Raw genomic sequence first — 57,671 nt, forward strand, 5'->3', positions numbered from 1 at the left:
ATAGATTTTTCCCTCATTATCTATATCTAGAGCTAAATTTTCATTAGCTATTTTTTCTAAAAAAATATCAACAGATTCGTAATCTATTTTTTTAAAGTTATTAGATAAATTAGTGTTATTTTTATCTAAAAGGCTAACTTGCGTGGAGCTACTGTTAGTTTTGCCAGTTCGCATACTTTTTGGTATTTTTAATATAAGTGAGTTAAATTCTAATTTTTTGAAAATATCTAACAATTTATTATAATCAAAATTAGTTATATCTGCATCTTCTAGATTTAGCTTTACTGGAGCATCAGTCCAAATTTTAGCAAGATCTTTACTCATAAAGGCAAGATCTTTTCCTGCTGCTAACTTTTTTACCCAAGATGGTTTTATATTTTCTAAGTTGCTATAGATATTTTCTAGAGTATTAAACTCTTGAAGAAGTGCTGTTGCTGTTTTAATTCCAATACCAGGAACTCCTGGGATATTATCGCTCGAATCTCCTTGTAAAGATTTAAGGTCTAAAAATTGAGACTGTTTTAATCTATATTTTTCTTCAAAATATTTTAGATTAAATTCTTCAATTTGCGAAAACCCTTTTTTCATAGCATATACTTTAGTATTTTCACTAATTAATTGAAGCATATCTAAATCACTTGTAATTAAATTACTTTCAATACCTAATGAGTTAGCTTGAACACTTATAGTTCCTAATATATCATCAGCTTCATACCCATCACATTCAAACAATGGCCAATGAAGAGCTTCTAATAGCTCTTTCAAAATAGGGAATTGAGCATAAAAGTCTTCAGGAGGAGTCTTTCTGCCGGCTTTATACTCAGAATATATAGCAGTTCTTTTTGAGGTAGAGGTTCCTTTTTTATCCCATGCAACAACTACATAATCAGGATTGATTTTTTTAATAACTTCTAAGGCTAAGCTTGCAAATCCATAAACTCCACCAGTTGGCGTACCATCTGCTGTTGATAAATTTTCCATAGCGTAATACCCTCTATAGAATACACTTTTACCATCAATAACTACCAACTTTTTCATTACTTTATTATAGCATAGAATAAAATAAAGCTTATTGTTAAGCTTTATTTTATATCTTCTATATTGCTGATTAGCACTTCACGAGGCTTAGACCCATTGCTTGGCCCTACTATGCCTTGCTCTTCCATTTCATCTATCAGCTTAGCTGCTCTTCCGTAGCCTATCCCTAGGCGTCTTTGTAAATAAGTTACTGAGGCCCTTCCGTTAAGGACTGCCTTAACAGCATCTTCAAATAGTGAATCGGAGCTACCACTAATATCACCCATTACTATGCCACCTTTTTCGCCTACTTGAACCTGTTGGGCTATAACCTCATTGTTATACCTTGGAGGAGCTTGAAGTCTTAGATAATCACATATTTTATTTACTTCATCATCAGTTACCCATGCACCTTGCACGCGTTTTGGTTTACTCATACCATTAACATAGAATAGCATATCTCCTTGACCAAGCAGTTTTTCTGCTCCACCTTGATCTAAGATAGTTCGTGAGTCAACATTTGACGCAACAGTAAAGGCTATACGGCTTGGTACATTGGCTTTTATAAGTCCAGTAACAACATTTACGCTAGGTCTTTGTGTAGCTAGAACTAGGTGGATACCTACTGCCCTTGCTTTTTGTGCTAATCTAACAATTAAAGCTTCAACTTCCTTAGAAGCAACCATCATTAAGTCGGAAAGCTCATCAATAATAATTACTATATAAGACATAGTTTCTAAAGGTTCTTCATCCTCAGATTTAGAATTTTCTTTAGATTTAGCAATAACCATTTTATTATAGCTTTTAATTTCTCTAATTTTTTCTTTAGCTAATAGCTCATAACGATGTTCCATTTCATTTACTGCCCATTTTAATGCAGATAATGCCTTTTCTGGTTCGTTAATTACAGGAGTTAATAAATGAGGAATATCTTCATATGGAGCCATTTCTACTTTTTTAGGGTCAACCAAAATAAGTTTCATTTCTTCAGGACTATGTCTATATAAAAGGCTCGTAAGTAAAGAGTTCATCATTACTGATTTACCAGAGCCAGTTTGTCCAGCAATAAGTAAATGAGGCATTTTGGATAGTTTACCTACTACACCTTCCCCAGAAATATCTTTACCTACAGCAAAACTTAATGGGTCATGTTCATTTTTCCATTCTTTTGAGTTCATTATGCTAAATAAACGGACATCTGCAGACTTTATATTTGGCACCTCAATACCAACAGCTCTTTTTCCGGGTATTGGAGCTTCTATTCTTAAAGAAGTAGCTGCTAAATTTAAAGCTATATTACTCTCTAAAGCTTCTATCCTACTAAGCTTAACCCCACTAGGTGGTCTTAGGGTATATTGAGTTACTCTTGGTCCAATATTAGCAGACTCCATTTCAACATCAATATTAAATTCTTTCAATGTGTTTTTAATAGTTACCGCATTCTGCTCTATATCTCCAGCATCTGCGGGAGATTGAGATTTTTCTAGCAAATCAAAACTTGGTTTTTGCCAGTTAGAGATAATGAAAGAAGCTGTAGCAGGCTCTTTTGTAGCTTCTTTTTCAACTTTGGCTTTATTTTCTTTTATTTTACTAATAGGATTAATTTTTTTATTAGATTCTTTTTTATTTAGTATTTCTACTCCGGCATTTAATTTTAGCTCAGTAGATTCTTTATTTTTTGATGATTCTTTTATAGTTGTTTCTTCTGAGGCTTTTTTAAAGATATTTGTATTCATTATATCATTTTTTGTAAAGTCGTTAGTTTTTAGTAGTTCTGCTATTTTTTGTATAACAATAATTGGAGTTATGCGTAATACTGATAATACTAAAATAAAAATAGATAATATATAGATAATGCCAGCTACAATTGAATTCACCAAGCTAAGTAGTAAATGATTCATGAATGATCCAATAGCTCCACCAAAATGTATTCCAGATTTACTATAGAATAAGCCGAAAAATCCACTAAATAAAGTTAATATAATAATAGAGCAAAAGACACTTAAGCCAGATAATTTATTTTGTTCATTTCTAAAAATTTCTACACACAGATATATTAAAATTAAAGGTAAAATAAAAGTAGAATACCCCATTATATTTAATAGTATTTTATGTAGGCCTATTAATACTGGCCCCCCACTACCAAACCAAGATAAAATTAAGAAAAAACTAAAAACAATAGTAATTACTGCACCAACTTGTGCCCAAAAACCTGCTGGTAATGTATTTTGTTTTGATACATTTTTTTTTGATTTACCTTTTGTTTTTTTAGCCATAATCTTTTTTATTATAGCATATTTACTACTGTATTTCAAGATTGATAGTTGCTATACTAGAGAGAGTAGCGACGATAATATCCCAAGGATTAGAGGTTCTTTTAATTAATTTATCTGCCTGGCTGATTTTTTCTATAATAAAATCAGTATTATTTGAATCGATATATTGAATTAAAGGTTTTATTTTATTAAGAGCCCATTCGTTAGCTTCTATGTCTTTTGCTATTTTTTTAATAGACAAATTATTATCAAGACCTATTTTTAGGGATATTATTTGAAAAAATTGAGTAGAAAGTAGTCCTAAAAGTTTATAAGCTCCTTCATTACCCTCTATATTTTTTATAATATTAATATTGGATAATAAATTATGAATATCTCTTTTTAGCGTTAATTCTAAGAGATTAAAAGTATTGCTTTCTAAACTAGGGGGTATAAAGTGCTTAATATTTTCTTCGTTAATATCACCAAGCAAAGATAATTTTTCTATTGCTTCTTTAATTTTCCATTCGTCATACCCCACCCAATCAATAAGGGTTTTGGCTGTTTGCATGTCTAAAGATATTCCGTTATTTTTGGCTAATATCCTTGCGAGTTCAATAACATTGTTATGATCTTTTTTTGATAGACTTTTAAACTCTTTAAAAGTAGCTACATTAGATAGTTCTTTATATATTTTGCTACGCTTATCGAAAGAATCTTCAATAATACAAATATAATTATCTGTAGATAACCTATCGAGGAGTGGGACAATCTTACTCCAAATATTATTATTTAAACTAATATCTTTTGCTATTATAAATTTCTTTTCAGAAAATAAGCTTGCACCAGATATTATGGATATAAATTGGTCTTCTTCTATATTCTCCGAATTTATATTTTCTATAGTGAAACCCTTATTTTCAAAGTCTTTTTTTAGCTTTGATAACTCTCTTAGCTTCTCGAAACTATTATCTCCATATAGTATGATAATTCTACTCTTCATATTATTTCACCTTCTGGCAATTCTCGCAAATATGTGTACCCCTACCTGCTACTTTTATTTTAGATATTCTAAATTTTTTACATCTCTTGCATATCTCATTATTTTTATGATATACAGATGCATATTCTAAATAATTGCCGCGAGTTCCATCTGCCTTCACATAATTACGATCAGTCGATCCACCTCTTTGAATAGATATTTTCATAACTTTTCTAATAGCTTTATATAAATTTTCTAGATCTACGGACGATAGTTTATTTACTCTTGTTTCAGGATGTATTTTTGCTTCCCATAGGGATTCATCTGCATATATGTTTCCCACTCCTGCAATAACAGACTGGTCTAAAATAGTAGGTTTTATCATACTATTTTGTTTTAAAGAAACCCTCTCTATAAAATGTTCAACTTTAAAACTATCCTCAAGGGGTTCTGGTCCAACTTTTTTGAAAAAAGGTAGGTTATTTATTTCGCTAGTTGGTAATAAAATTATATAACCAAATTTTCTTTGATCATTAAAAAATAATTTAGTATTATCACTAAAAGAGAATGTTACTCTAGTAGATTTATTTGGCAAATTAGCTAAGAAATCATCATTAGGATGTCCACCACCCCAATTACATTCCCCTCTATATACTAGCTGCCCAGTCATTCTTAAGTGACATATTAGCGAATAGTTAGTATTTAGATCTATAATAATAACTTTTGCTCTACGGCGAACAGCTTTTATGATGCTATTTATTAAGAAGTTTTCAACTGCGTTAATATCATTAGGAAAACTTTTTTTCCAATCACTTTCTACTGAGACTACTTTTTTATTAAGAATTAATTTATTTAGTCCTTTTACTACTGTTTCTACTTCTGGAAGCTCTGGCATAAACTATCAATATCCTTTATAGCTTGGTTATTATTTTGATATAGGATTGAATATATCCCTAACGAATTAGCAACAGTTATATTATCTTTTAAGTCGTCTAATAATACTATTTTATAATTAGGATAAAATTCTTGTACCTGTAAAAAAGCATCTATGCTAGGCTTATATTTTTTCGTTTCTTGTGATATAAAAATACTGTCAAAAAGGTCTAGTTCTTCATTAGTAAAATATTTTTTTAGAGTTTTTTTATCAGTATTGGATAAAATTGATAGTTTAACCCCCTGCATATGTAAATGCTTAAGATGGTCTAATAACTCTATATTTTTCCTAAAGCAATACTGAAATAATTGCTCGGAAGATGTTTCTTTGGTTATTAGAACACCAAAGCAATCTAAGGCTATAACACTATCTTCTTGATAGTTCATCTATGCCTAAATCTTTTACTACTTTTTGATGGTCAGGTATTTGAGAAATAAATAGATTTTGTAACTGTTGAGTATTAGCCTTAAGCGATCCTACAGATCCTCTACAGGTAGATGTCCAAAGGTGTTTTTCGAGGGTATCGTTTTTGAGCACTGAGAAATCATATAGGTGACCAGTAGCACAAACTCCAAGTAGGTCATCTTCCTTACCGCTAAAAGATTGTCCTTTCATCATATTAGCCTTATCTAAAGCGTGTATAAATTGATCGTAGGCGTCAGGGCTGTTAGGAAGGCTCACTTGTTTAATTACTTCACCTAAATAACCTTTATATGTAGTTAAAACTCTTTTAGATTGAGATACTTCTACAGTATATGACCTAAAGTTTTCATTAGCAACAATTGGTCCACGAACTGTCATTTTTACACTTCTATTTGGCTCGTTAGTTTTCCAATCTTCTACTGGTTCTTCAACTTTACTTTTTTCTTCAACTTTTTGCTCATCAGTTCCAAAAAAACTTTGTCCTATAGTTACTAAGGTTGCTATTGCTAATATAGCAATAGCGATAATTAGAAGTATTGGAGCGATTCGTATTATTTTATCTTTCATATTTTTACCTCTTAAAATAGATTAATCTTCTAGATACTCGTGTAGTTTCTTGGAATCTTTGTGCTTTCGCAATTTAAGTAACGCTTTAGCTTCGATTTGCCTAATTCTTTCACGTGTAACTGCAAACTCTAATCCCACCTCTTCTAATGTATGGCTTTTAGTCCCATTTAACCCGAAACGCATTTCTATAATTTTTCTTTCACGATCAGATAAACTTCCTAAAATTTCGCCAACTTGGTCTTTAAGCATTTGTATTGTGGTAGATTCTTCTGGACTTTTAGTATCTTCATCTTCAATAAAATCACCTAATGTAGACTCTTCGCCGTCATCTCCATCTCTACCAATACCAGCATCTAATGAAGTAATATCTTGTTTAATTTTTTGAATATATTCAACTTTTTCAGGTTCAATATCAAGCTCTTTAGCAATTTCTTCATTAGTTGGTTCACGGTTTAGCTCTTGAGTTAGTCTACGTGTAACACGCATTAACTTATTAATAGTTTCAACCATATGAACAGGAATACGAATAGTTCTGGCTTGGTCGGCTATCGCTCTAGTAATAGCTTGTCTAATCCACCATGTTGCATAGGTAGAGAATTTAAATCCTTTTTCTGGATCAAACTTTTCTACAGCCTTTAAAAGACCAGTGTTTCCCTCTTGAATTAAATCTAATAAATCAAGGCCTCTTCCAGAATAGCGTTTAGCAATAGAAACAACTAGACGCATATTTGCTTCTGCCATCTTATCTTTGGCCCTTCTATCGCCCTCTAGTGCTTTTTGGGCTAGCTCCATCTCTTCTTCAATACTTAAAAGAGGTATTCTACCTATTTCGCGTAAGTACATCCTTACGGAATCATCAGAAATATCATCAACAAAAGAACTGTTTAATAAATCTTCTTCGGTAATGTCGTTTTCTTCTTCATTCAGTGCGTTAAAATCTGGTTCGTCAGGATCCTGTACGCCAACTGTTGCATCTACAATTCCGTCTTCATTTAATATTTCTTCCGGAAGTTCATTTTTTTTACTTCTTGCCACGATTTAGTTCCTTATTTAGTTTTATAATTTGATTTAAAATTACAGTTTTTTCTTTGTCGTCATTTTCAATTTCGATATCCTCTAGCCTGCTAAGTAAATTTTGCTTTTGTTTTTGTAAGTTTTCAATTTTAACCTTCTGAACCAAACGCTCTATTTCTGCTTGAGAGCTACTCTTAATAACACCAAGCCGTTCTTCCGCTTTCAGTAGCAAAATTTTAACATAATTATCGTTTTTTTGCAACATATCTTCATCGCTATTTAAGATTGCATTTAATATATTTTGACGCTCTTCTCCATGTAAATAGGTAGGTTTAATGGGTTTTAGATATCTTATTAAATTTCGATCAGCTAGTATTAGTGCTAATAAATCATCCTCATAAATAAAGCTATCATTTATTGGCTCTACTTTTTGAATTTTTGTTTTTTTCTTGCGAATAATAGTAGGGCTATTATCGTCTTTATGCTTTGCTAATAGAGACTCTTTTGAAATTCCAATCCTTTTAGCAATATCCTTTAAATAGAACTCTTTTTCTACTGGATCATTAATTTTTCCTAATAGTTTTAAAGCTATAGTAGAGAATTTCTTTTTACCAGTAGCTTCAGCAATATTTAATCTTTTTTCATATTGGTCTAATATCCACTCAATAGCAGGTTTAGGTGAATTTATTGCTTTCGTCCATAATTCTGCAGATTTTTGTATTAATTCATCAGGGTCTTTTACTCTTTCTTCCCCTTGGTTTAAAGTTATAATTGACAAATCTATTCCAGTTTCCTGAGCTAATGATATTGCCCTTTCTGTAGCTTTAATTCCAGCATCATCAGAATCAAAACATAGCCTAATATCCCCTGAAAAACGAGAAAGAGTCTTTAAGTGTTTTGAAGTGATGGCCGTTCCTGCTGTCGCAACTACATTCTTCACCCCTGCCTGATGGCTAGATATTACATCCATATTACCTTCTACTACAACTATAAAACCACTTTTACGTATCTCACTTTTTGCCTGAAAAAGGCCAAAAACATTACTAGATTTATCATAAAGTAATGTCTGAGGAGTATTAAGATATTTAGGAGCATTTTGAATATCTCTTATTAGCCTACCAGTAAAGCCAACAGGTGCTCCCGATATATCTTGTAAGGAAATTGTTAGACGATCTCTAAAAATATCTCCATCAAACCTATTAGTTAGCCCAGCTGATTTAATGTCCTGCAAACTAAATCCCCTCTTAATTAAGAAATCTACTAATATTTTACCGTGCCTAGGAGCATATCCTATTTTAAATTCTTGTATTATTTCTCTAGTTAAACCACGGTTTTTAGCGTATTGCAAAGCTTCCTTATCTTTCGACAGGCAATACTGAAAAAAATTAGAACTAAGAGATAGAATTTCATAATAAATCTTCTTCTTTTTGTTTATGTATTCCGCTTTTTTATTATCGAATTGTTGTAATTCTACTCCAGATTTTCTAGCCAATAATTCTAAAGATTCACGAAAGGTTAGTCCTTCGACTTCCATAATAAAACTGAAGATATCACCACCCTTACCAGAAGAAAAATCGTGCCAAATTTGCTTATCGCTGCTAATTATAAGACTAGGAGTTCTTTCATTAGTCCAGGGACTTAACGCTTTAAAATTCCTCCCTGCACGTTTTAAATCTAAGTATTCACTAGCTAAGTCTTCTATATTAATGCGTGAACGTATTTCTTCCGTAGCGTTATCGTGCATATAAGTATTTTAGCATAACGCTAGTTATTTAGCTATTTACTTACTTTCTTTACTAAACTGTTTTATTTGTTCTATGGATGTTTTAAGGTTGCTTTCTATAGAATCAAGAGTTTCTTTGTTTTGCTTATTTGATTCATGTTTTTTACGATAAGAGATTAAATCTTTTACTATAGATAAATGATAGGAATATTCTCTTGAATAAACTTGATCTATAGTTGCATTTAAGAACGCATCGTCAAGGGTTGTATCTAGTTTTTTATAGGTTGACTCTAATTGCTTATAATATTTAGGTTGATCTTTTTTATTTATTTTAGGCATTTGGATCTTAGCTTTGTTCATTACAGATTTAAACTCAGCTAAATTAGTTGCTAAGCTTGAAGATACGCTGGAATTTATTGCTGATAGTTTGCTATCTTTTATTTTCTTCTGATATTTTACTGATATATTTTGAAGATTGTCTAGATTGTAATAGATTTTGACATAATTCTCGGTAACCGTTTCACTTTTATTACCAAATAATATTAAATACATAGAAAAAAGTAATGCACAAGCTAGTATAATTGCTCCAATAATTTTGCCTATAGTCCAAAAAGGTTGCTGTTTTTTTGGTGCAATTTTATTTAAATATTCTATAGTGTAGGGATTTTCGGTATCTGTATTATTTATTGTAGGTTGTGGATTTTGACTATAAATATTTTGTTGGTTAGGAAATTGACCATTATTTTGTATATTTAAGTTAGGGTCATAGCCTTGCCCATTATATTGATTACCATATACTTGGGGTTGCTGGACATTCGGTAATGTTGCATTAATATTATTATTTATTGTAGGTTGTGGATTTTGACTATAAATATTTTGTTGGTTAGGAAATTGACCATTATTTTGTATATTTAAGTTAGGGTCATAGCCTTGCCCATTATAGTTTTGATTATAGTCGTTTGAGTTATCCATAGTTAACTCTATTTTATCATACTTAAGCTTTAATAAAAATAAAGTTACGCTTCGGATACTAGTTGGTAAGATAAGCTAATAAGGTCTATAGCTTCCTCTTTAGGTATCTGGCCAAAACCAATAATCATATTCCAAGTATTTTGGTCTAATAATTTACTTGGCACTACACTCTCTTTTTCTCTAAGTAGACGAGATAAGTTTTTATCGGCCTTAACTTCAAAACGAACAGGAAAATTGCCCTTATGTAATATAGCAAAAATTGGATCCTGTTCAAGATCTATTATTTTTTTAAGTCTTGAATTAAATTTATTAATTTCAAATTCGCTTAACTCTTCAGCATTTTCAAGTTTATTTTCAGTAGCTTTTTGCATTTCTTCTAAGTTTATCTTAAACAAAACTATACTGTTTTGATCATCATTCTCACAGTAACTATGCTCAAAATTAAGTAAAAAGTTTTTAAGTTCATCAAAAGTCATTTTTTCACCTTCTTTAGATAATATTTTAATTCCATAATAGACCCTCTAATATCGTCTAATGCCCTATGCTCTTCTGGTTTAGCAAATACACGATGGTACTTTTCATTCATAACTATTTTCCAGGAGGTAACATCTAGCATCCTGTAATGTAATAATTCATCTAAATTTTTCCACTCAGATCGAATAAACCTACGGTCTTGATGTATGGAATTTCCAGCTAGAATAATTTTTTCATTATTAGAAATATCTTCTTTGAAGTGTTCGTTTAAGAAACTTATTAATTCCTGCTCTACTTCTTTAGAAGATGAAGAAGATTGTCTATTCTGTTCAATAAGACTATTTTTTACATCAGAGAACTTATCCCAAAAATCACCAACCATTCTTTCTTTGATAATTTTAGGAGATACTTTTACTGCAGATTCAAAAGTAGCTATTTCATTAAAGTCCCAATCAGTAATAATAGCTGCTACTTCTAATATCCTGTCTTTCTTTGGGTTTAATCCTGTCATTTCTAGATCAACCCATAATATTTTTTTATCCATTACTTTTATTATATATTAAAAACACTTTAAAAATCAAAAAAAGAGCAATAAAGCTCTATATGATATTTGGCGGAGAGAACAGGATTCGAACCTGCGAGAGCCTTTCGACCCAACACGCGTTCCAGGCGTGCGCCTTAAACCACTCGGCCATCTCTCCTTGCTTTTTATTATATCATATTTATTTTTAATATTTCCTTTTGGCTTTTAGTTTTATAATAAGAAAAGAAAAACCCACATTAGTGGGTTAAGAAAACTACCAAAGATAGATTTAATGGTTATTTTTTCTTAGATTTATTTATCATATCCATATAAGATACATCAATAAAATCTTTTTTCTTAATCTTAAGTATTTTTATAATATCATCAACCTTTTTCTCTGCCAATTCTCTTCGATCATTTTTAGGGAGGATATACTCAACTTCAATAAAATTACCTAAGCCAATAACTTCGTCTAAATGGAATCTAATATTCTCTTTAAGATAAAGGGTTCTAATCTTTTTCACTTCACCAATTTTTCCCATTAATTTTGAAAGCACGGAATTAACTAGCCTAGGATTTTTTACTTTTATTCGTTTATATTTAGAAATCTTTCTTCCAGCAATGTTTTGGCGAATGTAAAAAATTAGTTCAGACTCTGAGCCGTTGACGGTTCGCATCTTTAACCTACCAAGCTTAAAATTATAGAAGATATCTTGTTGTTTTAATATTTCTGGGCTTGCTTGACTGTATTTTGCAATAATATTTTCTGCTAAATTTCGATTATTTAATTTTGCTTTAAATTCTATATTTGATGACATCTTAATCTCTATTTAATAGACTATAAATTATTAAATTCTTTTTGTACTTTTGAGAGTTCTGCTCGTTTTTCACTTAGATCTAATCTTGTCTCCTCTACTAACTCTTTTGGAGCTTTTTCTACATAGTTTTTATTTGCAAGGCGACTTTCTAAGTTTTGAATTTGAGTAGATAATATTTCTACTCTATTTTTTAAGTCTTCCTTATATTCAATAAGAATCTTATTTGGTATATCTAAAAATGCACCTAAGCCACTGCCAGCTAAAGCAAAGCCCTGTGGATTATCACTTTTTATTATTTCGGGAACTCTTGATAGATGTTTTATTATTTCACTATTTTCATCTATTAAGCCGTCATTAGAATATATTAAGTTATAGTGTTTCTTTTTTGGAAGTTCTGCTGTTATTCTACGAATTTCAATTACTAACTCTTGAATTCTTTCAAACCCTTTAGCTTGCATTTCGTTATATTCTAATTTTTCAGAAAAATTCTGACTAGCTAAAATACCACTAGTCCAAGGTAGTGATTGCCAAATAGTTTCTGTTACGAAAGGTGCAAAAGGATGAGCTAGCTTTAAGCAGAATTCTAAAGCCCATTTTAATAGTTCATTATTAGGGTTATTTTTAGATGCTTCTACGTACCAATCCGCCACAACATTCCATACAGTTTGATAAATTAATTCCCCTGCTTCTGAAAATCTATAGTCTTTAATATATTCATCTAGTTGATCTTGGACGTTGTTAAGTTCTCTAACAAGCCAACTGTCTGCAGGCGTGATTACTTCAGGTTTTTTCGTAGACGGAAGATCTCCTACCTTTTCTGCTATAAAACGAGAAATGTTCCATAGTTTATTACAGAAATTACGTCCAGCTATAACCTTATTTTTGGCAAAAGCTTGGTTTTGGCCAGCTGATCGTGAGGCGATAATTCCAAGCCTAAAAGCGTCAGATCCGTATTCGGCAATAACATCCATAGGATTAATTACATTGCCCTTAGATTTACTCATCTTTTGGCCTTTTTCGTCTAGAACCATGCCGTGCAAATATACCTCTTTAAAAGGAATCTCTCCGGTGCAGTATATTCCAAGCATGATCATGCGTGAAATCCATGGGAATATTAGGTCGTGTCCAGTTTCCATTACGCTATTAGGATAAAATTTAGCTAGATCCCCATTTTCTAAGTAGTCTGTAGTAATAAATGGCCATTGACCACTAGAAAACCATGTATCTAGAGTATCTTCATCTCTAATATAGGTTTTACCGTCTTTTTCAATAGTTTTTTGATATACTTGATTGCTAAAAATCCAATCGGTTTTATCTTCTTTATTTACGAACATTGGAATTGGTATTCCCCAAGGGATTTGTCTAGATATATTCCAGTCTCTTATATTCTCTAAATAATTACATAATACATTGCTTTTATTCTCTGGCACGAAGCGTATTCTGCCCTCTTTAATAGCTTTTAAGGCTCTCTTTGCTAGAGGTTTTGTAGAAATAAACCACTGCTCTTTTATTAATGGTTGTATTGGCTCGCCTGATTTATAGTCATAACCAACTACATGGGTAATATCTTCTTCTTTAAATAATGCATTTACTTTCTTTAGGTCATTTAATATGGCTTTTCTAGCTTCAAGTGGAGCCATACCTTTGTATTTTCCGGCTTCTTCTGTCATTTTACCATCAAATCCAATAACTTGGATTTTTTCTAAATTGTGACGTTTTCCAACTTCAAAATCATTGGGATCATGAAAAGGTGTTATCTTAACTACCCCTGTACCATAATTAGGGTCAGCATATTCATCAGCTATAATCTTAATTTCACGGTCAATAAGAGGAATTCTTACGCTTTTACCAATTAATTTTTCATATCTTTCATCTGTAGGGTTTACTGCTAATGCAGAGTCTCCAAGCATTGTCTCAGGCCGAGTAGTTGAAACTAGCATATATTGTACTTCTTGGCCATATTCCCCTATTACTGGATATGCAATAGTCCATAGCTTACCTTTTTCTTCTTTATAATCAACCTCTATATCTGCATAAGAAGTTTGAAAAGCTGTAGAATAATTTACTATTCTCTCTCCACGATAAAGCAAACCTTCATCCCACATTTTTTTGAAAGTTTGGTAAACTCGTTTAACTACTTTATCATCTAGCGTAAAAGTAGACTTTTCCCAGTCTGCACCTACACCTAAAGCTCGTAATTGAAGTTCCATCCCTCCACGTTGTTTAGAGACAAAATCCCACACCTGCTGGTATAGTTCATCTCTAGAGAAGTCGAAACGGCTTTTACCCTCTTTATTTAAAAGGCGTTCATAAACTACCCATGTTTCAAAACCTGCATGGTCTGCTCCTGGTAAATATACAGCATCATACCCTTTTAACCTATGATAACGCACCAAGATATCCTCTACGGCAGCCATTAAACCGTGGCCGATATGTAGGTTACCGTTAGCATTTGGTGGAGGCATTACTATAGAATAAGGAACCCCTACCCCTGTAGAGCTAAAAGTATTAGAGGTTTCCCAAAGAGTATATATCTCTGGTTCGTAATTATTTGGTTCGTATGTTTTAGTAAATTTCATAGTAATTATTACATCCAATTTGTTAGTATTTCACGGGAAATATTAATGATGCATCTAACAATATTTCCCGTGAAATATGGCAAATACTACTAGACATAAAACTCTTTTCCCGTTTTTATTTTCTATATTATTATACCATATCTTACCATTTTAAGATATAAAAATCCCTATTTTAAATTAAAATAGGGAAGTTAAATTTAGTTATTTTTTTGTGTGTTTAAAGCCAGGTACTTTGTTTCATTGATAGGGAAGGTTTTACTTCTAAATCTAGAGGGGAGGAAGGTATTCCAAGAATAGCATGATAAACTCCTAGAGTAGCTATCATCGCTGCATTATCTGTACAGAATTGAGGTTCTACGATATAAATATTTTGAGAGGGGAGTTGTTTATTTACTTCCTCTCGCAGTCTTTCATTTGCGGCTACACCACCAGCTATAACGATATTATTGATATTGTATTCTTTGCTAGCTTTCACTAATTTATCTACTAATGTCTCACAGGCTACTTTTTGAAAACTGGCAGCGAAATCATATTTTTGTTGGTTAGTCATTTTTTCAGCAAGCTTAAAGCTAGGAAAATTAAAATCAACATTTACTTCTTTTTGTATCGCTCTAAGTACAGCAGTTTTTAGTCCAGAAAAGCTAAAATCATACTTATTAGAAAGTTTTGCTTTAGGCAGTTTATATTTATTTTCGTCACCTTTTTTTGCATATTCTGATATTGCTGGCCCACCAGGGTAGGGTAATCCAATAATCTTAGCAACCTTATCGAACGCTTCACCTACGGCATCATCTTGGGTTTCTCCAAGTATTTGGTAATCACTATGACCATTAAATAGTACAATTTGCGAATGACCACCACTTACTACTAATGATAAGAAAGGAAAACTAGGTATTTTGGTAGATAAAAAGCTAGCATAAATATGTGCTTCAACATGATGAACAGGGTAGAGGGGTTTATTGAAAGTATATGCATATGCACGCGCTGCTAAAGTACCTATTAGTAATGAACCATTTAATCCTGGTGCATAGCTTACTGCTACTGCATCAATATCCTTAAATTTTAAACCAGCATCATGTAAAGCTTTATTTATTACAGGGTTAATATATTCTATATGTGATCGTGCTGCTATTTCAGGAATTACCCCTCCAAATTGGGCATGTATATTTATTTGTGAGTGAACAATATTGCTAAGTAATTTTGGTGCAACTATTATTTTTTTGATTTTCTCTTTTTGGGAGTTTATTAAATTTAAAAGATCAGTATTTTTGGGTAAATTTAAATCACTATTTCTTAATTCTACTATAGCAGCTGCAGTTTCGTCGCAAGTGCTTTCTATCCCTAAAACTATCATAGTTATATTTTAACACTGATAGTGGCAAAAATATATAATACTATGATATTATTATGAGTAATGAATGAAATTCGTAACGATACGGAAGAGATAATAGCTACAAAACAAGCTATAGATAAGAATGCTATTGAAACAGAGAGCAGGGCTGTTGGGTGGACGGCTATTTTTGCTCCTATAGTATTTTTTCCGTTTGGCATATATTTTTCTATTATACCTATTATTATAATTACTAGAGCTTTTCATTATGTTAAAAAAAGAGAGTATCGATATGGAAAGTCAAAGAACTCAACACTTGTTTTAGTAGGTCTGTGTATTTCTATTTTAATAATAGCCTATCAACTATATACACTATATAACCTAATAAACTATCAACACGAGGTTACTAGCGATCCTTATAATAAAGTAAGATAACTTGCAAAAAATATCATTTTATGGTATAAGTATATTGTATATTACATAGCATTTTAAAATAAATATCTACCCCTTCAAAAATATTCGTACCAAAGTGTAGGCGTAATTATGAAGGGGTAGAATCCTCTTCGAATAAAATATTCCAGGAGGAAGAAACTATGATAGAGTTAAAAGATAAGTTAATAGGGTTTGATGATGAAGACTTTGTAGGAGATACTAAAAAACCTATAAAAATATTAAAATCAGGTAATAAAATAAGTTCTAATCATCCTATGTTGAGTAATGAGGCAGAAAATATGATATTTTGTTTGTGCGTAGAAAGATATATAAAATATATAGACAAACAAAATAATCTAGATATTCAGCCGGCTAGATTAAGTACGCTAGCACAAGATTATATTGATATTCAAAAAAATATACATAAGGACACTCAACATGATAGCGAGGAATTCTTTTTAAGATTCTATAATGAAGCAGATAATGCCATTTATAATTTAGTAAACAAGGGATTATTAGTTCAAGAAAATATCAATAAGGCCCACTTAGATTTTTTATTGGATAATACGATGTATCGTCCAAGCGAAGTAGTATTATATTATTTTAATGACTTTGTAATAGATTTAGCCCTTTAAATAAGGGCTTTTTTATTTTTAAGAATAAACAAAAACTACTCAGTAAAGAGTAGCTTTTGTTTATTATAGTTTTACGCCAGCTTTTTTTGCTGCAGCAGATAATGCTGATTTTCTTCTAGAAGCTGTATTTTTTTTGATTAAACCTTTCTTTACAGCTTTATCTAATTCGCTTTGTGCTTTAGATAAAGTTTTTGCATTTGGTTCAGCTACGAAAGCTTTTACTGCAGTTTTGATGTCTTTTTTAATACCAACGTTGCGTTCACGTCGTTTTGCAGTTTGTCGCATTCGCTTTACAGCAGATTTGATAATTGGCATTTAATTCCTTTATATTATTTAGGTTGTTATTTACAATTCATTGCTAATTATATATTATTATCTATAAAAAGTCAAAGCTATATCGTATAAATTATTGACAAATTATTCTGTTTATGCTAATATAAGCCTTAAGAATTGTTATAGAAAATAAAAAGGATTCAATAAAAATGCAAAATACAAACAGTAGAGAGCAAGTTTTATCTAAGCTTAAGGAAGCTGAAAGTATTTTAATTACTGCCAGCAATAACCCCAGTGTTGATGAGCTTGCTTCAGCACTTGCTTTAACTCTTGCTATTAACAAAATGGGTAAGCACGCTACTGCAGTGGCTAGTGGTAAAATGCCAGACGCTTTAAAATTTTTGAGGCCAGAAAAAACTTTTGAAAATTCAGTAGATTCACTGAGAGATTTTATAATTGCCCTAAATAAAGAAAAGGCTGATCATCTTCGCTATAAATTAGTCGGTGATCATGTAAAGATTTTTATTACACCTTATAGAACTATTATTTCTGAAAAAGATTTAGAGTTTGAACAAGGAGACTTTAATGTTGATTTTGTTCTAGCTCTTGGAGTTACTAATAAAGATCATCTTGATAATGCGTTGTCTGCACATGGTAGAATTTTTCATGATGCAAGCCTAGGTGTAATTACTATAGGTGAAGAACCAAGTACTTTATCTGACTTAAATTGGCATGAAAAAAATGCTAGCTCTATATCTGAACTAGTTTCAGGACTTATTGAATCCCTTGATAAAAAAACCTTAGTTGAACCAGTAGCTACTGCTTTGCTTACTGGTATTGTTGCAGAAACAGAACGCTTTAGTAATTCTAAAGTTACAGCTGATATTATGAGTCTTGCTTCAAAGCTAATTGTAGCAGGAGCCGACCAACAATTAATTATATCTAAACTTAAAGAAGCTGAAGATAAGAAGCAAGATTTAAACGTTGACACTGCAGCTGAAAGTAGTGAAAGTAATACCTCTAAAGAAGATGCCAATTCTTTATCTGTAGAACATGAAAAAGAACAAGAAGAAAATAATAGCTTAAAAATACCTAAAGAAGAGTCATTAGAAGATGAACTTACGGCTAAAATAGATAGTCTAAAACAAGATAATAATGCCTTTTCACTTCTTGAGGATGAAAAAGATCTAGTACCAGAGACTTCAAATAAACTTTCTAATTCCGTTCAAACAGAAAGCTCTATAAATAATGAGCTAGAGCCTTATATTCAGCAAAATAATACTGAAGATACTAGATTATATCAAGTGCCTGCAGAATACCTACAATCTATGCCAGAACTACCAAATAGTTTAGAAAATCCTGTTCCCGAAGCACCGTTTGTAGCAGAGCAATTGCCAGATGTAAATAATTTTCAGCCTAGTTCTCAAACAGAAATACAGATGCCTCAAGAGGAATTAGCTCCATCTGTATCTGTAAATAACATATATGATATTGGCGTAATGCCAAGTCAATCTTATGCTGAGACTCAAGTGTTATCTCCATCTCCAGTAAACAACAATAAATTAGAGTCACAGGTTGATGGTTTGGGTGGTATAAATAATTTCGAAGAGCAACCTCAGCCCATACAAAATAATGACTATGTATTAAATCATAAACCGGTTATTGATCAGTTAAATAATGTTCAATATAGTGCACCAATAGATATTCAATACAATAACCAACAAGAGTTAAACAATAATGCAGCACCTACAGGAGATGGTTTCTATAATAATCAACAAACTGTAAGTACATCTATGACTCCAGAACAATTATCATCTGTTGATATGGGCATGCCACTGCCTCCTCCATTACCGGATTTTAATTCTATGCCTCTACCTCCAGAGCTACCACCACTACCAGACTTTAATCAACAAATACAAGAACAAGCATCATATGGTCCACAAAATAGTGGCAACAGTATTATGACCGATCAAGTATACCCTGCAAACCCATCACAATTTAGAATCCCAGGAATGTAAAATGAGTTCTATAGTTAATGGCAATCAGAAAAACTCGAATGTTTCTTCGAGTTTTTCTAGTGATTTATATATAAGAAATGAAAATGGCAATTTTATAATACCTGAAATTCCTAATGGTGGTATTGTACTAATAGACAAACCAAAAGGTATTACTAGTTTTGGGGTAGTAGCTAGGGTCCGCCGCAAATTATCTAGCTATTTTCAGATCAAAAAAATAAAAGTTGGCCACACTGGAACATTAGATCCTTTTGCTACAGGGCTAATGGTTATTTTGTATGGTAAGCAAACTAAGAGGGCAATGGAACTTACTAAACTAGATAAGATTTATCAAGCAGAGTTTATTTTAGGGTCAACCTCTACGACGGGGGATATAGAAGGTGAAATTACGGAAAAAAATAACTATAGTGTACCTCAGATTGAAGACATAGATCTAGCAAAAAATAAATTAACCGGAAAAATAAGCCAAACTCCACCATCTTTTTCAGCCATAAAGATTAATGGTAAAAGAGCTTATCAGTTAGCTAGAGAGGGTAAAAAAGTAGAGATTCCATCAAGAGAAGTTGAAGTTTATGACTTTACTGTTTTAGATTACAATTTTCCAAGCCTAAAGGTTCAAATTCATTGCTCTAGTGGAACATATATTCGTACTATTAGTGAAGACTTAGGGAATCTTTTAGGTTGTGGAGCTTACTGCAAAACTTTAAGAAGAATAAATATTGCTGATTTTAATATTTCTTCAGCATTCAAAATAGACAGCCTTGAATTTTAATATTTTTAATTAGAGGAAGGTATTATTTGACTTTAGAGTATTTATCTGTTAAACTATTTCAGATGATTACTAAAGAGAATAAAGAAAAAGCAATTGCTTTGACTCAGGTTAACAAAAATGATGTTGGTTCGCCACAAGCCCAAGTATCAATTTTGACAGCTCGTATCAAAGAAGTTACGGAACACCTAAAATCTAATAAACACGATTTTATGGCTCGTCGTGGCTTGACCCAAATGGTTGGTCGTCGCAAAAAACTTCTCAAATATCTTGAGCGTAAAGACTTTGAAGCTTACAAGGCTGTTGTTTCTAAACTAGGATTAAGAAAATAATTTTTAATCAATAAAATCACTTACTACTACGGTAGGTGATTTTTATTTTTGGCTGTAAGGTGTTATAATAATTGAATGAATAAAGTAGCAGAAATTATTAACCAAATTATTTATCAACAATTCAATCAAAATGTTGAGGTTAATTTAACTCGCCCACGGCCAGAATTTGGTGATTTTGCTACTAATATAGCTATGGTTCTTGCTGGAAAAATAGGTAAGAAACCTCATGATATTGCTGAGATACTTAAAAAAGAGTTAGAGAACAACGATCTATTTGATAGCATTGATATTGCAGGTCCTGGTTTTATTAATTTTAAGGTGTCCGCAAAACATCTTTCAGAAATTTTAGATAAAGAATTTAACGATAGATTTGGGTCAAATAATGAGGGCGAAGGTAAACTTGCTGTAATTGACTACCCTAGCCCTAATATGGCTAAACCATATAGTGTGGGTCATCTACGCCCAGGCAACCAAGGTTGGGCTGCTAAGCAGCTACTTGAATTTACTGGTTGGAAAGTTATAACAGATAATCACCTAGGTGATTATGGTACGCCATTTGGTATTTGGGTGGTTGGCTTTAAGCGTTTTTCTTCAGAAGAAAAATTAGCTAGCCGAGGTGTTTATGAGCTTGGTGATGTCTACATTAAGACCAAAGCTGCCATAAAAGAGCAGGGTGAAGATTCTGAAATAATGAAAGAGGCCGAAAAGTGGCTTCTTAAATTAGAGCAAGGAGATGAAGAGGCAGTAGCTTTTTCCAAAATGTTTAATGAAATTAGTTTAAAGCATATTCATGACGTAATGAATCGTTTAAAGATTAGTACTGATTATGAATATGGTGAAGCTTTTTATGCTCCAATGGGTAAAGAAGCAGTTCAAAAATTGTTAGATAATAATGTTGCAGTTCAGAATGAAGACGGTTCAATAATTGTTCCACTTGAGGAGTACGGTTTTGACGTCCCACTTTTAGTGCAAAAATCTAACGGTGCAGCATTATATGCAACTAATGACCTAGCAACCCTATTATTTAGGGAGAAGGAGTTTGCTCCAGATAAAGTCATTTATTCTGTAGGTGCAGAACAGCAGTTCTATTTTTCTCAGGTTTTTGCAATGGCTAAGAAATTAGGCATCAAAACAGACTTATATCACTTATGGTTTGGTGTCATAGACCAATTAAATGAAGATGGTACAAGGGAAAAAATGAGCTCACGTAAAGGTGTTGTTCTTATGGAAGAGCTTTTAGATAAGGCTGAAGAAAAAGCACGAAAAGTCGTTGAAGGACGTCCAGACGTAACTGAGGATGATATAAAAAAGATATCCTTAGGCGCTATTAAATTCAGTGATTTCGCGAGTGATAGAAGAACCAATATACTATTTGACTGGGATAATATATTTGCACTAACAGGCTTTTCAGGTCCATATGTGCAATATTCTGCTGTGCGTGTTAATAATATTTTACGCAAAGAAAGAGACTTTAGTGTAGTAGATTTTAAAAGCTATGATTTTGAGGAAGAAAAGCAAGTTATACTACATTTATTAGAATTTCCTAATGTCGTAAAAGTAGCAGCTAGAGATATGGAGCCGCACAAAATAGCTAAATATTTGTATGATTTAGCGCGTGAGATGAACAGGTATTATGAAAAAACACGCGTATCTGACAGTAACGATATAGATAAATCTGCTCGTCTCCAACTTTTGAAAAAAGTTTCACAAACTTTTCAGAATGGTTTAAATTTATTGGGTATAGAAATCCCAGACAGAATGTAATATTAACCCCTTATATAAGGGGTTAATATTTTTATGCTAAAATAGATTATATGAATAGAGTAATACTTAAATTTAAAAACAAAAAACAAAAGAGTACTTCGATTAAAATTATCGCCTTTGTTGGAATGAGTGGTAGTGGTAAAAGTTCTGCAGTAGATTTTTTGAAGCAAAAAAATATTCCACAAGTGTATTTTGGAGGAGTTGTTCTGCACGCTTTAGAAGAAGCTAATATGGAAATTAATGAGAAGAATGAAAAATTTATGCGTGAAGAATTAAGGCAGAAATACGGCAATGATGTTATTGTGAAAAAGATAATAGACCAAATTAATAATCTTATTAATGCTGGTCAAAAAAGAATTTTAGCCGATGGTTTATATTCTTGGACAGAATATAAAATACTTAAAAAAGCATTTCCTAAAGAGCTAAAAATCATAGCGTTAGTTCCAGATAAAACGCAAAGGCATAAAAGAGTTGCAAATAGGGGGGTGCGTCCGTTGAATTTAGAAGAAGTAAACTCTAGGGATTGGTCGGAGATAGAAAATTTAGAAAAAGGTGGTCCGATAGCTATGGCAGATTATTTTATTATAAATAATGGATCCGTTAGTAAAACTCATAAAAAAATTGAAAAAATTTTAAAAGAGATAGAATTTTAAAGCCCTACATTATTGTAGGGCTTTTATTTAATTGAACATCTTGTCAACTTTACGGTAAATATAATCTGAATTTAGGACATTTCTATCTTTACTGATTATTACAAGTATACCATGATATATCTTTATTCTATCTTTCTTGTAATCAATACTTATAGCGTATTCTAAACATTCAGCATTATTTTTGAAAATTTCTATCTGCTGATGTGGAGGAACCGTAAACTGCTTAGCTAGTTTCTTGATAAGCACCTCTTCTTTTTTATTGAAGATATTTTCAAAATTATCACTAGATGCAGTATAGATAAAGAAATAAGATTTATCAGTTTCAGTATTATCTACTGCCGTAAATTCCATACTTCTATGATCTAACGATAAGATCATTTTATTGGTAGCTTTATTTAGCCTATTAAAATATCTTTCAAGTAAAGAAGGTCTATTTAAAATTCTCTCTTGAATTCTTTCTTGAACTCTTTTTTGCTTTCGCAATTCTTTGTTTATTGTTTTTTGGAATGGATTTTTAGCCATACCTTTCACCCCTTTATATTTTTTGCAAATACGAATTTCTTAAATTTAAAGTACTTCATATTTGATTAAATTTTATTATAACATATTTTATATTATAGGTCAAATAGAGTTAATATAATTGATACGATGGAATAAATGTGGTATAATATAAAACATAATATTAGCTCAGCCTATTATATTAAGGTAGGCTTTAACCAAAGGAGTAATAATGAAAGATTACGAACTAACAGTTCTTATTCATCCTGATCTTGAGAGTGACCTAGATAAAGCTCTTGTGAAGGTGAAAAACTTAATCTCATCAAATGGTGGTGAAATAATTAATGAAGAAAATTGGGGAAAGAAAAAACTAGCTTATTCTATAGCTGGTGAAGATTTTGCTGTGTATGTAGCTATGGATTTAAAACTTCCTGCTCAAGCACCTCAAAAAATTAGCAATACCCTAAATATTACTGATGAAGTTCTACGCTACTTATTAGTTAAAGCAGAATCTCGTCCAGAAGTAGAAGAAAAATAATCTTAAGATTTAGAAAGAGGCGATATGGCATTTAATAAAGTTATCTTAATGGGGAATCTTACTGCCGACCCTGAATTACGAACTACTCCAAATGGTCAGAATTTAGCTAGTTTTACTATAGCTATTAATCGTGTTTGGAATAGTAGTAATGGGGAACGCCAAGAAGAAACTAGTTTCATAAATTGTACCGCTTGGGGAAAAACAGGTGAAACTATTTCTAAATATTTAAAAAAAGGTAATCAATTACTTGTTAGTGGACGTCTTCAACAAAGGACATGGCAAGACAAAGACACTGGTAAAAATAGAAGTGCACTTGATGTTGTTGTTGAAGAGTTTAGTTTCGTTAACGATGGAAATAGGAATGGAAATAGTACTTCAAAAAATAGTGAAGCTGAACAGCCATTCCCTGGAGGGCAGGGTATAGACTCTATACCTAACGATGATGAAGAAATCGACCTTTCAGATATTCCGTTTTAATAATTTATTAAAATAGTTTTAGGAGAGTAAATAAAATGGCTAAGAAATTCAAAAAGGATATTCCTTTATACTTTGACTATAGAGATGTAAAAACTCTACAAAAATTTGTAAATATTTATGGTCAAATTGAACCAGCTACAAAAACAGGTTTAAGTGCTAAACAGCAAAGACAATTAACAGTAGCTATCAAAAGAGCTCGACATCTAGCACTACTAGCTTTCGTAGCTAATGCTTAAAATATAAATACTTAAACTCCTCACATTATGCGAGGAGTTTTGGAAATTAGGAGAATTTAATGTATCAACCAACAGATTTAAAAAAAGGTGTAGTTTTTCAGTTAGAAGGCCAACCATATAAAGTAATTGAATATAATCAAAAGGTAGTAGGTAGAGGTGGCAGCATCGTAAATGTCAAAATTAAAAATTTAATAACAGGTGCTTTATTGCCAAAAACTTTTAAAGGTCAAGATAAGGTTGAGCCAGCTGAAGTTACTAGAAAAAAAGTTCAATACCTATATAATGATGGTGAAGACTTCTATTTTATGGATCCTGAAAATTTTGAACAATTTCAATTATCTAAAGATATAATCGATGATGCATCTGGATATCTAAAAGAGGGCGAAGAGATTGATTTACAATTTTTCGACAACAAGGTTATAAATATAGAATTACCTAAAAATGTATGGCTTAAAGTTGTTTATACTGAAAATGTAGTTAAGGGAGACACTACTTCTAGCGTCTTGAAAGATGCAGAGCTAGAGACAGGAATTGCTATAAAAGTACCTGCATTCATTAAAGAGAATGATGTTATATCTGTAGATACAGAGAATGGTAACTATAGAGAGCGGCAAAAATAAGTTTAAATTTTACTTAATTTCAGTATTATAGTACAATACGTTTATGATAAAAACATTAAACGTGAAGCTAAACAAAAAACACCTAATATGGATCTTACCATTAATAGGTGTTTTTTGTTTAGTTTTATTGCAATTATTATGGCCGAATAATATATCTAGACCATTTTTATATATAGACAATAAGCCATTAGGATTAGTTAGCGAAGAAGATATGGTAAAAATAATACAGAATAGGTTTAATGATAGTAGAATTATTCTTAGTCTAGAAAATAAAAATACGGAAATAGAGTTAGCGAAAGTGGGAGCTGTTCCAAATAGTGATAGTATAAAAAAATTATACACATATAATTTTATAGATAGGTTAATACCACTATCAATACTGTCCCCATTAAAGGTTGACAATATTAGTTTAGACTTTAATAAAACTGTGTCTAAAAAATTTATACAAGAATACGCGAAAAATAGTGAATATAACTATAAAAATGCAAATATATATATGGATAATTTTGGATCGATCAAGATAACTCCAGCTCAGGAAGGCCTTAAAATTGATCAAGATAAATTATTGAACATATTTTTTGAACAAAAATTATATATGTCTGGTAAAAATACAGTAAAGGTTCCTTCTATTAAAATTACATCTAAAATTAATGATAAATATTATACTAAATATGTCAATATGATAAATAACTATGCAACAAAAGGTGTTGTGCTAATAAATAAAAATAAAAATATCTATGATAGGTTTTATTATCCGATAAAGAAAGACATAGTCAGCTGGTTTTCTATTGATAGTAAAGATAATGAAAACTTTTTAACTATAAATGAAGATAATTTTAAAAAATATGTAAACTACCTTAATAGCGAGTTGGAATATGAAGGTATTAATACCGTAATTGATATTTTAGATGGTAGAGAAAAAAGTAGAATCAATGGAGAAAAGGGTTATAGAGTTTCTTATGAAAAAATGAAAAATACTATTTTAAAAGGGGTTTATGAGGGGATAAATAGATATATTATAGAATATGAAGAAACGGAGCCGAAAGAAAAGAAAAACTATAGCTATACTAACACTCAAGCCGGCTTACAGGCAAAAATTGAAGATTTAGGAAAACGGTATAATATACGTGTTAGTTTGAAACAGATAGATGGAGCTAAGTGGGAAGCTAATTATAGAGATATGGAAAGTACTCCTTCGGCGTCTACTTATAAATTATATATAGCTCTTAAAATATTTGAACATATGGATAAAGGAGATATTAGTTGGCAAACACCTATCTTGGGGGTAGATACAAAAGAATGTTTTAGAAGAATGATACAAGTATCAACTAATGCATGCGCTGAAGAGTGGATACAGAGGTTTGGTAGGAATAATATTAACCAATATATTTACTCATTAGGGATTTCTACAACTACTACATTTTTATCGTATGACGCAGTAAGGACTACAGCCAAAGACCTACAAAAGACTGTAGAGGGGATATATAGTGGTAATTTTATTAAATCTGAAAAAAAGAGACTAGCTTTATTAAATGCTATGAACAAGCAACAATGGAGAAGCGGAATACCGTCAGGTTCTAGTGGTAAAGTTTATGATAAAGTTGGTTTTTTATGGGATTACTCACATGATGTGGCTGTAGTAGAGCACCCTAGAGGCACATATATTTTAGCTATTATGACAAAGGGCGCTAGTTTTCATACTATAGCTAATATAACTAGAGAACTAGAAGCATTTATGTATCCTTAATGTGATATAATCAATATGTGAATAAAATAAGATTAGATAAAGCTATTGTTATTAGAAAGTTGGCAGAAACTAGGTCACAGGCAGAAAATTATATTAAGCTTAATAAAGTAAAGGTAAATGGATTAGTAGTTAAAAAACCGGGTTTTTTTGTTAATATTCAAGATAAAATTACTATTGAGCAAGAAAAACAATATGTATCTAGGGCTGGTCTTAAATTAGAGAGTGTGTCAGAAGCTATTAGTATTGATTTTAAAAATAAAACTGTGCTAGATGTAGGTTCTAGTACAGGAGGATTTACTGACTTTGCATTAACAAGAGGTGCCAAAAAAGTTATAGCTGTAGACGTAGGTACTGATCAAATGCATCCTAAATTACGTCTTGACGACAGGGTTGAATTACATGAAAAAACAGACATAAGAAATTTCGATACTTCTGAGGAAATAGATGTAGTATTGATTGATGTAAGTTTTATATCATTAATGGAAATACTGCCATCCGTAAAAAAAATATCCAATAAGAAAACAGTAATAGTTGCTATGGCAAAACCCCAGTTTGAAGCAGGTAAGCAGGGTACCGTTAATGGTGTTGTTAAAAATAATAGCATAAGACGTAAAATACTTAAAAATCTTGAAGAGTGGTTTTGTATAAATAATTTATACATAATAAGTAAAAGAGATAGTCAGGTATTAGGGGCAAAAGGAAATCAAGAAAGATTTTACAAATTAAAAATAATAGCCTAAATGGCTATTATTTTTATACATTAAATCTAAATTCTACTATATCATCTGGAGACATTATATAGTCTTTTCCTTCTGTGCGAATTTTTCCAGCTTGCTTCGCTGCCTGTTCGCTTCCGGCTTCTACTAGATCATTATAGTTAATTATTTGTGCAGCAATAAACCCTCTTTCGAAATCTGTATGAATAACTCCCGCAGCTTGTGGCGCGCTCCACCCTTTTTTTATTGTCCAGGCATGAACTTCTTGTGGTCCAGCTGTCATATAACTCTGTAGGCCTAAGGTGTCATAAGCGGCATGAATCATTTTTTCTAGGCCAGTTTCCTTTACTCCATAGCTTGAAAGTAATTCTTTAGCATCGTCTTGTTCTAAACTTTTTATTTCTTCTTCTAATTTAGCACAAACAAAAACAGATTTAGCAGGGGATACTATATTAGATAATTTATTTTTATATTCCTCATCTTCGAGGGAATTTTCATCTATATTAAAAGCATAAATAACTGGCTTAGCTGTAAGTAGGTGAAGATCTGAGATAAGCTCTATATCTAGATCCTCTATTGAAAATAGAGGTGTTCCTGTCTTTAATTGTTCTAATAAATTGTTCAAATTATCAAATATTATTTTATTTTTAGGGTTAGCTTTTGCTTCTTTTTGGAGTTTAGGTAGTCTTTTCTCTATAGTCTGTATGTCTGCTAATATTAGTTCAGTATTTATTACTTCTATATCATTACGTGGATTTATATCGTTAGCTACATGAAGAATATTACTATCATTAAAAGCTCTAACTATGTGAATAATGGCATCGCATTGTCTGATATTCGCTAAAAATTTATTTCCTAAACCTTCTCCCTTTGATGCACCGGCTACTAAACCAGCAATATCTACAAAAGTAACTGTAGCTGGTATTATTTTTTTTGATCCATATATTTCGGCTAAGACGTTTAGCCGATCGTCTGGAACTGGAACTACTCCAGTGTTAGGTTCAATAGTAGCAAAAGGGTAATTTGCTGCTAATATATTATTATTTGTTAATGCATTGAATAGTGTTGACTTACCAACATTAGGTAAACCTACAATACCTATAGATAAACTCATTTCTCTCCTTTTTAACTTATTATATTTTAGCATAAAATATACATCTATGCTTGAAAAAATAATCGTGTTTATGTTAATATATTTTACATGATAGATATAAAAGGTGTGGGCGAATTCTTTTCGTTAGATATTGGCACGAATTCTATACGTGCAACGCAACTTAGTAAATCTGGCGATGGTTCTTGGAACCTTGTTGGTATGGGTTATACCAGTGTAGACCCTCAGATTATACTTAGTGACTCAGAAGAAAGTAAAAGAAAGCTAAGTGAAGTTATAGCGTCTATGCTTGGTCAAAGTGATATTAAAACAAAAAATGTTGCTATAAATCTTCCGTCTCAAAAAACTTTTACTACAATTATAGAAGTACCAAATCAAGACAAAAAAGAGCTTGCGAGAAATATTGAATACCAAGTAGATCAGTATATACCTATGTCTTTTGATGATGCTAAATTTGACTGGGCTCTTATTGGAGCTTCTTTATCAAAACAAGATTATCTAGAAATATTATTAGCTAGTACTTCAAAGAAATTTAGTGAAGAAAAAATGGAATTCGTAGAAGGATTAGGCCTTAACGTGGTCGCTTCAGAACCGGAATCTTTAGCAATGACAAGAGCTCTTTATAGTGGAGAAATAGAGAATAGAGCACAGCTTTTTGTTAACTTTAATGAAACTTCTACAGATCTATCTATTGTATGCCAGGGTGCTCCTAGGTTAGTTCGTACCATACCTGCCGGACTATTCTCCTTAGTAAAGTCAGCCTCACAAAACTTAAATATCAAAGAAGATCAGGCTAGGCAATTTATTCTTAAATTTGGCTTAGCTAAAGATAAACTAGAAGGACAAGTATTTAGAGCTATAGAAATGACTTTAGATAATTTCGCCCAAGAAATAACTAAATCTATTAAATTTTTCAGTACAAAATATCCAGATATACCAGTTGGTTCAGTTAATTTATCTGGTTATGTTGGAACTATACCTCAAATGAGTGAATATATAGCTTCAAAAACTGGAATTCAAACTTATTCTTCTAATCCATTTCAAAATATTAATGTTCCTGCAAAATACCAACAGCAGGTAATGAATGTAGGGAGTGAATTTGCTGTTGCTGTCGGTCTTGCGAAAAGGAGTAATAGATAGCTATGTTAGAAATAAATTTAATTCCTGATGTAAAAAAAGAGCTTCTTAAGGCTCAGCGTATGCGTAATTTAGTAACTTTTGCTTCTATAGTAGTCGCAGGGTTTTCTATTGGGATAATCATCCTTATGTCTATGGTTTTAGGTGGCCAAAAAATAACTATGGACATTAATAAAGGCAATATCGATAACAAATTTAAAGCTCTTAAAAATATCCCTGATGGAGATAGGGCAGCTACACTTAGAAATCAGTTAAATGCTATCGATAAGGTTAGAAATAGTTCCCCAGACACTTCAAGACTACTGGGTCAAATTATTACTTCAATTAGAACAACGGGAAGCAAGGAAATTACCTATTCTTCAGTTCAGTTAAACCCAGAAGATAATCTTGTTACCGTCGAAGCTTCTTCAACCAATAAATTCCCAGCATTAGAATCATTTCAGAAGACAGTTCGTGAAACATATATCATGTATAGAGAAGAGCATAAATCAACTGGCTGTACTTTTGACTCAGCTAAAGACAATAAAGACGGTTGTATACTTGAAAAACTAGCAGTTGACGATAAAGTTAATGTTACAGATGTATCTATTGGTGACGATGAAGACGGTAAAAGTGTGTTAAGGTTTAAAATTTCCTTTACATTAAATCCTAACGCTTTAAAATTTTCGTCTAAAGATTTTAGCGTAAAATCACCTTCACAAAAAGACGTGACAGATTCTAAGACGCAAATACCAGATGGTATATTTAAAGCTACTAGCTCCGGGGAGAATAAATAATGCAAGATAAAAATGATGCTGCAATATTAAAGAGAGATGCAATCCGCAAGGCTAATAAAGTTATGTTTGGTGCCGTTGCTGGTGCTTCGGCTATTCTTGGTATAGCTATTGTTGGTTGTATATTCCTTTATCAAAATATTATGTTTCAAGGTAAAGTTATAGGCGAGCAATCTAAAAGCCTTCAGAATATGGATCAGAACATTAAGAATATTGATGTACTAAAAAAGAAACTGGTAGCTTTGCAGACTAATGACGATTTAAGGAACACTCCTAAAATTAATGATGAAGACAATAATCTTAGGGCAATTCTAGATGCTCTTCCCGCGGATGAAAACGTGGCGGCCCTAGGAGCTAGCTTAACTCAGAAGATTTTTGATGTGCCAGGAGTTAGCGTTGAGTCTATAACCCCTAATCCTGTGGCTGTTGATGTTAACCTTAGTGATAAAAATACTAGTGAAACCAATACTTCAGCTACTGCAACAACTGCTACAACCGCCCAACCTACAGATGAAAAAGACTCTAAGAATAAAACAGGTCTTAAGGCTATAGAAGTTGTAGCATCTTTAACAGCAAAAGATGTAGCCTCCTCAGAATCTGGATTATCTAAGTTGGTAGAAGTCCTAAAGAAAATGGAACGCTCTATCCGTTCTTTCAGAATTACTAACTTTAAATTTGAAAAAAGTAAAGGTACTTATACATTAAACTTAACCCTTCAAGCATTCTATATGCCAGAATATCAGATGGCTTTAGATAGCAAGACTGTTAAAGCCGATGAAAATGCTAAGCCAGCAGGTGCTAATACTAACACTAAAAACACAACGAAAGGAAATGTAAAGTAAATGAAAAGTTCAGATATTGCAATGATCGTTCTAGTTGCTGGTTGTAGTATTGGTATTTCGTTCTTAGTAATGAATAGCTTATTAGGCTCTCCGTCAGAAAAAAAAGAAACCGTTAAAACTATGACCCCTATTTCTGCAGACTACGCAGAACCAAGTAAAGAGATTTTTAATAAACAGGCTATTAACCCAACAGTCCAATCATCTATTGGAGAAAATGGCGGCCAACATAATTAACATAAAGGAATAAAATAATATGGCGTTGCTAACTGATGACATTCAAAACAAATTAGCAAACCTTCTTGTAGAAGAAGGTTTGGTTCAAGCGTCAAAAATTGAATTTGCCGTTAAGGCTTCAGCAGAACAGGGTAAATCTCTAATTGCGTATTTATTATCTAATAAAATATTAGATAATGAAGTATTAGTTCATGCAACGTCTCATGTTTCTGGTATTCCTTATGTTAACCTAGAAAATACTACAATACCACAAGATGTTTTAGACTTTATACCACTGGATATTGCTGAGAGGAATATGGCAGTACCTATTGCTGAAGTTCAGGGTAGGCTAGCTATAGCTATGTTAGATGCTATGAATATCCAGTCTGTCGATTATCTATCTACTTTAATACAAAGACCTATTAAAGTATTTATGGCTAGCCAAGAATCTATTAAGCATATTTTAGACCAGTACAAAACAGACTTATCGGGTGTTGATGCTTTAGCCGAGAATATAGATTCGCAGGAGGCTCAAGCACAGGAGAATAAGCGTGTTGTTCAAACTATAGTTCAGGATTCTCCTATATCTAAAGCTCTTAATACTATTCTTGAATATGCAGTTAGAGCTAAAGCCTCAGATATTCACATTGAACCATTGGAAAAATCACTCAAAATACGTTGTCGTATTGATGGTGTTTTGCGTGAGATAATGAACTTACCAAAATCTATAGAACCTGCATTAGTGTCAAGAATCAAAATTCTATCCAGTTTAAAAATAGATGAGCACCGTATTCCTCAAGACGGGCAATTTGCTGTAGCTGTAGGTGATAAAGAAGTAGACTTGCGTATTGCTATATCTCCAGTTGTCTGGGGAGAACAGGTTGTTATTCGTTTATTGGACAAAACAGGGAGTTCATTTGATTTAGAAGAAATGGGCTACGCTGGTCGTGCACTAAGAACTATTAGGAAAGGTATATCTATGCCAAATGGAATGGTGTTAACATCTGGTCCAACTGGTTCAGGTAAATCAACGTCGCTTTATGCACTCATAAAAGAAATTAAGGATGACAGTGTAAATATTATTACGCTAGAAGACCCTGTTGAATATAAGATGGATGGAGTTAATCAAATCCAAGTGAATGCAGAAGTGGGGTTAACTTTTGCCGCTGGTCTAAGATCTATTTTGCGTCTTGATCCAGATATTGTGATGGTTGGAGAGATTCGTGACGGAGAAACAGCTAACCTAGGTGTGCAAGCAGCCTTAACAGGGCACTTAGTATTTTCTACACTTCACACTAACTCTGCCGCTGGTATTTTACCACGTTTAATTGATATGGGTATTGAACCATTTCTAATTGCATCAACAGTAAATACTATTATTGGTCAGCGACTCGTGCGTCGTGTTGCTGCTAAAAGAAATGCTTATCAGTCATCACCGATAGAGACACAATCTATAAAAGAAACTGTAGGTCATCTATTACCTAAGACTCCAGAAGAAGTAGCTAAAGTATCAGCAGATTTAGGGTACAAAAATCTACCCCTAGCAAATCAAGAGTCCTACACTTTAGTAAAAGGAAGAGATACTCCACAAACTCCAGGTGGATATCAAGGCCGTGCTGGTATATATGAAGTTATGGAAGTTTCTGAGAATATTCAACAGTTAATTATAAAAAGGGCTACAGCGCACGAAGTCCAAAAAGTTGCTATGCAGGAAGGAATGATAACTATGAAACAGGACGGATACCTAAAAGCTTTAGCTGGTATAACAACTCTTGAAGAAGTTAACCGTGTAGCGTCTGATATGGCATAAAAAAGGGAGGCAAAAAAATGAATCAGAATTTAAGAATTGAAATTTTACTAGAAGAGATTGTTCGCAAAAATGCTAGCGACTTGCACTTACATGTTGGATTACCTCCAATGATGCGTCTAGACGGAGCTTTAACTCCAATTTCAGGTTATCAAAAATTAAATGCAGAAGAAGTTGAGACTCTTGTTTTTGCTATTCTAGACGAAGATCAGCGTAGAATTTTACTAAAAGATAAAGAGTTTGACTTTTCGTTTGCATTTGGAGATTTAGGTCGTTTTCGTGTAAACGCCTTCCATGAGAGAGGAAATTTAGCCGCCTCACTACGCTTAATACCAAATCAAATCAAGACAATAGCAGAACTTGGCATGCCTCCAGTAATACAAAATTTTGCAGAATTTCCACGAGGTTTAGTTTTAATTACAGGCCCAACTGGTTCAGGCAAGTCTACAACTTTAGCTGCTTTAGTAGATAAAATAAATAGCGAAAAAGCTCAACATATAATTACAATTGAAGATCCTATTGAATTTACCCATAAATCCAAGAGATCAGCAGTTGTTCAGCGTGAAGTCCATTACGATACTTATTCTTTCACAGCTGCCCTCAGAAGCGCTTTACGTCAAGACCCTGATGTTGTTTTGATTGGTGAGATGCGAGATTTAGAGACTATATCTGCAGCCATTACTATTGCAGAAACAGGCCATTTAGTATTTGCTACTCTTCATACTAACTCAGCGGCACAATCTATTGATCGTATGATAGATGTATTTCCACCACATCAACAACCTCAAGTTCGCTCTCAGCTAGCGAATATTCTACAAGGTATTTGTGCACAAAGATTAATACCTGCTATTGGAGGAGGTAGAGTTGTTTCTGCTGAAGTTCTTGTGGCTAATGCTGCTGTAAGGAATATTATACGTGAAGGTAAGACACATCAATTAGATGCTGTAATACAAACTGGTGCCGATCAAGGTATGCAAACTATGGATAGAACATTAGTTAAACTAGTTCAAACTGGTGTTATTACTTACGATAATGCACGTGAATATGCTGTGGATATTGTAGAATTTGAAAGGTTAATGAGAGGTTAGTATGAAAAAATTTTCATATAAAGTTAGAGATAAAGTTACTGGAAAAGTTGTAAAAGGTGAAATCCAGGCAGATACCGAGCACGCTGCAGGTAAAGCCCTATTAGATCAAGGCTATGTACCTATAGATAAGCTTAAAGAAGTAGGCAAGGAGAGTGCTTTTGCTAATATAACAAATAGAATTACTTCTAAAGATAAAATTGTGTTTACGCGTCAGTTTGCTACACTTATTGGTGCTGGGCTTCCGTTGGCTCAAGGTTTACGAACAGTTAGCGAACAAACAGAAAATAAAAAAATGCGTGCAGTTATAGATGATATTCTGGCAAGTATAGAATCAGGATCATCTTTATATGACGCTTTTGCGAAGCACCCAGAGGTGTTCGATAAAGTTTATCTAGCTTTAGTTTCAGCCGGAGAAATTTCTGGTACCTTGGATGAATCCTTGAGAAGAATCGCTGCGCAACAAGAAAAAGATGCAGCAATGATGAGTAAAATTAGGGGAGCTTTGACTTACCCAGCTATTGTTTTAGTTGTTATTTTGCTTGTTATGATTTTTATGATGGTACAAGTTGTGCCACAAGTTAAAAACCTATATAAAGATATGCATCAAACTCTTCCTATGGCAACTGAAATATTGATTAATATCTCAGAGTTTATGACTAGCTTTTGGTGGCTAATTCTAATTATTATTGGTGTTAGTGGATGGTTCTTTAGACAATTCCTAAAAACTGAAGCTGGTATAAAATTCTCTGCAGCCTTCAAGTTGAATGTTCCTATTTTCAACCCATTATTTAGAAAATTATATATGGCACGTTTTACAAGAACTGGTCAAACATTGTTATCTACTGGTGTAGCTATGTTGGATATGTTAAATATATGTGGAGATGCTATGAACAATGTTATTGTTAAAAATAGTATAGATTTGGCAGCCAAGTTAGTTCAAGGTGGTAAAAATTTATCAGATTCACTAAAGGATAAAGATTATATTCTACCCCTAGTTCCACAAATGATTTCTATTGGTGAACAATCTGGAAAAATTGATGAAATGTTGGGGAAAACAGCACAAGTTTATGAAGATGAATTAGATGAACAAATTAAGGCTATATCAACAATGATTGAACCAATCTTAATGGTTATTATGGCTTTAATGGCTGGTGGACTTATTGGTGCTATTCTATTCCCTATCTATGCTCTTGTTAATAAGGTTTAATAATGTTCACTATTTTTTACTTAATATTCTTTGGTATTCTAGGTGCTATATTTGCTAGTTTTGCTGTAGCGCAAGTATGGAGATTGAGAGCTTCCCAAATTGCTAATGACAAGGAGGAGCTTTCCAGAAAAAGTAACATTAAAATTTTAAAAAATATCATTAATAAGAAAGATAAAGTAGATCGTTCTCGCTGTTTACATTGTGGATATTATTTAAGATGGTTTGATTTAGTACCGATATTGTCATGGATAATACTAAGGGGAAAGTGTCGTAAATGTCATAAGAAAATTGGGTATACTGAAATAGTTGCAGAGATTTTTGGTTTTGTAATTTTCTCAGTATTATTTATAATCTTTAACCCTATACATGGTAGCCATATTGATATTAGTTTATTATCTAGAATTATATGTTTATATATAATATTCATACCATTATTAATACTTTTCATATATGACCTAAAATGGTCGCTACTACCTACTAAAATTCTTTGGATATTTAATATTTTAGCATTTATATATTGGTGTTTAGGTACTTATAACCAACAAGATATTTTAAATATTATTTCAAACCTCACTATAGCAATTATATTTTTTCCTATTACATACCTTATTCTTTCTCTAATTTCAAAAGGTAAGTGGGTTGGGGATGGCGATTGGATTTTAGCTTTAGGGTTAGTTTTATTAATGCCAAATTTACCAATTTTTACAATTTTATTATTACTACTATCTAATATTATAGGTCTTCTTTTTATAGTGATTCTATCATTAATAAATAGGAAAAAAATTAAAAGAGGAGCGCAAATTCCTTTTGGTCCTGCAATGATTTTGGCTGCGTTAATAATAATATTGTTGCAAGGCTATATCTTCCAGATATTAGTTTCCGTATATTAAAAATAATAAGCTTATGCTATAATTATATTCATGAAAGGCTGCACGGGTGAATAGTATGAAAAAAGGTTTTACTATTATAGAAACGATGCTTGTTCTAAGTGTAACAGGCCTACTTTCTGTTGGAATTATGGTTGGATGGAGCGTTAATATTAACCGCCAAAGATATGATGACTCTGTTAATACGTTTAAGTCAGATATTCAACAAATATTTTCAGATGTAGAAAATCCAACAAACCAAAATGATAGAAAAATAGCTTGTACTTCTAATACTAGGTCTCTAAGTTTAAGCGAAGGTGGTACTGGAGGACACACAGGAACTTCTCGGGGGGCTTCTGATTGTATTTTATTAGGTAAATTTGTAGTTTTTGAAGGTAATACCCTTACACAATTTGATGTTATTGGTAGAGATATCAACCCTCAAAGTGATTGTGTAAATAGTTATGGTACAAGAGATGCCTGTAAGGATGCTATAGAAGCACTTAGAGCTACTAATTTTGTTATAGCTACAGGAGCTAACGGTACTGCTAACCCACCTATAGTTAAAAATCTAGAATGGCGAGCAAGAGCTATTCCTGCTACGGAAAGTCGTGGTAAGTTTAATTTCCCAAGAGGATTTAACGATATTGATTTAGGTGTCCAAAATTCTTTAAACGGACATACAGTTAACGGGTTAATGATAATTAGGTCCCCGTTAGATGGCACGGTCATCACTATGGCTATTCCTGTTGCTTCACCTGACAGTAGTAGCAATCAGTATAATAATAGTGGTTTTATTAATAATTACAGGAATGCTATTATAAATAATAGTAATAGTTTAATATTAAGTCATAACCGTAGAATTGGTTTTTGTGTAATTAATGGAGATACTAATGTTCTAGTGTATGGAAGGAATAAAGTAGTAACTATAGGTGGATCGGCTTCTTCGGTAGAGGTTGCACCTCTAGATGGTGATAATAGTAGATCTTGTGGAGCTCTTGATGCACAAGGACGAGTAGATATTAGGGGAGTATTATAATGAATTCAAATAAATTCAAAAATGGTGATACTTTAATTGAAGTTTTACTGGCTATGAGTATTTTTGCTTCCTTAATGGTTGGAGCTTTGTACTTAATGAATAGTGGGTTATCTAAAGCCCAAACAACTCTTCAAATAACGATGGCCAGAAATTTAATGGATTCGCAAGCTGAATTTTTAAGGTACAGTAACGCTGCTTTTATAGCTAACTACCCAAGAGAGGTTGTACGAGGTAGCGCTGCTAGTCGCTGGCAAGATTATATTGGTGATACTAGGCCATCAGCATCTAATTTAAACGATTGTAGCGATAAAGCCCATTCTTTTGTGATTAACCCTGTTAATGGAGAGAAAATTACAAGATCTCTTGTTGATGCTAATACATTCCCTATGATTGCTTATGACTTAGATCCAGGCGTTAATAATAACGACTCTAACCATATAAGAAATAAAAATAATTTTAGTCAGGCACAAGGTATATGGGTTCAAGCTATTCAAGGAGATCGTGGAAAATTTTACGACTTTCATATTAGAGCTTGTTGGCAGCCAGCAGGTTCAGTAGCGAAATTAACATTAGGTACTATTGTGAGGTTATATGCACCAACAAGATAAAAAAGGTTTTACAATTATTGAACTCATGTTGGCTATGTCCGTTGTGGCACTATTACTTTTAGCTATTGCCACCATGACAATGCAAATGATAACAATAATGACAAAGGGTAATACTTTCCGTGAGCTAAATGCGGCAGGTAGAACTATTAACGATGATTTTACGCGTGAGTTTAACTCAATTTACGGACTAGGGGAGTGGACAGGTAGAGTCGTAAATGATCCAACTGCAGATGCATATTATGTTCGTAATGGCGACAGTGGGGCTTTTTGTGACGGAAAAAGTTCTTATTTATGGAATCTTTACAATAATAGAAGAAGGGATGTTGCCGACGATATTCACTTTCAGAATGGTGATCCTATTAGACTTGTTAGGGTGAGTGACCCTACTAGATCTTACTGTCAGGATAAAAATTTATGGACTAGAGTGCCCAATAACAGTAATGTTAAAAACATTTTATCTGAAGGGGAAACTGGCCTTATGCTATATGATATTCAATTTTCAACAGCGCCAAAATTGATAGATAATGCTTCAAATCAATCTATAGTTAATATAGCATATGTGTTAGGTACTAAAAATGATAATAATCAGATAAATGTTGCTGGTATGAATTGTAACCCTACTGGACAATACAAGGATTATTGTGCTATAAATAAATTTGATATAACAGTTAGAACCTTAGGAAGAAAATAATTTTTTCAATAATAATATAAATACCCCTACAAAAGGGGTATTTATATTTCGGTATGAAACTGATCGTGAACATCTTTTAAGTGTTGGTCGGTTATGTGTGTATAAATCTGTGTGGTTGAGATACTAACATGCCCTAGCATGCTTTGCACAGATCTTAGGTCTGCTCCGTTAAGTAATAGGTCTGTAGCGAAGCTATGTCTCATAGTATGTGGTGATACTTTTTTTGTAATGCCAGCCAGTCTAGCATATTTTTCTATCATCCTTTGCACAGATCTCGCCGTTAATCTTCTATAATTACCATCTAACGATGGCGCAGTACACCTCTTACTGTAGTTTATGAAAAGAGGTGATAGGTTATCTTTTCTGGACTTTAAATAATTATCTATATGCTGCGAGGCTGTTTTACTTATAAAAATTGGTCTATCTTTATTTCCTTTACCTCTAACACTAAACTCTCTTCTTTTTGTATTTATATGGTCTCTATTTAAATTTATTAATTCCGAAACGCGCAATCCACTAGAAAAAAGTAGTTCTAAAATAGCCCTATCTCTTAAGCCTAATTCAGTATCTTGAGGTATTACCTCTAAAAGTCTTTCAACTTCTTCATAATGTAAAAAATTAACTTGTGGCTTAGTCATTTTGGGTAATTCTATTTTTGTAGGCTCAAGGCTTTTTATATCTCTTTTTGACAGATAGGTTAAAAGCCGTCTTAGGGCTATAAGGTGGTAAGCTTGTGTGGATTTACCTAAATTAACTCCATTATAGTTTTCATAGCGATTTAGCCATAAACGGTATTTTCGAACTAGCTCATAACTTATTTCTGAAACTTTAATGTCTCCAGCAAATTCAATGAATCGTTCAACATATAAAGTATAATTTTCAGCCGTTTTTTTAGATCTTCCGCCCTCAACCTCTATAGACTCTATAAAATTATCCAAGGCTTCTGATAAATACATATAAATATTATAGCATGTATATTGATAAAAAAATTAAGTAAGAATATAATTAAGATAATATAGGAAAAGGAGGAATTATGAATATTGAGAGAACTCTAGTTTTATTTAAACCAGACTCAGTACAGAGGGGTATTGTAGGTGAGATATTAACAAGGTTTGAACGAGTGGGTCTTAAAATAGTTGGAACTAAAATGATTTTTCCTGATAAAGAGCATTATCATAAGCATTATGAGGGAATTGGCAAAATGGTCACCAGAAGAGGTGAAAAAGCTTTTGATATGACCTTAGATTTTATGATACAGGGCCCTGTAATAGCTATGATTTTTGAGGGAGTAGAGGCTGTAGAATTGGTACGTAAAATAGTAGGTGGCACAGAGCCAAAAACTGCTATGCCTGGAACAATAAGAGGTGATTACTCTCATATGAGCTTTGGCTATGCTGACGCCAAAGGAAAAGGAATCCCTAATTTAATACATGCTTCCGGCAATAGACAGGAGGCAGAAGAAGAAATTGTCCACTGGTTTAGAGATGGTGAAATTTATGACTATTCTCAACCTAGAGAAAAATTTACTCGCTAAAATTACTAAAATTTGTTATAATTTTAGTATGCCTCAGTAGCTCAATTGGATAGAGCGGCTCCGTCCTAAGGAGAAGGTTGTAGGTTCGATTCCTGCCTGGGGTACCATTTTTTTATGAAGAATAAAACTGATAAAAGAATTTTTAGTGGTCAACGAGAGGATGAAGAATTTCTTTTTGTATTTCGTAGGCATATAATTTCAATGCGTAAAGGATTCTATCTTTTTCTGGGTATTTTTGCTTTATCTTGCCTTCCTACTTTTATTTTTATGAAATTTGAAATGCTTTATGTAGCCCTTGGAGGGTTTATTTTTGGGTTAGTAGCTTTCTTGTATCATTTTATATTATGGTATTTTTCTATTTTTATTGTGTCTAATCAACGCATAAGACAAATATCACAATCTGGAATATTTAGTCATAGAGAAATGGATTTACCATTATCTAAAATACAAAGTATTAATTATGAAATACCTGGTATGTTTGGTGAATTATTTCATTTTGGAACAATAAATATTTTTACAATAGTCGGAGATTTGGAGATAAAAAATGTTGATAAGCCTAGTTATGTATATAATAGATTGCAAGATGCTATGATGTCATTTAGTAACAAAGGAGATGAATGAAAAAAATAATTAATAATATAAAAGATAAGGTTACTAAAAAAGATCTACAGGAAGTAAGTTTATCTAATAAAATAACAAACTCTACTTTAGAGGAGCAGAGACAGGAGATATTAAATAAAGGTAGAAAATTTAAATATCCTGTACAATATAGTAAAAATAAATTAATAATCAATACTACATTAATAGCGATGGTATTGTTTACTGGTGGTTTTGCTTTAACTGTTTTCCAATTATATAAAGTACAGAATGATAGTGATTTAATGTATAGAATTACATCAGTATTTCCTTTTTCTGTTGCCAGTATCGATGGTAGTAAAGCTTCTTTTAGTGATTATCTTTTGGAATATCGCTTAAATATGACTTACATAAATAAACATAAGGATATAGTAGAGGGTGCGAATGATATAGATACATTATCTAAGCGTTATAAAAGACAATCTTTAGATAATGCTATAATGAATGCTTTAGTTGCAAAGATAGCTAAAGAAAATAATATAACAGTTTCGGAAACTGAAGTTAATGATTATTTTAATCAGCTCAAAAAAACACAGAATGGTGATATTTCTGAAAATACTTTCTATGCTATAGTTAAGAATAACTATAATATATCTCCATCGGAATATAGACGTATCTTTATTGAATTACCTCTTCTTAGACAGAAGGTCTCGGCTTTTATAGATAAAGATGCTGAAAATATTAAAAACCAAATTAGTCAATTCCTTAAAGAAAATAATAATGACTTTTCTAAATTAGTTGAAAAATTTGGGGAAAAAATTGAAGTAGGAAATTCTGGAGTCGTAAAAAAGACAAATATTGATGGTGGTAAGGCAAAACGTGCTAGTGAATTGAATATCGGCAGTGTATCAGAGCCATTTATATCTAGTAGTGGAGATGGATATTATTTTGTAAAGACTATAAAGAAAAATGAAACTAATGTTAGCTATGATTATATTAAAATTCCTTTTAAAGAATTTAAAAATAGACTCGATAATCTAAAAAAAGAAGGTAAAATTCAAGAATATATTAATATATAATAAAATAGAGCCAGTCGTAAGAGGCTCTACTTTATTATATATTGGCAAATAAAAAAGACCCATAAAGGTCAATTTATAGTCTATTTGGCGGGCCCGACCGGATTCGAACCGGCGATCTCCTCCGTGACAGGGAGGCGTACTAGGCCATCTATACCACGAGCCCATTGATAGACTGCTATAATTATACTAAATAGAATAAACTAATGCAAGTGTTTTGCGTTTTAAAATTGTCTTTTTTTGTGCTATAATTTTATCATGCCGATATAGCTCAGCTGGTAGAGCAACGCATTCGTAACGCGTAGGCCAGCGGTTCAATCCCGCTTATCGGCTCCATGTAAGATTATGAAAAAGAAAATTATAGACTTATTTAAACCATTATTTAAAGATAAAACAGTATTTGGATATATGTTTTTAGTATCTTTTCTAGGTATCCTATTTTGGCTTATTTTGGCACTAAATACACAGTTTGTCGATCGTTTAATATATTCAAGATATACATTTTTTGGAACAGAGCACTATTATAAAGATGTTTGGTATTATAGATTAATAGTATCTACCGTTGGTATTGTTTTAATGAGTTTGCATAATTTTATTATTGCAAAGATATATAAAATATTTGGCAAAAGGTATACTTTATTTTTTGCCGTTTTAAGTGCTGTAGTTGCAATTATTGGTATATTTATTATTACTGCATCTATTAGGGAGATACCTAATCAATAATGAATGATATAGAGATTCCGCAAGGTAAAAGAACGAAGTTCTATCGTTTTTTTGAGATATTGCCAGCATTCCTTAGCTATTCAGCTTTATTATTAATGGTTGTATTATCAATAATATCGCCTTTTTGGGCTTCAGTATATTTATTAACTATTGTTGTAACTCTGCTTATAAAATCTATCGGTATAGCATATAGAACTTTTGGTGGCTATATGAAAATGAAATCAGCAATGAAAGTAGATTGGAGCAGAAGGCTTTATGAATTATCTAACCCACAAGAATATAAAGCCGGCAACAAAAAAGATTTTCATTATCATGAGCATGAAAAAAATATAAAATTAGCTTTAGACGGTAAAATTACTATTAATGCAGGTAGCATTTTTAATGCAATAATTATTGCAGCTTATAATGAGCCATATGAAGTGATTAAGCCCACTATAGAATCTATATTGAAGACTACATTTTCTAAAGAAAAAACTTTTATAGTTTTAGCTTACGAAGAAAGAGGCGGGGAAGATATAGAAAAAACAGCAATTAGGTTGCAAAAGGAGTTTAAGAATAAATTTTATAATTTTGAAATAGTTAAACACCCTAAAAGTATACCTAATGAAGTAGTGGGTAAAGGCGGAAATATTACTTATGCAGGTAAGTTTTTAGCAGAGTATTGTAAAAATAATAATATAAAATATAGTGATGTTATTGTTACTACTCTAGATAGTGACAATAAACCAGATAAAAACTATTTTGACGTTGTGACATATGAATATATAGTTAGAAATGATAGAAAACACTTTTCATATCAGCCAATATCATTATTCTTAAATAATATTTGGGATGTTCCAGCTCCTATGAGGGTGGTAGCTACAGGTAACTCTTTTTGGAATATAGTCGTTTCTATGAGGCCACATTTAATTAGGAATTTTGCTTCACACTCTCAAAGCTTAGACGCTTTAGCCGAAATGAATTTCTGGAGTACTAGAACTATAGTTGAAGATGGTCATCAATTTTGGCGTAGCTACTTCCATTTTAACGGAAAATACTCTGTTGTGCCAATTATGATTCCTATTTATCAAGATGCAGTATTAAGTGAAACATTAATTAAAACGTTAAAAGCGCAATTTATACAATTGCGTAGGTGGATGTACGGAGCTAGTGATGTGCCTTACGTTGCTAAAAATATTTTTACAAAAAATCGTAAAGTACCTTTTTGGGATAGTTTATTTAAATTTATAAGGCTTTTGGAAGGGCATGTTTCTATGGTATATCAAGCACCAATTACTGCTTTTGGGGGGTGGATTCCATTATTAATAAATGCGTCAGCATCAAGGAGTTTAATATCTCACCAATTACCAAATATAATTAGTATTATTCAACAAATAGCAACGGTAGGTCTTTTTGTGGCTATATTAATTAGCCTAAAAATGTTACCCCCAAAACCTGCTAGGTATAAAAAACACAGAACTTTATTTATGGTTCTTCAATGGGGACTTATGCCTATAACTGCAATATGTTACGGCTCTGCATCTGCTTTTTATTCTCAAACTAGGCTGGCTCTTGGCAAATATTTAGATAAGTTTGATGTCACGCAAAAAGGTACTGTAGAAGATATAGCAAAAGCTAAAGAAGAAAGAAAAAATAAAAAAATGAAATTAAAATAGATTAATTTCATTTTTTTATTTTGGTGGGCAATAGAGGACTCGAACCTCTGACTTTCACAACGTCAATGTGACGCTCTAGCCAACTGAGCTAATTGTCCATATTTTTATATTAATCACATTCTATCAAAAGTTGAATTAAAAGTCTATAAATGCTAAAATTAAAAGAATAAACATACTATTTAAGGGAGTAAAATGATGCAGGAAGCTAAGAACAATTTAAAATTATCTACTATGCGTCATAGTCTAGCTCATATTATGGCTGCGGCTGTTCAAAGGCTATATCCAGATGCTAAATTTGGAGTTGGCCCTTCTATAGAAGACGGTTTTTATTATGATATAGATCTTGGCGAGAAAAAGATATCAGAAAAAGATTTTGTTAAGATTGAAAAAATGATGCGAAAAATCATTAAAGAAAATCAGCAGTTCATTAGAACTGAAAAAACTATTGAAGAAGCTATAGAATGGGCTAAAGAAAAAAAACAGGATTATAAATTAGAATTGTTAAATGATCTAAAAAAATACGGAACAACTAATGCGAATGTTATAAGCTCTGAAATCTTTGACGATAAAGAAATAGAAAATGATGTTAAAACAGTTAGCTTCTATACTAATGGCAATTATCAAGACCTATGTCGTGGTCCGCATGTTGATGATACTAGCAAGATAGGTGCTTTTAAAATTATGAAAGTTGCTGGTGCGTATTGGAGAGGAAACGAAAACAATCCCCAAATGCAAAGGCTATACGGGGTAGCTTTTGATAGCGAGGAAGAGCTAGAGCAATACTTAAATAAGCTAGAAGAAGCTAAAAAGAGAGATCATCGTAAACTAGGCAAGGAGCTTGACTTATATACGTTCTCGCCGTTAGTAGGTGCAGGTCTTCCGCTATTTACTCCAAGAGGAACTGTTCTTAGAGATCTATTAGCTAGCTATTCTAATCAATTAAGGCAAGAATACGGCTTTCAGAAAGTGTGGACTCCACATATTACAAAGAAAGACTTATATGAAAAATCTGGACACTGGGCTAAATTTGGTGAAGAACTTTTCTTGGTTACCAGCCAAGAGACTAGCGATAGCTTCGCTTTAAAACCAATGAACTGTCCTCATCATACACAAATTTATGCCTCTAATCCTAGAAGCTATAAGGATCTTCCAATTAGATACCTCGAAACAACTACAGATTATAGAGATGAAAAAACAGGTGAATTAGGAGGTCTTAATAGGGTTCGCTCATTAACTCAAGATGATTCTCATATTTTTTGCCGTAAAGATCAAATAGAGGTAGAAATACAAAATCTACTTAGCTGTGCTAATAAGTTATATAGTAGTATTGGAATGAACCTACATGTTAGGCTTAGCTATAGAGACGATTCAGATGGTTATTTAGGCGATAAAAGTCTATGGCAATCTGCCCAAGAGCAGCTTAAAAAGGCTGTAATAAGTAATAATTTAGACTATTTTGAGCAAGAGGGCGAAGCAGCTTTTTATGGTCCTAAAATTGACTTTATGGCTACTGATGCAATTGGCAGAGAACACCAGGTTGCTACAGTTCAATTAGACTTTGTTCAGCCTCAAAGATTTGAATTAACTTATAAGGATAGTGAGGCCCAAGATAAAACACCAGTTATGATACATTGTGCACTTCTTGGTTCTATAGAACGCTTTATGAGTGTATATATTGAGCATCGTGCTGGATGGTTTGATTTTTGGGCTACACCTGAGCAGATTAGAATTTTACCTATAAATGATAAAGTTGATTCATATATATCCGAAGTGAGCGCTATCTTAGACAATATTGTAATTAATAGCCCTATTAAATTTAATCAAATAAGATACTCTATTGATAATAAAAAAGGTTCTTTAGGTAAAAAAATTCGTGATGCCGTTAAAATGAAGATACCTGTCCAAATTATTATTGGTGAGAGGGATATGGATAATAAAGAAGTAAGTATTCGCATACGTAAAAATGGTGATTTTATAGAAGAAAGTATTAGCTTATCAGATTTAGAGGCATATATTAAAAGTATATAAATGAATAAAGTTTTGTTTATAACAGGCCCTACTGCTAGTGGAAAAACTAGTTTAGCTATAAAAATAGCTAAAAAGTTTAATGGTGAGATAATCTCTGCAGACTCCAGAGCTATTTATAGAGGTATTGATATAGCGTCTGCTAAACCTAGCCTAGAAGAGAGAGATGGGGTGATCCATTGGGGCTTTGATATAGTTAATGTTGGTGAACGCTTTACTGCTTATGATTATCAACAATATGCTTACAAAAAGATAGAAGATATTCTTTCTAGGTCGAAACTGCCTATAGTTATTGGTGGAACTGGACTATATATAGACTCTTTGTTGTATAATTATCAATTTTCCAGTGAACCTAATTATGAGCTTAGAGACAGTCTAGAGAATAAGAGTTTAGAATACCTTGTAGAATATTGTAATAAAAACAATATAAATATGCCAGAAAATAAAAAAAATAAACGATATATAATTAGAGCAATAGAAAAACAAGGTTATAAAAATAATGGTAGAAAAGACAATGATTTTACTAGTATAGCAGTAGGAATAACAACAGATAGATCAGTATTAAAAGATAGGATAGTTAAAAGAAACCGGGAATTCCTAAAATTAGGAATTATAGAAGAAACCATTTGTCTTTCGAATAAATTTGGGTGGGACAATGAATCCATGACTGCTAATGCCTATCCATTAATTAGGAAATATTTAGATAATGAAATTAATCTAGAAAAACTTATAGAACTTATGAGTATTAGAGATTGGCAACTAGCAAAAAGACAGATAACATTTATGAAGAGAAATAAGAAAATACATTGGCTACAGCTAGAAGAAGCCGAGGCTTTTATAGAAAAAGAATTAAGTTAATTATAGCTATAAAATATAATAGTTATGTGCTAAAATATTATTATGGAACGCAATATAGACTCGCTATTCGGTTCTAAAACGAGGGTTAAATTATTAAACCTATTCTTTAATAATCCTAACACTAATTATTATGTTAGAGAAATAACTAGGTTAATTGATGAGCAGGTAAATTCCGTAAGAAGAGAGCTCTCTAATTTACAAGAGGTAGGTATAGTTGTAAGTACTAATAATGAAAGGAAATTATTCTATACTTTAAATCACGATTTTGAATATTACCTACCACTAAGGGCAATTTTTTCTGACGAACCTATGCTATTAAAACGACAGAATACAGATGATAAAAATAGCAATTACTGGGATGATAAGTTATCTTTAGTATTAGATTATATTAATGTTTTCATAATATCTGGTAGATTAGTAGAAGATTCTACTTCTAAAGTAGATATGATTATCGTTGGAGACAATAAGGATAATAAACTATCAAATTGGGCTAATAGCCTAGAAGAATCTATGAATAAACAGCTTAACTATTCAATTATGAATACTAGCGAGTTTTATTATAGGTTTAGTACGAAAGATATTTTTCTAAATAGCGTATTAAAAAATAAATACAAAGTAATTTTAGATAAGAGCAATATTTTAGGTAAAGAGTAAGGAAAATTATTTATATGTTTGAGATTGAATATAAAGGAGCTAATACTGTTGTAATAAGTACAAAAAAGACTAAACTTGTAGTAGATCCTTTATCTAATATAGAGTACAAATATAGTCCATCAAGTGATGCGGTTTTTTTGGCAACAGAGGAACGATTTTTGCCTGTAGATGAGGATTTTTCTATACTTAAAATTAGTTATCCAGGAAGTTACGAGGTGCAAGATTTTTCTATAAACGGTTTTCCTGAGACTAGGCATATCGACAGTGATGGTAGTAAAAAATCCGTTATTTATAGCATAGAAGTTCAAGGTGTAAGAATTGGCTTAATCGGAAATATATCTGCTAATTTTTCTGACGAACAACTAGAGAATTTAGGAGTTTTAGATATTTTAATTTTACCAGTTGGTGGTAATGGATATACACTAGATGCTACATCAGCCTCAAATATAGCACGAAGATCTGATGCTAAAATTATTATCCCAATTCATTATAATGATGGATCTACTAAGTATGAAGTTATGCAAGATGACTTAGATATATTTACGAAAGAGATGGGGTTAGATACTGAAATTACATCTAAGTATAAAGTTAAAGGGATTAATACTCTTCCAGAAAAAACTACCGTAGTAATTATAGAAAAAACAAAATAAAAAATAAACCCTTAAGGGTTTATTTTTTATAGTAGACCTTTTTTTCGTAAGGTTCTTATTGCACTCGTACTTAGATTTAGGCGAACTTTTTTACCATCAACTATCAAAGTTTTCTTTTGGATGTTTGGTTTAAAAGTTCTTTTAGTGCGACGCAATGAGAAGCTAACATTATGTCCGTGTTGTTTTCCTTTACCGGTTAAATCACATACTGCCATTTTAAACTCTCTTTACTTATTATTTACAATCCGTTATATTATATATCATTTAAACTAAAAGGTCAAGTAGTGTATAATATACTTATGAACTTAGATATTATAATCATAGGTTTTTTGTTTGTCCTATTTTCCATGATAATTCATGAAATTGCTCATGGAATTATGGCGTTATGGTTGGGGGATTGTACAGCAAAAAATATGGGGAGGATAAGTTTAAACCCTACAAAACACTTAGATTTATCTTTAAGTATATTTTTACCTATCGTTTGTATACTCACTAACTCTCCTATAATAGGAGGAGCTAAACCTGTGCCTATTAATAAAAACAATCTAAAATGGGGAAATATAGGTATGGCTATAGTTTCTCTTGCCGGTCCATTATCAAACTTTATATTAGCTATATTAGCTATATCACTTATAGTTATATTTAATAATCCTATAGCTAGTATTTACCTACTATTTTTTGCAAAAATTAACTTAGGTTTAATGATATTCAATTTAATACCGATCCCTCCTTTAGATGGATCAAAAATATTATACCCATTAGCACCAGATTTTATAAAGGGTCTTTTTGATAAAATTGAAATGCGCGGTTCTTGGATCGCACTTATCGTAATAATATTGTTTTCTTCAGAAATTTCTGTTTTTGTATCATTTTTACAGTCTTTAATTATTAATGTATTTATGGCTTTTTTATCATAATAATGCTATAATATAGTTATCCTTAGAGTAGATAATGATTTTTCCTGAATAATCATTGATATAGGAACTCCAAATGATGGTCTATTGCCGTGGCAATAGGTTGCGGAGGTATCCACCCTTGCGATTTTGCGGGGAAAATATCACAAACTATTCTAAGGTTTTTTATTTTATGATAAAATTGTATGTATAGCTCATTGAATAGTCGCTGGATATTTTACATTCAGAGGAAAGTCCGGGCAGTATAGGACGCAACAGTTGCTAACGGCAACCGAGGGTAACCTTAGGGAAAGTGCCACAGAAACAATACCGCCTTTAACTAAAGGTAAGGGTGAAATGAGTGAGGTAAGAGCTCACAGTTACTTATAGTGATATAAGGTAAGAGGTAAACCCTGTTGACTGCAAGGAGAACTAAAAAAATGGTTGTCCGCCATAGTTCGTTAACCGCTTGATTCTTAAAGCAATTTAAGAGCTAGATAGATGACTATTCTCGACAGAACCCGGCTTACAGATGAGCTTATAAAAAATAACCCCTTATAGGGGTTATTTTTTATTTTATAGATTCTACTATTTTAGCAAATGCTTTTGGTTCACTAACTGCTAGCTCTGCTAATACCTTTCGGTCTAGTTCTATTCCTTTAGATTTTAGCCCTGCAATTAATTTTCCATATGTAGTACCATTATTTCTAGCTGCAATATTTATACGTGTAATCCATAAACCGCGTAGATCTCTTTTTCTATTCCTTCTATCTCGATATGCATATTGCAATGCTCTAATTACACCTTGCTTAGCAAGCCTATATGAGCGAGTGCGTGCATGTTGCATGCCTTTTGCTGCTTTTAGGATTTTTTTATGCTTTGCTCGTGCTGTTACACCTCTTTTTACGCGCATACTATTTTACTCCTAGTGCTCTTTTAATATTTTTAGCTACAGAACCTTCTATTGTAGCACTTGTATTAATTCGTCGTTTTCGACTCTTGCTCTTTTTTGAAAGCATGTGGTTCTTAAAAGCTCGCTGACGAAGAACTTTACCTGTTTTAGTAAGCTTCACTCTCTTAGCTGTGCCTTTGTGTGTTTTTAACTTTGGCATTTATTTACTCCTTATTACCAAGCTCAGATTGCGACCGGCCATCTGAGGCTTTTGTTCTATTATGGCTTCTTCGTCAAGAAGGGTAATTATTTTATTAGCCATATCAAACCCAATTTCTTTATGGGCCATTTCTCTACCTTTAAATACTATTTGTATTTTTACTTTATTTCCTTCGGATAAAAATTTCTTAATTTTTTTAATTTTAATCTCTAGGTCACCATTTCCGATTTTTAGCCCAAATCGCATTTGTTTAAGTTCTGTAGACTTAGCTTTACGTTTATTTTTCTGCTGTTCTTTCATTTTTTGATATTGGTATTTCCCCCAATCGATAATTTTAGCAACAGCAGGGTTTGCATTTGGTGATATTTCAACTAGGTCAACGCCAGATTTTTGTGCTATTTTTATAGCTTCATCAAAACTCATTATTCCTAATTGCTCACCGTTTTCCCCAATAACTCTTAATTCTTGGGCACGAATTTCTTCATTAATTCGATTTTTTTTATTAATAGTCCCTTCCTTTCGACTGCCTTAAATAAAAAACAATTTACTCAAGTGAGATTATACCAAAAAAACTTTAATATTGCAATATATAAGAGAGGCTTATACTGATTTATATCTATACTGCAAAGCTTCACTAATATGTTGATCTTTAATTTCTTCAGAATTATCTATATCTGCAATAGTGCGTGCCACTCGTATTATTTTTAAATAAGAACGAATCGATATATCTAATTTTTCTGTTGCAAATTCGAGGAGCTCTTTTGCAGTAGGGGATATTTTAAAATTATTTTTAACATCGTTTAAGCTAGCATAACTATTGTAAAAAACACTACTTTTATATCTATTTTGTTGTAATAACTTAGCCGATTGTATAGAGTTGTATGCAGATAACTGCTCTTTATTTGAATATTGTTTTTTTGACAATAGTTTATTATTATCAATCCTATTTACCTCTATTATTATATCTATACGATCTAATATTGGACCAGATATTTTTCGCTGATAGTTAGATATTTGGCTTGCACTACAAGTACATTCCTTATGTTTGTCGCCAAAAAAACCACAAGGGCAAGGATTCATAGTTGCTATTAGCATGAAATTGGCAGGGTAAGTTGCTTTTCGGTTTGACCTACTAATAGATATCTTTTTATCTTCTAACGGCTGTCTGAGAGAATCTATAGTATTTTTTTGAAATTCTGGGAGTTCATCTAGAAAAAGTATTCCATTATGAGCTAAGCTAACTTCACCAGGCATAGCATTTGATCCACCACCAATTATGGAAATATTACTAGCAGTGTGATGTGGAGACCTGAAAGGTCTATTTATATTAACTGAGACATCTTCAACTAGACTATGTATCTTTAATACTTCCATTTTTTCTGTAGGATTTAATTCCGGCAATAATCCTAGAGCAACTTTAGCTAACATTGTTTTACCAGTACCAGGAGGTCCAGTCATTAATATATTATGCCTACCTGCGATAGCGATAGTAAGGGCACGTTTAGCTTGTTCTTGATCTATTATGTCATCAAGAATAATTTTTTTAGTAATAGTATTTTTAATTTGATAATCCGTAGTGTTTGGTAGCTTAAGCTCTCCTTTTAAGTGAAGAAAAACATCCTTTAATGTTTTAGCTCCAACTATATTAATACCGCTCAATAACTGGGCTTGTTTAGCATTATCTTCTGGAACTATAACTTCTTTTATTCCTATAGATTTAAGTTTTTCTATTATATTTAATATACCTCTAACTTTTCGTAATTTACCATCTAGTGATAATTCTCCAACAAAAGCTTTTCCTTTTATGTCTTGAGGTTTTACTGATCCATTAATAGATAAGATAGCTATTGCTATAGGTAAATCAAATAAAGTTCCATCTTTTGGTATTTCTGCTGGAGCCAGATTTATAATTATTTTCTTTGCAGGAAAATCCAGGAGTGAGTTCTTTATTGCACTTCTAACTCTTTCTTTTGCTTCATCTATGGCTTTATTTCCCATTCCTACGATTTGGAGTCCTGGTATTCCTTTAGAATGGTCTACTTCCACTTCTATTATTTCCGCTTCATAACCTAGTGGTGCGGCAGATAAGACTTTACATACCATAGCTAAATTTAAGCATATATATTTTGTTTTTTCAATATATGCTATAATTTATATGTAATGGGGCTGATTTAGCTTTTGACAATAGGAATTTAATAAATTAATTAGCAAGTCGTTTACTACGTAAAAGTATTAAATATAATTGCAAAATCTAATTTTGTAGCTAAAGCCAAGGAATTCTTTGCAGTTCCTGCTTTCGCATTCGCTGCTTAATAATATAGCGATCGTTGTGTACGGGTAGGGCAGTAACTACTTTATACGGCGTCATATTTTTTACTGATCGCTACTACAAGAAGTAACGGTTGTAGTAGTTAAAATATAGTTACAATTTCTAGATTATTTTTGTTTCTTTTATAGATTTAGATCTTATTTTAAAAGAGAATAAACTTGTAGAAGATTAATTTATTACCTTTTGGACCCGAGGGCAGTTCTCGGCAGCTCCACCATTTTGACTTATTTTATAATAAGCTTTTTTTATTTTTTCTAAATAAAAAATGAGCGACTGCGAGGAACGCTCATTTTTAGTATAGTAATGTGGAGTTTTTGATTTTTAATTTTTTTGGCTAGTAGGCTGCGGAGCCCTACAATGTAAATAATTTTTATTTTTGGCTTATGTATAAAATATTTATTCATAAGCTACACTTATAATATAGCTTAATAAGCATAAAGTCAATAGATTTTTTAAGTTTTTTGTATAATTTTTTTACACACAATAAACAATAGATACAGTAGAGGAAAATACCACATACAAGATACTTTAATACGTATAATATTGACAAAAATGCTTATGTATGATATCATTTAATTAGTTTTTGAAAAGAAACAAAAACAAAAAACAAAATTAAAAAGTACATTACAGAGAACATTATAATTATCGTTATTTTTGATCGTTTGAGCGGATCTTGAGTGGCGATTTGATATTGCAAGAGATTACTGAAAATGTCATTGATTTTCTAGCTTTTGAATAATTGAATTGCCTGAAAGCTCCGCACTTATGCGTAGAGCGCGAGGAAAATATGTAATAAGTACTTGATATTTTCTAAAGAAAATATTTTAAGGAAATCCTCATGAAATATGCCCCTCTAAAAGAGGAGCGGTCAAGTAGCCTAAAAGGGCAGATCGTGAGCCACGAATAATAGTAAAGTTTTTAGTTTCGTTTGGTTATATTCACTAGTTTGCCCTTTGGGCTTAGTTTTAAATAGGTAGAATAATGATTTCGAAAATATATTTAGTATTATCACTAATTGCTCTTTGCGGTATTATTGCAATAGTGAATTTATTTACACCTACGGATATTGGTCCATTAGGAATATTGGGTTTTTTTGTTCTGGTATATATTATGTCTGTAGGAATGGTTAACTTATTTTTATATGGAGTATATAGATTAATTTATATGCTAAAGTCTAATATATTCCAAAGTAAGGAGAGGAAAACGAATAATCATAATATATCATATTTTTTGAAATATTCGTTAGTCATATCGTTTACTCCATTAGTATTGATAGCTCGTCAATCTTCTGGGGGTATTAACCTATTGGATATTTTTCTATTGCTCATAATAGAAATTATTGCTTTAGTTTACGTTTCAAAACGATAATGTTTATGCTATAATGTTAGTATGGAACCTAATAGGAACATAAACATTCCTCAAACATTTGAAGCAAACATAAAAAGTGTAGAAAGTCCACATGAAGTGGGCTCTTTTGCGTTAGAAACTAATATAAACAAGATAGATAAAAATGAAGCTAAAAGGGAAGTTGTAGATATAGCAAATAAGATTCTAGAGGCTAGCAACCCTCCAATGCCATTATCTCAAGAAAATATTATAACTCCTAACCCAGTGCAAACAGCAAGCTCTCCTTCTGTAGCTAAAGATATTGACCTCATGGAAGATGCTTGGGTCAAGGATTTAAAGAAAATGATAGAAGAAACTAAAGGTGACCCCTACGCCCGTGAAGTTAGGTTTAAGGAAATGCAAATAGATTATTTAAAGAAAAGGTATAATAGAATTATAAACGGTGGTAGATAAATGGCTTTTTGGATAATAATTTTTGCAAGTTTTGTTATAGTTTGTGTAGCTAGTTTTTTAATTTTCGAACAATATAAACGCATAGTTCGAGAAGCTAAGAACTATGAACGTGGATTAAAGATGGTTCCTATGAAAATACATCTTCCACCACCTACAGATGATATTGAAATTGGTGGAAGAGATAGCAGGGACGTAGTAGACGAAGCTTTAAGTGAAGCGCAAACTATGTATAATATTATATCCAGCACTGCTACTAAAGGTTTTAAAACACGGCTGTATGGACAAAGACATATATCTTTTGAAATAGTTGCTAGCAATGGCTTGATACATTATTATGCTGTAGTACCTGCTGTTATAACCGAAACTGTCAAGCAAGCAATAGCTGCTGCATATCCTACTGCTAGATTAGAAGAAGTTGAGTTAGAAACAATTTTTAGTAAGCAAGGAAAAACGCAAGGTGTTATAGGTGGTGAGTTTGTATTAAAGAAAAATTTTTATTATCCCATTAATACTTATCAAGACAGTCGTCGTGATGCGATGAGATCTTTACTTGATGCGTTGAGTAGCGTTTCAAGGGGGGATGGTGCATCAATTCAAATAATGCTACGTCCTGCAGATGATAAATGGACATCATTGTCTAATAAATATATAGAAAAAATTAGAAACGGTAAAGGCAAAAAAAACAACGCTGTAGCTCCAGCATTAGATATACTAGAAAGCCTCTGGAAACCACCAACATATGGTAATAATGCTACTGGTTCTAGTGATGTAAAAATTACTTCATTAGAGCAAGAAGAAATTGAAGCTATAGAAAATAAGATAAAGCATCCAGGATATGAAGTGCTTATAAGAACTGTTGTATCTTCTACTACAGCGTCAAAGAGTCAAGCTATTCTTCAAAGTATTGTATCGGCTTTTTCGCTTTTTGATTCACCACGATATAATGGGTTTAAATTTATTACTGCAAACGACATTGATGAATTGGTAACATCTTACATATTTAGATTCTTCCCTCAAACGCTAACGGAAAATATATTAAATAGTGTAGAATTATCTACAATGTTTCATTTACCTAGTCGTAGTTCAATACCTACAGAAAAAGTTCAAAGGCAGAGAATTAAACAAGTCGATGGCCCTACAGAACCAATGGAAGAGGGCTTGCTTGTGGGAGTTAACGAGTTTAGGGGCGTAGAAAAGCAAATAAGGTTAAGCACTAATGACAGAAGGAGGCATACCTACATTATAGGTCAAACTGGTATGGGTAAGTCTAAACTATTAGAAAACCTTGCCTATCAAGATATAATGGACGGTAGAGGTTTTGCCTTTATAGACCCTCACGGTGATTCTGTAGAAGAATTAATTGGGATGATCCCTAAAGAGCGTCTTGATGATGTTATATATTTTAATCCAAGTGATATGGATAACCCACTAGGATTTAATATTTTTGAAGCTAAGACGAACGAAGAGATGGATTTTGTTATTTCTGAAACTAATTCCATGCTTAAATCATTATATGATCCAAATAATCAAGGCATTGTAGGTCCTAAAATGGAAAGTATAGTTCGTAATGCCGCTATATTATTAATGAGTGATCCTAATGGCGGTACTTTCATGGACATACCTAAGGTATTGGTTGATCCAGATTTTGCAATTTCTAAAATAAAGTATCTTAGGAATCAAAGAGCTATAGATTTTTGGACTAAGGAATGGCCAGCTTCTCAAAAATCGAGCGACGCAGGTGAAATAACTTCTTGGGTAGTATCCAAATGGGCACCTTTTGAAAGTGGACTTATAAACAATATTATTGGCCAAAAGAATTCTGCTTTTAATATTAGAGAGGTGATGGATAATCAAAAGATCCTTTTAGTTAATTTATCTAAAGGTATGATGGGTGAGCAAGCAGCTAAACTATTAGGAATGGTTTTTGTAATGAAGTTTCAGGCCGCAGCTATGAGTCGTGCTGATACCCCAGAAGATCAGCGAAAAGATTTTTGTTTATATGTTGACGAGTTCCAGAACTTTGCCACAGATAGCTTTGAGTCCATACTATCTGAAGCACGTAAGTATAGGCTTAATTTAGTATTAGCTAACCAGTTTATGACTCAGCTAACAGATAGAATAAAAGGTGCTATTATCGGTAACGTCCCTACTAAGATAGTTGGACGTATAGGTATAGATGACGCTGAGAGTCTTCAACGCGCTTTTGTGCCTACGTTTACTGCTGAAGACCTTACTAAATTGCCTAACTATCATGCCATAACAACAGTTTTGATTAACGGTATACCATCTGCACCATTTACTATGAGACTACTACCACCTCTTGGTAAATCTAACCCTGAGTTACGTAATGCTCTGAAAAAATATTCTGCATCAAAATATGGTAGGCCAAAAGCTATAGTAGAAGCAGAGATTCGTGATAGGTTATCTGTTAATAAAAATAAAGTACCAGCCCCATCAAATCCTCAATTTTCATATCAAGAGCCTAAACAAGTTAATTATGCTAATCCTATATTAAATCAGGCTAATATTCCAGCAAAAAAATCAGAAAATATAGATAGTAATATGGTTCAAAGAAATAATAATTATAATAATTCTGCAAATAACGACCTAAGTGATACCTCCGATAAAAAGAGCTTCTTGGACAATTGGGTAGATAAAAGAGAAAAAATGCGTTCTAATAGGATTGATAATGGACTAATAAAACAATCTGAAAGTATAAAAAATAATGCATTAGTTATTAACAATATTAATAGCTCAAATAGCTCAGAGAAAGTGTTAGAAGAAAATCTAGAAAAAGATATAAGAAAACTAGTCAATAATGCTACTAGCACAAATAATATAGCTATTGCAGGGTCAAAAATAAAAATTAATAATGCTGATAGTAAAGATAAAAATGAAGAAATAGTATTTAAAATACGGTAGATGTATCTACCGTATTATTTTTTAAAAATATATGCTGTTCTTGTGAGTATCACTGCTATTAATATAATATATAGTAAGTATTCTATAGGCAACAGAAAACCTTGTATTAGGAATATAAAAAAACCAAAATAATATACTAATAAACTACCTAAAATAGCTATGGAAA

The 57,671-nt window shown here is 32.2% G+C and carries 59 protein-coding genes, 5 tRNA genes and 2 other RNA genes; 40 read left to right on the top strand and 26 right to left on the bottom strand.

Annotated elements, in window-relative coordinates:
- The 15 genes from G6CMJM_RS01805 to tsaD form a co-directional block, all read right to left on the bottom strand.
- Positions 1-1,038, bottom strand: a 1,038-nt coding sequence (locus G6CMJM_RS01805; RefSeq protein WP_206660766.1) for a 5'-3' exonuclease, incomplete at its 3' end; no start/stop codon positions are given.
- Between the two features lie 44 nt (positions 1,039-1,082).
- Entirely contained in the window at positions 1,083-3,293 is a 2,211-nt protein-coding gene (locus G6CMJM_RS01810) for an FtsK/SpoIIIE family DNA translocase (RefSeq protein WP_129718775.1), read from the bottom strand.
- 25 nt (positions 3,294-3,318) lie between these two features.
- Positions 3,319-4,275 carry a DNA polymerase III subunit delta gene (holA, locus tag G6CMJM_RS01815; RefSeq protein WP_129718776.1) on the bottom strand — a complete coding sequence of 319 codons (957 nt, stop codon included), beginning with the start codon at positions 4,273-4,275 and terminating at the stop codon, positions 3,319-3,321.
- 1 nt (position 4,276) lies between these two features.
- Positions 4,277-5,149, bottom strand: coding sequence for a bifunctional DNA-formamidopyrimidine glycosylase/DNA-(apurinic or apyrimidinic site) lyase (gene mutM / locus G6CMJM_RS01820; protein ID WP_129718777.1), 873 nt, complete (start codon positions 5,147-5,149; stop codon positions 4,277-4,279).
- Positions 5,128-5,574 (bottom strand): HAD family hydrolase, encoded by a 447-nt coding sequence (locus G6CMJM_RS01825; RefSeq protein ID WP_129718778.1) that lies wholly within the window; start codon positions 5,572-5,574, stop codon positions 5,128-5,130. The genes mutM and G6CMJM_RS01825 overlap by 22 nt, the downstream gene beginning before the upstream one ends.
- On the bottom strand, positions 5,555-6,178 hold the full coding sequence (locus G6CMJM_RS01830; protein WP_129718779.1) for a hypothetical protein: 624 nt from the start codon (positions 6,176-6,178) through the stop codon (positions 5,555-5,557). Before G6CMJM_RS01830 ends, G6CMJM_RS01825 begins: the two co-directional genes overlap by 20 nt.
- Before the next feature lie 21 nt (positions 6,179-6,199).
- A complete protein-coding gene (rpoD, locus tag G6CMJM_RS01835) occupies positions 6,200-7,159 on the bottom strand; it encodes an RNA polymerase sigma factor RpoD (RefSeq protein WP_420887510.1) in 960 nt (319 codons plus the stop codon).
- A 40-nt stretch (positions 7,160-7,199) separates the two neighbouring features.
- The gene (gene dnaG, locus G6CMJM_RS01840) at positions 7,200-8,936 is read right to left on the bottom strand and encodes a DNA primase (protein WP_129718780.1); all 1,737 of its coding nucleotides are present in this window, start codon (positions 8,934-8,936) and stop codon (positions 7,200-7,202) included.
- Positions 8,937-8,972: 36 nt separating this feature from the next.
- Complete coding sequence (locus G6CMJM_RS01845; RefSeq protein ID WP_129718781.1) at positions 8,973-9,887, bottom strand: hypothetical protein; 915 nt, start codon at positions 9,885-9,887, stop codon at positions 8,973-8,975.
- Between the two features lie 44 nt (positions 9,888-9,931).
- Positions 9,932-10,363: an MmcQ/YjbR family DNA-binding protein gene (locus tag G6CMJM_RS01850; RefSeq protein WP_129718782.1), complete on the bottom strand. Its 432-nt coding sequence runs from the start codon at positions 10,361-10,363 to the stop codon at positions 9,932-9,934.
- Positions 10,360-10,905 carry an oligoribonuclease gene (orn, locus tag G6CMJM_RS01855; protein WP_129718783.1) on the bottom strand — a complete coding sequence of 182 codons (546 nt, stop codon included), beginning with the start codon at positions 10,903-10,905 and terminating at the stop codon, positions 10,360-10,362. Before orn ends, G6CMJM_RS01850 begins: the two co-directional genes overlap by 4 nt.
- Before the next feature lie 67 nt (positions 10,906-10,972).
- Positions 10,973-11,062 (bottom strand) — tRNA-Ser (locus tag G6CMJM_RS01860).
- Positions 11,063-11,180: 118 nt separating this feature from the next.
- A complete protein-coding gene (locus G6CMJM_RS01865; RefSeq protein ID WP_129718784.1) occupies positions 11,181-11,702 on the bottom strand; it encodes a class IV adenylate cyclase in 522 nt (173 codons plus the stop codon).
- Positions 11,703-11,722: 20 nt separating this feature from the next.
- On the bottom strand, positions 11,723-14,281 hold the full coding sequence (locus G6CMJM_RS01870) for a valine--tRNA ligase (protein WP_129718785.1): 2,559 nt from the start codon (positions 14,279-14,281) through the stop codon (positions 11,723-11,725).
- A 217-nt stretch (positions 14,282-14,498) separates the two neighbouring features.
- Positions 14,499-15,635 (bottom strand): tRNA (adenosine(37)-N6)-threonylcarbamoyltransferase complex transferase subunit TsaD, encoded by a 1,137-nt coding sequence (tsaD, locus tag G6CMJM_RS01875; protein WP_129718786.1) that lies wholly within the window; start codon positions 15,633-15,635, stop codon positions 14,499-14,501.
- A gap of 60 nt (positions 15,636-15,695) precedes the next feature.
- Between tsaD and G6CMJM_RS01880 the strand changes: the two genes are divergently transcribed.
- Positions 15,696-16,046, top strand: coding sequence for a hypothetical protein (locus G6CMJM_RS01880; RefSeq protein ID WP_129718787.1), 351 nt, complete (start codon positions 15,696-15,698; stop codon positions 16,044-16,046).
- A gap of 158 nt (positions 16,047-16,204) precedes the next feature.
- A complete protein-coding gene (locus G6CMJM_RS01885) occupies positions 16,205-16,678 on the top strand; it encodes a hypothetical protein (RefSeq protein ID WP_129718788.1) in 474 nt (157 codons plus the stop codon).
- Between the two features lie 63 nt (positions 16,679-16,741).
- Here the strand turns inward: G6CMJM_RS01885 and rpsT are convergent, their stop codons facing one another.
- A complete protein-coding gene (gene rpsT / locus G6CMJM_RS01890) occupies positions 16,742-16,993 on the bottom strand; it encodes a 30S ribosomal protein S20 (protein ID WP_129718789.1) in 252 nt (83 codons plus the stop codon).
- 167 nt (positions 16,994-17,160) lie between these two features.
- On the opposite strand from rpsT, the gene G6CMJM_RS01895 reads away from it, so the two are divergent.
- The 5 genes from G6CMJM_RS01895 to G6CMJM_RS01915 all read left to right on the top strand — a co-directional run bounded on the left by G6CMJM_RS01895 (position 17,161) and on the right by G6CMJM_RS01915 (position 22,484).
- Positions 17,161-18,969 (top strand): DHH family phosphoesterase, encoded by a 1,809-nt coding sequence (locus G6CMJM_RS01895; protein WP_129718790.1) that lies wholly within the window; start codon positions 17,161-17,163, stop codon positions 18,967-18,969.
- 1 nt (position 18,970) lies between these two features.
- Positions 18,971-19,738, top strand: coding sequence for a tRNA pseudouridine(55) synthase TruB (gene truB, locus G6CMJM_RS01900; RefSeq protein WP_129718791.1), 768 nt, complete (start codon positions 18,971-18,973; stop codon positions 19,736-19,738).
- A gap of 62 nt (positions 19,739-19,800) precedes the next feature.
- On the top strand, positions 19,801-20,067 hold the full coding sequence (gene rpsO / locus G6CMJM_RS01905; protein WP_129718792.1) for a 30S ribosomal protein S15: 267 nt from the start codon (positions 19,801-19,803) through the stop codon (positions 20,065-20,067).
- Positions 20,068-20,142: 75 nt separating this feature from the next.
- Positions 20,143-21,831, top strand: a complete 1,689-nt coding sequence (argS, locus tag G6CMJM_RS01910) for an arginine--tRNA ligase (protein WP_129718793.1) — start codon at positions 20,143-20,145, stop codon at positions 21,829-21,831.
- 50 nt (positions 21,832-21,881) lie between these two features.
- Positions 21,882-22,484 (top strand): AAA family ATPase, encoded by a 603-nt coding sequence (locus G6CMJM_RS01915; RefSeq protein ID WP_129718794.1) that lies wholly within the window; start codon positions 21,882-21,884, stop codon positions 22,482-22,484.
- Positions 22,485-22,511: 27 nt separating this feature from the next.
- Here the strand turns inward: G6CMJM_RS01915 and G6CMJM_RS01920 are convergent, their stop codons facing one another.
- Positions 22,512-23,006, bottom strand: a complete 495-nt coding sequence (locus tag G6CMJM_RS01920; RefSeq protein WP_129718795.1) for a hypothetical protein — start codon at positions 23,004-23,006, stop codon at positions 22,512-22,514.
- Between the two features lie 208 nt (positions 23,007-23,214).
- Here G6CMJM_RS01920 and rpsF point away from each other — a divergent pair, with 208 nt between their 5' ends.
- From rpsF to G6CMJM_RS01950, 6 genes are read left to right on the top strand one after another with little or no spacing between them, the layout of a single operon-like run.
- A complete protein-coding gene (gene rpsF, locus G6CMJM_RS01925) occupies positions 23,215-23,520 on the top strand; it encodes a 30S ribosomal protein S6 (protein WP_129718796.1) in 306 nt (101 codons plus the stop codon).
- Between the two features lie 24 nt (positions 23,521-23,544).
- On the top strand, positions 23,545-23,997 hold the full coding sequence (locus G6CMJM_RS01930) for a single-stranded DNA-binding protein (protein ID WP_129718797.1): 453 nt from the start codon (positions 23,545-23,547) through the stop codon (positions 23,995-23,997).
- 35 nt (positions 23,998-24,032) lie between these two features.
- Complete coding sequence (gene rpsR, locus G6CMJM_RS01935) at positions 24,033-24,233, top strand: 30S ribosomal protein S18 (RefSeq protein WP_129718798.1); 201 nt, start codon at positions 24,033-24,035, stop codon at positions 24,231-24,233.
- 59 nt (positions 24,234-24,292) lie between these two features.
- Positions 24,293-24,853 carry an elongation factor P gene (efp, locus tag G6CMJM_RS01940; protein ID WP_129718799.1) on the top strand — a complete coding sequence of 187 codons (561 nt, stop codon included), beginning with the start codon at positions 24,293-24,295 and terminating at the stop codon, positions 24,851-24,853.
- A gap of 43 nt (positions 24,854-24,896) precedes the next feature.
- A complete protein-coding gene (locus tag G6CMJM_RS01945) occupies positions 24,897-26,600 on the top strand; it encodes a serine hydrolase (RefSeq protein WP_129718800.1) in 1,704 nt (567 codons plus the stop codon).
- Between the two features lie 17 nt (positions 26,601-26,617).
- Complete coding sequence (locus G6CMJM_RS01950; protein ID WP_129718801.1) at positions 26,618-27,340, top strand: TlyA family RNA methyltransferase; 723 nt, start codon at positions 26,618-26,620, stop codon at positions 27,338-27,340.
- 13 nt (positions 27,341-27,353) lie between these two features.
- Here the strand turns inward: G6CMJM_RS01950 and ychF are convergent, their stop codons facing one another.
- Positions 27,354-28,430 (bottom strand): redox-regulated ATPase YchF, encoded by a 1,077-nt coding sequence (gene ychF, locus G6CMJM_RS01955; RefSeq protein WP_129718802.1) that lies wholly within the window; start codon positions 28,428-28,430, stop codon positions 27,354-27,356.
- An 87-nt stretch (positions 28,431-28,517) separates the two neighbouring features.
- Here ychF and pilM point away from each other — a divergent pair, with 87 nt between their 5' ends.
- The 11 genes from pilM to G6CMJM_RS02010 are packed head-to-tail and all read left to right on the top strand — an operon-like array spanning position 28,518 to position 38,698.
- A complete protein-coding gene (pilM, locus tag G6CMJM_RS01960) occupies positions 28,518-29,567 on the top strand; it encodes a type IV pilus assembly protein PilM (RefSeq protein ID WP_129718803.1) in 1,050 nt (349 codons plus the stop codon).
- Positions 29,568-29,569: 2 nt separating this feature from the next.
- Positions 29,570-30,340 carry a hypothetical protein gene (locus tag G6CMJM_RS01965; RefSeq protein WP_129718804.1) on the top strand — a complete coding sequence of 257 codons (771 nt, stop codon included), beginning with the start codon at positions 29,570-29,572 and terminating at the stop codon, positions 30,338-30,340.
- The gene (locus tag G6CMJM_RS01970) at positions 30,340-31,179 is read left to right on the top strand and encodes a hypothetical protein (RefSeq protein WP_129718805.1); all 840 of its coding nucleotides are present in this window, start codon (positions 30,340-30,342) and stop codon (positions 31,177-31,179) included. The genes G6CMJM_RS01965 and G6CMJM_RS01970 overlap by 1 nt, the downstream gene beginning before the upstream one ends.
- Complete coding sequence (locus G6CMJM_RS01975) at positions 31,180-31,413, top strand: hypothetical protein (RefSeq protein WP_129718806.1); 234 nt, start codon at positions 31,180-31,182, stop codon at positions 31,411-31,413.
- 19 nt (positions 31,414-31,432) lie between these two features.
- Positions 31,433-33,202 (top strand): GspE/PulE family protein, encoded by a 1,770-nt coding sequence (locus G6CMJM_RS01980; RefSeq protein ID WP_129718807.1) that lies wholly within the window; start codon positions 31,433-31,435, stop codon positions 33,200-33,202.
- A 17-nt stretch (positions 33,203-33,219) separates the two neighbouring features.
- Entirely contained in the window at positions 33,220-34,287 is a 1,068-nt protein-coding gene (locus G6CMJM_RS01985) for a type IV pilus twitching motility protein PilT (RefSeq protein ID WP_129718808.1), read from the top strand.
- Position 34,288: 1 nt separating this feature from the next.
- Entirely contained in the window at positions 34,289-35,494 is a 1,206-nt protein-coding gene (locus G6CMJM_RS01990) for a type II secretion system F family protein (RefSeq protein WP_129718809.1), read from the top strand.
- 2 nt (positions 35,495-35,496) lie between these two features.
- On the top strand, positions 35,497-36,384 hold the full coding sequence (locus G6CMJM_RS01995; RefSeq protein ID WP_129718810.1) for a prepilin peptidase: 888 nt from the start codon (positions 35,497-35,499) through the stop codon (positions 36,382-36,384).
- 55 nt (positions 36,385-36,439) lie between these two features.
- Positions 36,440-37,399, top strand: a complete 960-nt coding sequence (locus tag G6CMJM_RS02000) for a type II secretion system protein (RefSeq protein WP_129718811.1) — start codon at positions 36,440-36,442, stop codon at positions 37,397-37,399.
- Positions 37,399-38,007, top strand: a complete 609-nt coding sequence (locus G6CMJM_RS02005; protein WP_129718812.1) for a type IV pilus modification PilV family protein — start codon at positions 37,399-37,401, stop codon at positions 38,005-38,007. The genes G6CMJM_RS02000 and G6CMJM_RS02005 overlap by 1 nt, the downstream gene beginning before the upstream one ends.
- The gene (locus G6CMJM_RS02010; protein ID WP_129718813.1) at positions 37,991-38,698 is read left to right on the top strand and encodes a PulJ/GspJ family protein; all 708 of its coding nucleotides are present in this window, start codon (positions 37,991-37,993) and stop codon (positions 38,696-38,698) included. The genes G6CMJM_RS02005 and G6CMJM_RS02010 overlap by 17 nt, the downstream gene beginning before the upstream one ends.
- Positions 38,699-38,739: 41 nt before the next feature.
- On the opposite strand, the gene xerA is transcribed toward G6CMJM_RS02010, so the two are convergent.
- Positions 38,740-39,654 carry a site-specific tyrosine recombinase/integron integrase gene (gene xerA / locus G6CMJM_RS02015; RefSeq protein ID WP_129718814.1) on the bottom strand — a complete coding sequence of 305 codons (915 nt, stop codon included), beginning with the start codon at positions 39,652-39,654 and terminating at the stop codon, positions 38,740-38,742.
- 77 nt (positions 39,655-39,731) lie between these two features.
- On the opposite strand from xerA, the gene G6CMJM_RS02020 reads away from it, so the two are divergent.
- The 4 genes from G6CMJM_RS02020 to G6CMJM_RS02035 all read left to right on the top strand — a co-directional run bounded on the left by G6CMJM_RS02020 (position 39,732) and on the right by G6CMJM_RS02035 (position 41,887).
- Complete coding sequence (locus G6CMJM_RS02020; RefSeq protein WP_129718815.1) at positions 39,732-40,232, top strand: nucleoside-diphosphate kinase; 501 nt, start codon at positions 39,732-39,734, stop codon at positions 40,230-40,232.
- A 30-nt stretch (positions 40,233-40,262) separates the two neighbouring features.
- Positions 40,263-40,339, top strand: a tRNA-Arg gene (locus G6CMJM_RS02025).
- 7 nt (positions 40,340-40,346) lie between these two features.
- Complete coding sequence (locus G6CMJM_RS02030; protein WP_129718816.1) at positions 40,347-40,853, top strand: PH domain-containing protein; 507 nt, start codon at positions 40,347-40,349, stop codon at positions 40,851-40,853.
- Positions 40,850-41,887, top strand: a complete 1,038-nt coding sequence (locus tag G6CMJM_RS02035; protein ID WP_129718817.1) for a SurA N-terminal domain-containing protein — start codon at positions 40,850-40,852, stop codon at positions 41,885-41,887. The genes G6CMJM_RS02030 and G6CMJM_RS02035 overlap by 4 nt, the downstream gene beginning before the upstream one ends.
- Positions 41,888-41,972: 85 nt before the next feature.
- Here the strand turns inward: G6CMJM_RS02035 and G6CMJM_RS02040 are convergent.
- A tRNA-Asp gene (locus G6CMJM_RS02040) sits at positions 41,973-42,050 on the bottom strand.
- Between the two features lie 94 nt (positions 42,051-42,144).
- Between G6CMJM_RS02040 and G6CMJM_RS02045 the strand changes: the two genes are divergently transcribed.
- The 3 genes from G6CMJM_RS02045 (at position 42,145) to G6CMJM_RS02055 (ending at position 44,262) form a co-directional block, all read left to right on the top strand.
- Positions 42,145-42,220, top strand: a tRNA-Thr gene (locus G6CMJM_RS02045).
- A gap of 9 nt (positions 42,221-42,229) precedes the next feature.
- Positions 42,230-42,607, top strand: a complete 378-nt coding sequence (locus G6CMJM_RS02050; protein ID WP_129718818.1) for a hypothetical protein — start codon at positions 42,230-42,232, stop codon at positions 42,605-42,607.
- The gene (locus G6CMJM_RS02055) at positions 42,607-44,262 is read left to right on the top strand and encodes a glycosyltransferase family 2 protein (RefSeq protein ID WP_129718819.1); all 1,656 of its coding nucleotides are present in this window, start codon (positions 42,607-42,609) and stop codon (positions 44,260-44,262) included. Before G6CMJM_RS02050 ends, G6CMJM_RS02055 begins: the two co-directional genes overlap by 1 nt.
- A gap of 21 nt (positions 44,263-44,283) precedes the next feature.
- Here G6CMJM_RS02055 and G6CMJM_RS02060 read toward each other — a convergent pair.
- Positions 44,284-44,360, bottom strand: a tRNA-Val gene (locus G6CMJM_RS02060).
- Positions 44,361-44,454: 94 nt separating this feature from the next.
- Between G6CMJM_RS02060 and thrS the strand changes: the two genes are divergently transcribed.
- The 4 genes from thrS to G6CMJM_RS02080 are packed head-to-tail and all read left to right on the top strand — an operon-like array spanning position 44,455 to position 48,449.
- Positions 44,455-46,290, top strand: coding sequence for a threonine--tRNA ligase (gene thrS, locus G6CMJM_RS02065; protein ID WP_206660767.1), 1,836 nt, complete (start codon positions 44,455-44,457; stop codon positions 46,288-46,290).
- A complete protein-coding gene (gene miaA / locus G6CMJM_RS02070; protein WP_129718820.1) occupies positions 46,291-47,145 on the top strand; it encodes a tRNA (adenosine(37)-N6)-dimethylallyltransferase MiaA in 855 nt (284 codons plus the stop codon). It abuts the gene before it with no gap.
- 42 nt (positions 47,146-47,187) lie between these two features.
- Complete coding sequence (locus tag G6CMJM_RS02075) at positions 47,188-47,799, top strand: winged helix-turn-helix domain-containing protein (protein ID WP_129718821.1); 612 nt, start codon at positions 47,188-47,190, stop codon at positions 47,797-47,799.
- A gap of 14 nt (positions 47,800-47,813) precedes the next feature.
- On the top strand, positions 47,814-48,449 hold the full coding sequence (locus G6CMJM_RS02080; protein ID WP_129718822.1) for an MBL fold metallo-hydrolase: 636 nt from the start codon (positions 47,814-47,816) through the stop codon (positions 48,447-48,449).
- A gap of 26 nt (positions 48,450-48,475) precedes the next feature.
- On the opposite strand, the gene rpmB is transcribed toward G6CMJM_RS02080, so the two are convergent.
- The gene (rpmB, locus tag G6CMJM_RS02085) at positions 48,476-48,664 is read right to left on the bottom strand and encodes a 50S ribosomal protein L28 (RefSeq protein WP_129718823.1); all 189 of its coding nucleotides are present in this window, start codon (positions 48,662-48,664) and stop codon (positions 48,476-48,478) included.
- Between the two features lie 132 nt (positions 48,665-48,796).
- Here rpmB and G6CMJM_RS02090 point away from each other — a divergent pair, with 132 nt between their 5' ends.
- Together G6CMJM_RS02090 and rnpB are read left to right on the top strand one after the other, a co-directional pair.
- On the top strand, positions 48,797-49,366 hold the full coding sequence (locus tag G6CMJM_RS02090; protein ID WP_129718824.1) for a site-2 protease family protein: 570 nt from the start codon (positions 48,797-48,799) through the stop codon (positions 49,364-49,366).
- A 186-nt stretch (positions 49,367-49,552) separates the two neighbouring features.
- An RNA gene (gene rnpB, locus G6CMJM_RS02095) (RNase P RNA component class A) lies at positions 49,553-49,887 on the top strand.
- 26 nt (positions 49,888-49,913) lie between these two features.
- Here rnpB and rplT read toward each other — a convergent pair.
- The 4 genes from rplT to G6CMJM_RS02115 form a co-directional block, all read right to left on the bottom strand.
- Entirely contained in the window at positions 49,914-50,255 is a 342-nt protein-coding gene (gene rplT / locus G6CMJM_RS02100; protein ID WP_129718825.1) for a 50S ribosomal protein L20, read from the bottom strand.
- Between the two features lies 1 nt (position 50,256).
- Positions 50,257-50,454, bottom strand: coding sequence for a 50S ribosomal protein L35 (gene rpmI, locus G6CMJM_RS02105; protein ID WP_129718826.1), 198 nt, complete (start codon positions 50,452-50,454; stop codon positions 50,257-50,259).
- Positions 50,455-50,961: a translation initiation factor IF-3 gene (infC, locus tag G6CMJM_RS02110; RefSeq protein ID WP_129718827.1), complete on the bottom strand. Its 507-nt coding sequence runs from the start codon at positions 50,959-50,961 to the stop codon at positions 50,455-50,457. It abuts the gene before it with no gap.
- A 93-nt stretch (positions 50,962-51,054) separates the two neighbouring features.
- Positions 51,055-52,557, bottom strand: a complete 1,503-nt coding sequence (locus G6CMJM_RS02115; RefSeq protein WP_129718828.1) for a YifB family Mg chelatase-like AAA ATPase — start codon at positions 52,555-52,557, stop codon at positions 51,055-51,057.
- Positions 52,558-52,616: 59 nt separating this feature from the next.
- Between G6CMJM_RS02115 and ssrA the strand changes: the two genes are divergently transcribed.
- From ssrA to G6CMJM_RS02130, 3 genes are all read left to right on the top strand, one after another.
- Positions 52,617-53,000, top strand: a transfer-messenger RNA (tmRNA) gene (gene ssrA, locus G6CMJM_RS02120).
- Positions 53,001-54,172: 1,172 nt separating this feature from the next.
- Positions 54,173-54,583, top strand: coding sequence for a hypothetical protein (locus G6CMJM_RS02125; RefSeq protein ID WP_129718829.1), 411 nt, complete (start codon positions 54,173-54,175; stop codon positions 54,581-54,583).
- The gene (locus G6CMJM_RS02130; protein WP_129718830.1) at positions 54,584-57,505 is read left to right on the top strand and encodes a type IV secretory system conjugative DNA transfer family protein; all 2,922 of its coding nucleotides are present in this window, start codon (positions 54,584-54,586) and stop codon (positions 57,503-57,505) included.
- Positions 57,506-57,671: the final 166 nt, after the last annotated feature.

Origin of the sequence: Candidatus Nanogingivalis gingivitcus (assembly GCF_004151455.1) — a bacterium.
GTDB classification, from domain to species: domain Bacteria; phylum Patescibacteriota; class Saccharimonadia; order Saccharimonadales; family Saccharimonadaceae; genus Nanogingivalis; species Nanogingivalis gingivitcus.

Excerpts from the sequence above, each read along its gene's own strand:
- G6CMJM_RS01810 (WP_129718775.1), bottom strand. The coding sequence starts at position 3,293 with ATGGCTAAAAAAACAAAAGGTAAATCAAAAAAAAATGTATCAAAACAA.
- holA (WP_129718776.1), bottom strand. The coding sequence starts at position 4,275 with ATGAAGAGTAGAATTATCATACTATATGGAGATAATAGTTTCGAGAAG.
- mutM (WP_129718777.1), bottom strand. The coding sequence starts at position 5,149 with ATGCCAGAGCTTCCAGAAGTAGAAACAGTAGTAAAAGGACTAAATAAA.
- G6CMJM_RS01825 (WP_129718778.1), bottom strand. The coding sequence starts at position 5,574 with ATGAACTATCAAGAAGATAGTGTTATAGCCTTAGATTGCTTTGGTGTT.
- G6CMJM_RS01830 (WP_129718779.1), bottom strand. The coding sequence starts at position 6,178 with ATGAAAGATAAAATAATACGAATCGCTCCAATACTTCTAATTATCGCT.
- dnaG (WP_129718780.1), bottom strand. The coding sequence starts at position 8,936 with ATGCACGATAACGCTACGGAAGAAATACGTTCACGCATTAATATAGAA.
- G6CMJM_RS01845 (WP_129718781.1), bottom strand. The coding sequence starts at position 9,887 with ATGGATAACTCAAACGACTATAATCAAAACTATAATGGGCAAGGCTAT.
- G6CMJM_RS01850 (WP_129718782.1), bottom strand. The coding sequence starts at position 10,363 with ATGACTTTTGATGAACTTAAAAACTTTTTACTTAATTTTGAGCATAGT.
- orn (WP_129718783.1), bottom strand. The coding sequence starts at position 10,905 with ATGGATAAAAAAATATTATGGGTTGATCTAGAAATGACAGGATTAAAC.
- G6CMJM_RS01865 (WP_129718784.1), bottom strand. The coding sequence starts at position 11,702 with ATGTCATCAAATATAGAATTTAAAGCAAAATTAAATAATCGAAATTTA.
- G6CMJM_RS01870 (WP_129718785.1), bottom strand. The coding sequence starts at position 14,281 with ATGAAATTTACTAAAACATACGAACCAAATAATTACGAACCAGAGATA.
- tsaD (WP_129718786.1), bottom strand. The coding sequence starts at position 15,635 with ATGATAGTTTTAGGGATAGAAAGCACTTGCGACGAAACTGCAGCTGCT.
- G6CMJM_RS01880 (WP_129718787.1), top strand. The coding sequence starts at position 15,696 with ATGAATGAAATTCGTAACGATACGGAAGAGATAATAGCTACAAAACAA.
- G6CMJM_RS01885 (WP_129718788.1), top strand. The coding sequence starts at position 16,205 with ATGATAGAGTTAAAAGATAAGTTAATAGGGTTTGATGATGAAGACTTT.
- rpsT (WP_129718789.1), bottom strand. The coding sequence starts at position 16,993 with ATGCCAATTATCAAATCTGCTGTAAAGCGAATGCGACAAACTGCAAAA.
- G6CMJM_RS01895 (WP_129718790.1), top strand. The coding sequence starts at position 17,161 with ATGCAAAATACAAACAGTAGAGAGCAAGTTTTATCTAAGCTTAAGGAA.
- truB (WP_129718791.1), top strand. The coding sequence starts at position 18,971 with ATGAGTTCTATAGTTAATGGCAATCAGAAAAACTCGAATGTTTCTTCG.
- rpsO (WP_129718792.1), top strand. The coding sequence starts at position 19,801 with ATGATTACTAAAGAGAATAAAGAAAAAGCAATTGCTTTGACTCAGGTT.
- argS (WP_129718793.1), top strand. The coding sequence starts at position 20,143 with ATGAATAAAGTAGCAGAAATTATTAACCAAATTATTTATCAACAATTC.
- G6CMJM_RS01915 (WP_129718794.1), top strand. The coding sequence starts at position 21,882 with ATGAATAGAGTAATACTTAAATTTAAAAACAAAAAACAAAAGAGTACT.
- G6CMJM_RS01920 (WP_129718795.1), bottom strand. The coding sequence starts at position 23,006 with ATGGCTAAAAATCCATTCCAAAAAACAATAAACAAAGAATTGCGAAAG.
- rpsF (WP_129718796.1), top strand. The coding sequence starts at position 23,215 with ATGAAAGATTACGAACTAACAGTTCTTATTCATCCTGATCTTGAGAGT.
- G6CMJM_RS01930 (WP_129718797.1), top strand. The coding sequence starts at position 23,545 with ATGGCATTTAATAAAGTTATCTTAATGGGGAATCTTACTGCCGACCCT.
- rpsR (WP_129718798.1), top strand. The coding sequence starts at position 24,033 with ATGGCTAAGAAATTCAAAAAGGATATTCCTTTATACTTTGACTATAGA.
- efp (WP_129718799.1), top strand. The coding sequence starts at position 24,293 with ATGTATCAACCAACAGATTTAAAAAAAGGTGTAGTTTTTCAGTTAGAA.
- G6CMJM_RS01945 (WP_129718800.1), top strand. The coding sequence starts at position 24,897 with ATGATAAAAACATTAAACGTGAAGCTAAACAAAAAACACCTAATATGG.
- ychF (WP_129718802.1), bottom strand. The coding sequence starts at position 28,430 with ATGAGTTTATCTATAGGTATTGTAGGTTTACCTAATGTTGGTAAGTCA.
- pilM (WP_129718803.1), top strand. The coding sequence starts at position 28,518 with ATGATAGATATAAAAGGTGTGGGCGAATTCTTTTCGTTAGATATTGGC.
- G6CMJM_RS01965 (WP_129718804.1), top strand. The coding sequence starts at position 29,570 with ATGTTAGAAATAAATTTAATTCCTGATGTAAAAAAAGAGCTTCTTAAG.
- G6CMJM_RS01970 (WP_129718805.1), top strand. The coding sequence starts at position 30,340 with ATGCAAGATAAAAATGATGCTGCAATATTAAAGAGAGATGCAATCCGC.
- G6CMJM_RS01975 (WP_129718806.1), top strand. The coding sequence starts at position 31,180 with ATGAAAAGTTCAGATATTGCAATGATCGTTCTAGTTGCTGGTTGTAGT.
- G6CMJM_RS01980 (WP_129718807.1), top strand. The coding sequence starts at position 31,433 with ATGGCGTTGCTAACTGATGACATTCAAAACAAATTAGCAAACCTTCTT.
- G6CMJM_RS01985 (WP_129718808.1), top strand. The coding sequence starts at position 33,220 with ATGAATCAGAATTTAAGAATTGAAATTTTACTAGAAGAGATTGTTCGC.
- G6CMJM_RS01990 (WP_129718809.1), top strand. The coding sequence starts at position 34,289 with ATGAAAAAATTTTCATATAAAGTTAGAGATAAAGTTACTGGAAAAGTT.
- G6CMJM_RS01995 (WP_129718810.1), top strand. The coding sequence starts at position 35,497 with ATGTTCACTATTTTTTACTTAATATTCTTTGGTATTCTAGGTGCTATA.
- G6CMJM_RS02000 (WP_129718811.1), top strand. The coding sequence starts at position 36,440 with ATGAAAAAAGGTTTTACTATTATAGAAACGATGCTTGTTCTAAGTGTA.
- G6CMJM_RS02005 (WP_129718812.1), top strand. The coding sequence starts at position 37,399 with ATGAATTCAAATAAATTCAAAAATGGTGATACTTTAATTGAAGTTTTA.
- G6CMJM_RS02010 (WP_129718813.1), top strand. The coding sequence starts at position 37,991 with ATGCACCAACAAGATAAAAAAGGTTTTACAATTATTGAACTCATGTTG.
- xerA (WP_129718814.1), bottom strand. The coding sequence starts at position 39,654 with ATGTATTTATCAGAAGCCTTGGATAATTTTATAGAGTCTATAGAGGTT.
- G6CMJM_RS02020 (WP_129718815.1), top strand. The coding sequence starts at position 39,732 with ATGAATATTGAGAGAACTCTAGTTTTATTTAAACCAGACTCAGTACAG.
- G6CMJM_RS02030 (WP_129718816.1), top strand. The coding sequence starts at position 40,347 with ATGAAGAATAAAACTGATAAAAGAATTTTTAGTGGTCAACGAGAGGAT.
- G6CMJM_RS02035 (WP_129718817.1), top strand. The coding sequence starts at position 40,850 with ATGAAAAAAATAATTAATAATATAAAAGATAAGGTTACTAAAAAAGAT.
- G6CMJM_RS02050 (WP_129718818.1), top strand. The coding sequence starts at position 42,230 with ATGAAAAAGAAAATTATAGACTTATTTAAACCATTATTTAAAGATAAA.
- G6CMJM_RS02055 (WP_129718819.1), top strand. The coding sequence starts at position 42,607 with ATGAATGATATAGAGATTCCGCAAGGTAAAAGAACGAAGTTCTATCGT.
- thrS (WP_206660767.1), top strand. The coding sequence starts at position 44,455 with ATGATGCAGGAAGCTAAGAACAATTTAAAATTATCTACTATGCGTCAT.
- miaA (WP_129718820.1), top strand. The coding sequence starts at position 46,291 with ATGAATAAAGTTTTGTTTATAACAGGCCCTACTGCTAGTGGAAAAACT.
- G6CMJM_RS02075 (WP_129718821.1), top strand. The coding sequence starts at position 47,188 with ATGGAACGCAATATAGACTCGCTATTCGGTTCTAAAACGAGGGTTAAA.
- G6CMJM_RS02080 (WP_129718822.1), top strand. The coding sequence starts at position 47,814 with ATGTTTGAGATTGAATATAAAGGAGCTAATACTGTTGTAATAAGTACA.
- rpmB (WP_129718823.1), bottom strand. The coding sequence starts at position 48,664 with ATGGCAGTATGTGATTTAACCGGTAAAGGAAAACAACACGGACATAAT.
- G6CMJM_RS02090 (WP_129718824.1), top strand. The coding sequence starts at position 48,797 with ATGATAATTCATGAAATTGCTCATGGAATTATGGCGTTATGGTTGGGG.
- rplT (WP_129718825.1), bottom strand. The coding sequence starts at position 50,255 with ATGCGCGTAAAAAGAGGTGTAACAGCACGAGCAAAGCATAAAAAAATC.
- rpmI (WP_129718826.1), bottom strand. The coding sequence starts at position 50,454 with ATGCCAAAGTTAAAAACACACAAAGGCACAGCTAAGAGAGTGAAGCTT.
- G6CMJM_RS02115 (WP_129718828.1), bottom strand. The coding sequence starts at position 52,557 with ATGGTATGTAAAGTCTTATCTGCCGCACCACTAGGTTATGAAGCGGAA.
- G6CMJM_RS02125 (WP_129718829.1), top strand. The coding sequence starts at position 54,173 with ATGGAACCTAATAGGAACATAAACATTCCTCAAACATTTGAAGCAAAC.
- G6CMJM_RS02130 (WP_129718830.1), top strand. The coding sequence starts at position 54,584 with ATGGCTTTTTGGATAATAATTTTTGCAAGTTTTGTTATAGTTTGTGTA.